The 57,671-nt window shown below is 63.2% G+C and carries 52 protein-coding genes (2 of these 52 cut by a window edge); 37 read left to right on the plus strand and 15 right to left on the minus strand.

The window, feature by feature from the left end; all coding sequences use genetic code 11:
- The 4 genes from AC1Z32_RS03160 to AC1Z32_RS03175 all read left to right on the plus strand — a co-directional run.
- A protein-coding gene (locus tag AC1Z32_RS03160; protein WP_483477246.1) for an aldehyde dehydrogenase crosses the window boundary here: on the plus strand, positions 1-844 show its 3' portion. 656 nt of this gene lie to the left of the window's left edge; 844 of the gene's 1,500 nt are visible here — the last part of the coding sequence; the start codon falls outside the window, past its left edge; the stop codon is at positions 842-844.
- 439 nt (positions 845-1,283) lie between these two features.
- A complete protein-coding gene (locus tag AC1Z32_RS03165) occupies positions 1,284-2,645 on the plus strand; it encodes an MFS transporter (RefSeq protein WP_483477247.1) in 1,362 nt (453 codons plus the stop codon).
- A gap of 680 nt (positions 2,646-3,325) precedes the next feature.
- The gene (locus tag AC1Z32_RS03170) at positions 3,326-4,645 is read left to right on the plus strand and encodes an NAD(P)/FAD-dependent oxidoreductase (protein WP_483477248.1); all 1,320 of its coding nucleotides are present in this window, start codon (positions 3,326-3,328) and stop codon (positions 4,643-4,645) included.
- A gap of 86 nt (positions 4,646-4,731) precedes the next feature.
- Positions 4,732-5,640, plus strand: coding sequence for a dihydrodipicolinate synthase family protein (locus AC1Z32_RS03175; RefSeq protein ID WP_483477249.1), 909 nt, complete (start codon positions 4,732-4,734; stop codon positions 5,638-5,640).
- Positions 5,641-5,717: 77 nt separating this feature from the next.
- On the opposite strand, the gene AC1Z32_RS03180 is transcribed toward AC1Z32_RS03175, so the two are convergent.
- Positions 5,718-7,079: an amino acid permease gene (locus tag AC1Z32_RS03180; RefSeq protein ID WP_483478194.1), complete on the minus strand. Its 1,362-nt coding sequence runs from the start codon at positions 7,077-7,079 to the stop codon at positions 5,718-5,720.
- A gap of 537 nt (positions 7,080-7,616) precedes the next feature.
- On the opposite strand from AC1Z32_RS03180, the gene AC1Z32_RS03185 reads away from it, so the two are divergent.
- The 12 genes from AC1Z32_RS03185 to AC1Z32_RS03240 all read left to right on the plus strand — a co-directional run bounded on the left by AC1Z32_RS03185 (position 7,617) and on the right by AC1Z32_RS03240 (position 21,351).
- Positions 7,617-8,522, plus strand: a complete 906-nt coding sequence (locus tag AC1Z32_RS03185) for a LysR substrate-binding domain-containing protein (RefSeq protein WP_483477250.1) — start codon at positions 7,617-7,619, stop codon at positions 8,520-8,522.
- 381 nt (positions 8,523-8,903) lie between these two features.
- A complete protein-coding gene (locus tag AC1Z32_RS03190) occupies positions 8,904-10,190 on the plus strand; it encodes a quaternary amine ABC transporter ATP-binding protein (protein ID WP_483477251.1) in 1,287 nt (428 codons plus the stop codon).
- On the plus strand, positions 10,187-11,077 hold the full coding sequence (locus tag AC1Z32_RS03195) for an ABC transporter permease (RefSeq protein WP_062608601.1): 891 nt from the start codon (positions 10,187-10,189) through the stop codon (positions 11,075-11,077). Before AC1Z32_RS03190 ends, AC1Z32_RS03195 begins: the two co-directional genes overlap by 4 nt.
- A 54-nt stretch (positions 11,078-11,131) precedes the next feature.
- Positions 11,132-12,013, plus strand: coding sequence for a glycine betaine ABC transporter substrate-binding protein (locus tag AC1Z32_RS03200; RefSeq protein WP_483477252.1), 882 nt, complete (start codon positions 11,132-11,134; stop codon positions 12,011-12,013).
- A 34-nt stretch (positions 12,014-12,047) separates the two neighbouring features.
- Complete coding sequence (gene glyA / locus AC1Z32_RS03205; protein WP_483477253.1) at positions 12,048-13,343, plus strand: serine hydroxymethyltransferase; 1,296 nt, start codon at positions 12,048-12,050, stop codon at positions 13,341-13,343.
- 48 nt (positions 13,344-13,391) lie between these two features.
- A complete protein-coding gene (locus AC1Z32_RS03210; protein WP_483477254.1) occupies positions 13,392-14,279 on the plus strand; it encodes a dihydrodipicolinate synthase family protein in 888 nt (295 codons plus the stop codon).
- Between the two features lie 11 nt (positions 14,280-14,290).
- The gene (locus AC1Z32_RS03215) at positions 14,291-15,622 is read left to right on the plus strand and encodes an NAD(P)/FAD-dependent oxidoreductase (protein ID WP_483477255.1); all 1,332 of its coding nucleotides are present in this window, start codon (positions 14,291-14,293) and stop codon (positions 15,620-15,622) included.
- A gap of 17 nt (positions 15,623-15,639) precedes the next feature.
- Positions 15,640-17,133, plus strand: a complete 1,494-nt coding sequence (locus AC1Z32_RS03220; protein ID WP_483477256.1) for an aldehyde dehydrogenase — start codon at positions 15,640-15,642, stop codon at positions 17,131-17,133.
- 16 nt (positions 17,134-17,149) lie between these two features.
- Positions 17,150-17,920: a pyrroline-5-carboxylate reductase gene (locus AC1Z32_RS03225; protein WP_483477257.1), complete on the plus strand. Its 771-nt coding sequence runs from the start codon at positions 17,150-17,152 to the stop codon at positions 17,918-17,920.
- 82 nt (positions 17,921-18,002) lie between these two features.
- Positions 18,003-19,004 (plus strand): LysR family transcriptional regulator, encoded by a 1,002-nt coding sequence (locus AC1Z32_RS03230; protein ID WP_483477258.1) that lies wholly within the window; start codon positions 18,003-18,005, stop codon positions 19,002-19,004.
- A 9-nt stretch (positions 19,005-19,013) separates the two neighbouring features.
- The gene (locus AC1Z32_RS03235; RefSeq protein ID WP_483477259.1) at positions 19,014-19,976 is read left to right on the plus strand and encodes a LysR substrate-binding domain-containing protein; all 963 of its coding nucleotides are present in this window, start codon (positions 19,014-19,016) and stop codon (positions 19,974-19,976) included.
- A gap of 118 nt (positions 19,977-20,094) precedes the next feature.
- Positions 20,095-21,351 (plus strand): aromatic ring-hydroxylating oxygenase subunit alpha, encoded by a 1,257-nt coding sequence (locus AC1Z32_RS03240; protein WP_483477260.1) that lies wholly within the window; start codon positions 20,095-20,097, stop codon positions 21,349-21,351.
- 17 nt (positions 21,352-21,368) lie between these two features.
- On the opposite strand, the gene AC1Z32_RS03245 is transcribed toward AC1Z32_RS03240, so the two are convergent.
- The gene (locus AC1Z32_RS03245) at positions 21,369-22,073 is read right to left on the minus strand and encodes a GntR family transcriptional regulator (protein ID WP_483477261.1); all 705 of its coding nucleotides are present in this window, start codon (positions 22,071-22,073) and stop codon (positions 21,369-21,371) included.
- Between the two features lie 162 nt (positions 22,074-22,235).
- Here AC1Z32_RS03245 and AC1Z32_RS03250 point away from each other — a divergent pair, with 162 nt between their 5' ends.
- The 6 genes from AC1Z32_RS03250 (at position 22,236) to AC1Z32_RS03275 (ending at position 28,629) form a co-directional block, all read left to right on the plus strand.
- Complete coding sequence (locus tag AC1Z32_RS03250; RefSeq protein ID WP_483477262.1) at positions 22,236-23,510, plus strand: glucarate dehydratase family protein; 1,275 nt, start codon at positions 22,236-22,238, stop codon at positions 23,508-23,510.
- Positions 23,511-23,553: 43 nt separating this feature from the next.
- Positions 23,554-24,870, plus strand: coding sequence for an MFS transporter (locus tag AC1Z32_RS03255; protein WP_483477263.1), 1,317 nt, complete (start codon positions 23,554-23,556; stop codon positions 24,868-24,870).
- Between the two features lie 102 nt (positions 24,871-24,972).
- Positions 24,973-25,473 (plus strand): CinA family protein, encoded by a 501-nt coding sequence (locus tag AC1Z32_RS03260; protein WP_483477264.1) that lies wholly within the window; start codon positions 24,973-24,975, stop codon positions 25,471-25,473.
- Between the two features lie 60 nt (positions 25,474-25,533).
- The gene (locus tag AC1Z32_RS03265; protein WP_483477265.1) at positions 25,534-25,701 is read left to right on the plus strand and encodes a hypothetical protein; all 168 of its coding nucleotides are present in this window, start codon (positions 25,534-25,536) and stop codon (positions 25,699-25,701) included.
- Between the two features lie 79 nt (positions 25,702-25,780).
- Positions 25,781-26,206 (plus strand): CBS domain-containing protein, encoded by a 426-nt coding sequence (locus AC1Z32_RS03270; RefSeq protein ID WP_483477266.1) that lies wholly within the window; start codon positions 25,781-25,783, stop codon positions 26,204-26,206.
- A 104-nt stretch (positions 26,207-26,310) separates the two neighbouring features.
- The gene (locus AC1Z32_RS03275; RefSeq protein WP_483477267.1) at positions 26,311-28,629 is read left to right on the plus strand and encodes an FdhF/YdeP family oxidoreductase; all 2,319 of its coding nucleotides are present in this window, start codon (positions 26,311-26,313) and stop codon (positions 28,627-28,629) included.
- A 6-nt stretch (positions 28,630-28,635) separates the two neighbouring features.
- Here AC1Z32_RS03275 and AC1Z32_RS03280 read toward each other — a convergent pair whose 3' ends face one another.
- Positions 28,636-29,217, minus strand: coding sequence for a hemerythrin domain-containing protein (locus tag AC1Z32_RS03280; RefSeq protein ID WP_483477268.1), 582 nt, complete (start codon positions 29,215-29,217; stop codon positions 28,636-28,638).
- Positions 29,218-29,404: 187 nt separating this feature from the next.
- On the opposite strand from AC1Z32_RS03280, the gene AC1Z32_RS03285 reads away from it, so the two are divergent.
- The 5 genes from AC1Z32_RS03285 to AC1Z32_RS03305 all read left to right on the plus strand — a co-directional run bounded on the left by AC1Z32_RS03285 (position 29,405) and on the right by AC1Z32_RS03305 (position 34,176).
- Positions 29,405-32,137 (plus strand): ATP-dependent Clp protease ATP-binding subunit, encoded by a 2,733-nt coding sequence (locus AC1Z32_RS03285; protein WP_483477269.1) that lies wholly within the window; start codon positions 29,405-29,407, stop codon positions 32,135-32,137.
- 54 nt (positions 32,138-32,191) lie between these two features.
- Positions 32,192-32,626, plus strand: coding sequence for a DUF3597 domain-containing protein (locus AC1Z32_RS03290; protein ID WP_483477270.1), 435 nt, complete (start codon positions 32,192-32,194; stop codon positions 32,624-32,626).
- Positions 32,627-32,761: 135 nt separating this feature from the next.
- A complete protein-coding gene (locus tag AC1Z32_RS03295) occupies positions 32,762-33,307 on the plus strand; it encodes a low affinity iron permease family protein (protein ID WP_483477271.1) in 546 nt (181 codons plus the stop codon).
- 192 nt (positions 33,308-33,499) lie between these two features.
- Positions 33,500-33,874, plus strand: a complete 375-nt coding sequence (locus tag AC1Z32_RS03300; RefSeq protein WP_483477272.1) for a phage holin family protein — start codon at positions 33,500-33,502, stop codon at positions 33,872-33,874.
- Entirely contained in the window at positions 33,871-34,176 is a 306-nt protein-coding gene (locus AC1Z32_RS03305; RefSeq protein WP_483477273.1) for a hypothetical protein, read from the plus strand. The genes AC1Z32_RS03300 and AC1Z32_RS03305 overlap by 4 nt, the downstream gene beginning before the upstream one ends.
- Before the next feature lie 52 nt (positions 34,177-34,228).
- On the opposite strand, the gene AC1Z32_RS03310 is transcribed toward AC1Z32_RS03305, so the two are convergent.
- The 4 genes from AC1Z32_RS03310 to AC1Z32_RS03325 all read right to left on the minus strand — a co-directional run bounded on the left by AC1Z32_RS03310 (position 34,229) and on the right by AC1Z32_RS03325 (position 36,974).
- Positions 34,229-34,405, minus strand: coding sequence for a hypothetical protein (locus AC1Z32_RS03310; protein ID WP_483477274.1), 177 nt, complete (start codon positions 34,403-34,405; stop codon positions 34,229-34,231).
- Between the two features lie 29 nt (positions 34,406-34,434).
- On the minus strand, positions 34,435-34,977 hold the full coding sequence (locus tag AC1Z32_RS03315) for a hemerythrin domain-containing protein (RefSeq protein ID WP_483477275.1): 543 nt from the start codon (positions 34,975-34,977) through the stop codon (positions 34,435-34,437).
- 75 nt (positions 34,978-35,052) lie between these two features.
- On the minus strand, positions 35,053-35,829 hold the full coding sequence (locus tag AC1Z32_RS03320; protein WP_483477276.1) for an alpha/beta hydrolase family protein: 777 nt from the start codon (positions 35,827-35,829) through the stop codon (positions 35,053-35,055).
- Entirely contained in the window at positions 35,826-36,974 is a 1,149-nt protein-coding gene (locus AC1Z32_RS03325) for a DUF3182 family protein (protein WP_483477277.1), read from the minus strand. The genes AC1Z32_RS03320 and AC1Z32_RS03325 overlap by 4 nt, the downstream gene beginning before the upstream one ends.
- Positions 36,975-37,196: 222 nt before the next feature.
- Here AC1Z32_RS03325 and deoC point away from each other — a divergent pair, with 222 nt between their 5' ends.
- The 8 genes from deoC to AC1Z32_RS03365 all read left to right on the plus strand — a co-directional run bounded on the left by deoC (position 37,197) and on the right by AC1Z32_RS03365 (position 46,839).
- Positions 37,197-38,204, plus strand: a complete 1,008-nt coding sequence (deoC, locus tag AC1Z32_RS03330; RefSeq protein WP_483477278.1) for a deoxyribose-phosphate aldolase — start codon at positions 37,197-37,199, stop codon at positions 38,202-38,204.
- A gap of 26 nt (positions 38,205-38,230) precedes the next feature.
- A complete protein-coding gene (locus tag AC1Z32_RS03335; RefSeq protein WP_483477279.1) occupies positions 38,231-40,621 on the plus strand; it encodes an aldehyde dehydrogenase family protein in 2,391 nt (796 codons plus the stop codon).
- Between the two features lie 74 nt (positions 40,622-40,695).
- Positions 40,696-41,169: an RbsD/FucU family protein gene (locus AC1Z32_RS03340; protein ID WP_483477280.1), complete on the plus strand. Its 474-nt coding sequence runs from the start codon at positions 40,696-40,698 to the stop codon at positions 41,167-41,169.
- Positions 41,166-42,098: a ribokinase gene (gene rbsK, locus AC1Z32_RS03345; RefSeq protein ID WP_483477281.1), complete on the plus strand. Its 933-nt coding sequence runs from the start codon at positions 41,166-41,168 to the stop codon at positions 42,096-42,098. The genes AC1Z32_RS03340 and rbsK overlap by 4 nt, the downstream gene beginning before the upstream one ends.
- Positions 42,095-43,129 carry an ABC transporter permease gene (locus AC1Z32_RS03350; RefSeq protein WP_483477282.1) on the plus strand — a complete coding sequence of 345 codons (1,035 nt, stop codon included), beginning with the start codon at positions 42,095-42,097 and terminating at the stop codon, positions 43,127-43,129. Before rbsK ends, AC1Z32_RS03350 begins: the two co-directional genes overlap by 4 nt.
- A gap of 54 nt (positions 43,130-43,183) precedes the next feature.
- Complete coding sequence (locus tag AC1Z32_RS03355; RefSeq protein ID WP_483477283.1) at positions 43,184-44,188, plus strand: substrate-binding domain-containing protein; 1,005 nt, start codon at positions 43,184-43,186, stop codon at positions 44,186-44,188.
- Between the two features lie 54 nt (positions 44,189-44,242).
- Positions 44,243-45,781 carry a sugar ABC transporter ATP-binding protein gene (locus tag AC1Z32_RS03360; protein WP_483477284.1) on the plus strand — a complete coding sequence of 513 codons (1,539 nt, stop codon included), beginning with the start codon at positions 44,243-44,245 and terminating at the stop codon, positions 45,779-45,781.
- The gene (locus AC1Z32_RS03365) at positions 45,778-46,839 is read left to right on the plus strand and encodes an ABC transporter permease (RefSeq protein WP_483477285.1); all 1,062 of its coding nucleotides are present in this window, start codon (positions 45,778-45,780) and stop codon (positions 46,837-46,839) included. Before AC1Z32_RS03360 ends, AC1Z32_RS03365 begins: the two co-directional genes overlap by 4 nt.
- 73 nt (positions 46,840-46,912) lie before the next feature.
- Here the strand turns inward: AC1Z32_RS03365 and AC1Z32_RS03370 are convergent, their stop codons facing one another.
- On the minus strand, positions 46,913-47,635 hold the full coding sequence (locus AC1Z32_RS03370) for a DeoR/GlpR family DNA-binding transcription regulator (RefSeq protein ID WP_483477286.1): 723 nt from the start codon (positions 47,633-47,635) through the stop codon (positions 46,913-46,915).
- Between the two features lie 114 nt (positions 47,636-47,749).
- Complete coding sequence (locus AC1Z32_RS03375; protein WP_483477287.1) at positions 47,750-48,430, minus strand: dihydrofolate reductase family protein; 681 nt, start codon at positions 48,428-48,430, stop codon at positions 47,750-47,752.
- 119 nt (positions 48,431-48,549) lie between these two features.
- On the opposite strand from AC1Z32_RS03375, the gene AC1Z32_RS03380 reads away from it, so the two are divergent.
- Together AC1Z32_RS03380 and AC1Z32_RS03385 are read left to right on the plus strand one after the other, a co-directional pair.
- Positions 48,550-49,764: a YeeE/YedE family protein gene (locus tag AC1Z32_RS03380; protein WP_483477288.1), complete on the plus strand. Its 1,215-nt coding sequence runs from the start codon at positions 48,550-48,552 to the stop codon at positions 49,762-49,764.
- 108 nt (positions 49,765-49,872) lie between these two features.
- The gene (locus tag AC1Z32_RS03385) at positions 49,873-50,157 is read left to right on the plus strand and encodes a hypothetical protein (RefSeq protein ID WP_483477289.1); all 285 of its coding nucleotides are present in this window, start codon (positions 49,873-49,875) and stop codon (positions 50,155-50,157) included.
- A gap of 46 nt (positions 50,158-50,203) precedes the next feature.
- Here the strand turns inward: AC1Z32_RS03385 and AC1Z32_RS03390 are convergent, their stop codons facing one another.
- The 6 genes from AC1Z32_RS03390 to ptsP form a co-directional block, all read right to left on the minus strand.
- Entirely contained in the window at positions 50,204-51,328 is a 1,125-nt protein-coding gene (locus tag AC1Z32_RS03390; RefSeq protein ID WP_483478195.1) for a DSD1 family PLP-dependent enzyme, read from the minus strand.
- 12 nt (positions 51,329-51,340) lie between these two features.
- Positions 51,341-52,021: an HAD-IA family hydrolase gene (locus AC1Z32_RS03395; protein ID WP_483477290.1), complete on the minus strand. Its 681-nt coding sequence runs from the start codon at positions 52,019-52,021 to the stop codon at positions 51,341-51,343.
- 73 nt (positions 52,022-52,094) lie between these two features.
- A complete protein-coding gene (locus tag AC1Z32_RS03400; protein WP_483477291.1) occupies positions 52,095-53,000 on the minus strand; it encodes a LysR family transcriptional regulator in 906 nt (301 codons plus the stop codon).
- A 6-nt stretch (positions 53,001-53,006) separates the two neighbouring features.
- Entirely contained in the window at positions 53,007-53,909 is a 903-nt protein-coding gene (locus AC1Z32_RS03405; RefSeq protein ID WP_483477292.1) for a DMT family transporter, read from the minus strand.
- Positions 53,910-54,035: 126 nt separating this feature from the next.
- The gene (gene ptsG, locus AC1Z32_RS03410; RefSeq protein ID WP_483477293.1) at positions 54,036-55,820 is read right to left on the minus strand and encodes a PTS glucose transporter subunit IIBC; all 1,785 of its coding nucleotides are present in this window, start codon (positions 55,818-55,820) and stop codon (positions 54,036-54,038) included.
- 94 nt (positions 55,821-55,914) lie between these two features.
- On the minus strand, positions 55,915-57,671 hold the 3' portion of the coding sequence (gene ptsP, locus AC1Z32_RS03415; protein WP_483477294.1) for a phosphoenolpyruvate--protein phosphotransferase. It continues 775 nt past the right edge of the window; only the last 1,757 of its 2,532 coding nucleotides appear in the window; the start codon falls outside the window, past its right edge; it ends in the stop codon at positions 55,915-55,917.

The raw sequence follows: 57,671 nt of genomic DNA on the forward strand, positions 1-57,671 counted from the left end.
TGTCGTGACCGGCAGCGGCCGTTCGGTGGGCGAGTCGATCGGCCGCCATCCCGACATCGACATGGTGTCGTTCACCGGCTCGACTGCTACCGGGCGGCGATTCCTTTCCTACTCATCGGAAAGCAATCTGAAGGAAGTCGTGCTCGAGATGGGCGGGAAAAACCCTTGCATCGTGATGCCCGACGTAACGAACCTCGATGCCGTGGCGGAGCACGTCGTCAATGGTGCGCTCTGGAACATGGGCGAGAACTGCTCGGCGATCACGAGGCTGATCGTGCATCGCGACATCAAGGCTGCGCTGCTCGACAAGATGGTGACGCTCGCCGCGCAATGGCGCGTTGGCGACCCGCTCGATCCCGCTAACCGAGTTGGGCCGCTGGTTTCAAAGCAGCATTACGAGAAGGTTCAGTCCTATCTCGCTGACGATATCAACGTGCTTTTCGGCGGTCAGACGAGTGAAGGGCGCTATGTGCATCCGACCATCGTCGACGTTGCGAGCAACGACGCGAAGCTTGCGCGCGAGGAGATCTTCGGGCCGATCTTATCGGTGATCACGGTGGATAGCCTGAAGGAAGCAATCGATGTCGCGAACGACACCGAGTATGGCCTCTGTGCTTCCGTATTCGCTGGCAATGGCAAGCGGGCATTGCGTGCTGCGCGTGCGATTCGCGCAGGCACCGTGACGGTGAACTCCTTCGGTGAGGGCGACATAACCACGCCGTTCGGCGGCTATAAGCAATCGGGCTTCGGCGGCCGCGATAACTCCCTGCATGCGCACGACCAGTACACGCAGCTCAAGACCATCTGGCTCGATCTGAACGATGACGAAACGGATGAAGCGTAGTGCATGGACGTACTGGCCTGCGCATCGGGCGGCATTCCGGCGATACGTCGCAAACGTTCTAGCCGACAGATGCCCGTCTGACTTCAAATAGCGGCATGGGACAGAAAGTTCCGTCCGATCATCGACAAGCGATGCAGCTCGAAAGGGCTGCATCGCAATCAACTGCCAACGAACCCTTTTGGCTGATTCGCCATACGACCGCTACATGACTCGGCTGGTCTGATCGAATTCAATTAAATCCGCATACCGAAATTAATTCGATGAAGTCGAGGCGTCATCGAATGTCGCATATCAATGCATTTGATAGATCCCATCGCCTTTCCGAAGCGAACGTGCGAGAAGAATGGGACGAGCGTAGAGACCGTTCGCCGCTGCAGCACGGGCGCACGAGCCGAGCATCCGCCATATGCCGGCTGAATGAAAAATTGGAGGAGCTACTATGTCATTGCAGAACAATACTCTCACGAGCTTCGGCGAAATCGCCGAGGCGGAGACATCCCTGGCGTTCAAACGACGCTTCATGATGAGGATGATTTTCGTCCTTACAGGCGGGATGTTTCTCGACGGCTATATCCTTGGGATAGTCGGCCCCGTGAGTGCCAGGCTGACCGCCGAGCTTGGCGTCTCGATGTTCTGGGAAGGCCTGATCGCCGCTGGCGCGTTGTTCGGCATCCTGTTCGGTTCTCCATTGGGCGGCTGGGCCGCCGACAAATACGGCCGCAAACCGCTTTTCATGGCGGACATGGGGCTGTTCCTCATCTCTTCCGCCATGCAGTTCTTCGTCAGCTCGCCGCTGGAGCTGTTCGTCGTGCGCCTCCTGATGGGCGTCGCGATCGGCGCTGAATATTCCGTTGGCTGGCCACTCATGTCGGAATTCGCACCCTCACGCCTGCGAGGACGGCTCATGGGTTTGACCCAGATTGCCTGGTACGCCGGATTCATGATCGCCTTCGCTGTCGGATTCGTGCTGAACGAATCGACCCACCTAGGCTGGCGGTTCATCCTGGGTACGAGCTCATTTATCGCGGCGATCCTGTTCGTTGCCCGGTTCGGGCTGCCGGAGTCGCCGCGCTGGTTGTGGAACCAGAAGCGCGTCGGCGAGGCACGCGCGATTGCCCGGCGGTACATGGAAAGTGCCGCAGACGCAGCAGACGTCGAGCGCGAATGCACCGCCGTCACCGGTGCCAAGTTCGGGATGCTCTTCTCGCCGCAGTACTGGCGGGCGACGCTGTTCATGTCGATGTTCTGGTTCTGCGCCGTCACGCCGTACTTCGCGATTGGCACATTCGCAGACAGCGTGCTTCAGAAATACGGCCTCGGCGGCGGGCTCGCAGGCGGCATCGGCCTCTCCGCAGTTGCCCTGGCTGGCGTCGTGGTGACGGTTCTGTTGATCGAAAAGCTCGGCCGCCGCACCCTGACCGTACCGCCCCAATGGCTGTGCACCATAGTCCTCGCGATCATCGGTTTGTGGACCGGCGCACCGCCGGCGGGAGTGCTCGTGCTCTTCCTCGTCTTTTCCTTTTTCAACGCCGGATACAACACGCTGACCGGCGTCTACCCGGGAGAGGTCTTCCCGACCGAGGTGCGCTGCATCGGAACGGGCTTCGCGGCTGCCGTCAGCCGGGTCGGAGCCGGTCTCGGCACGTTCCTTTTGCCCTGGTCGATGACGCACATCGGCGCCTCGGGGACCATGCTGATCGCGGCCGGCATTGCGGGTCTAGGCGCGGCATTGTCACAGTGGCTCGCACCGGAGACCAAAGGCAAGAGCCTCTCGGAGACGGCCGCTGGTTTTGCTCACTAGCAGTTCGCACATGACTCGATTCATTAACGGAGCGGCAATTGCAACACGAACACTGTATCGATATGAAGGGTCAGGCTTCTTCCGGTCGCGACCGGGGCACTGAACCTCTCGTCAACGCTGGCGAGACCGCCCGCAACTGGCCTTGGGCGGAAGCCGGCAGGCACTACGACTGGATGGACCGGCACTTTCCGTTCGAAGAGCATGTGAGCTCGAACGGAATGTGAATGCTGTACGGATGGCGTCGGCGGCTGCGGCGCCATCATCGCTTTCATAACGAAAAGTCTCTCTACGCCCCAACAAAATATCGTTGGTGACGTAGAGCCCATTTCGATATCGTTGTGTCCAAGATGCTTCTCGAAACAGCAACGCCGCTTCTCGGGAAAAGCTAGCCTTCGACGAACCGATTCTGGAGACAAGGTTCGCCGTTGAAGATGCCGTAAAAATAGTACAAGAGCACGAAATGTTTTCTGAACCGATGTTCGCTTCCCGGACTCGCGAGACGCGCGATCCGTTCGGCTGAAGGGATTCAAAACAGACTCATGGCTTTTAGAACGCCAGTTCGGTGCGGACGTCGATCGTCTGAACGTTGGCTCGAATGACCGATGACGCTGTGCATGAGTCATTCTCATGCCGGCTCGAATCGAAGTTGTGCGGACTGGAATCAACCCTTGGAATCGAGAATGCAGAAGGTCACTTCAACGCCTGCGGATGATTCCGCGTGTGGCTGGTATCACCTTAGCGGTCCCCGCAAACCTCGGCCGTCGCACTCAGGGAAGAAAAACGCTCGATGGACGGTAGTCGGTGCCGGATATACCGGACTGGCCGCTGCCCGGCAGCTCGCGCTGAATTTCCCCGATCAAGAGATCGTCCTTGTGGAAGCGCAAGAAGTAGGCTTTGGCACGGCCGGGCGAAATGCCGGCTTCGCCATCGATCTCCCGCACGACATCGGTGCCGACGACTATATCGGAGACATCGAGACGGCGAAGACAACGCTGCAGCTCAATCTTCTGGGGCAGTCGATTCTTCGAAATATCGTTGAAGAGCACGGTATCGACTGTGCGATGCGCGCTTCAGGGAAGTATCAAGCCGCGGTCGAAAGCCGCGGCCTCGCCGTGCTCGATGCATATCGCCGTGGTCTCGATAAGCTCGGTCAGCAATACGAGATGATCGAGGGAAGCGATTTGCCGGGGCACATCGGCACGCGCTTCTACAAACGCGCGCTCTACACGCCGGGAACGATCCTCGTGCAGCCATCCGCGCTTGTCAAAGGTCTTGCTGACAGTCTGCCGGCCAACGTGACGCTGTACGAGCGCACGCCGATTACCGAAGTGGACTACGGCAAGAAGGTCGTGCTGGGACATGCTCAAGGGCAGATCGTGACCGACAAGCTCATACTCGCCAACAACGCGTTCGGCATGAGGTTCGGTTTCCTCAGACGTTCCATGCTGCCGGTTTTCCTGTACGCGAGCCTCACCAGACCTTTGTCGGCGCAGGAGCAGGAAGCTTTGGGCGGCAAGTCGTTCTGGGGTGTCATTCCGGCAGACCCATTCGGAAGCACGGTTCGGCGTACGCATGACAATCGAATCCTGATTCGTAACAGTTTCAGCTTCAATCCCGATGGACGTCCGAAGCAACAGTACCTGGCGCGAATGGCGAAGAGGCATGCATTGTCCTTCCAGCGGAGGTTTCCGATGCTGCCCGATGTGGGCTTCGATTACACGTGGAGCGGATCTTTGGCGCTTTCGCAGAATCACGAAGGCTTCTTTGGTCAGCTAGGCCCCAACGTCTATGGCGCACTGTGTTGTAACGGTCTGGGTATCACAAGAGGAACTGTGACCGGAACGCTTCTCGCCAACTGGATCGCGGGAAAGAGCAACGCGCTCGTCGAGCACTTGCTGAAGTCGCCGGGGCCCAAGACTGCGCCGCCGGAACCATTTCTCTCACTGGGCGTGAACGCAACGCTATGGTGGGGGCAGCAGATGGCCGGTCTCGAGAGTTAAGCGCGGTTCTCTCAGTCATCAGTAGCGAAGCAGTTTGTACAGCATGCAGATCATCACACGTCCCTTTTCATAGCAGAGGCTGGAACATGAAATTCGAAGGCATTTACACCCCCGCGATCACGCCCTTGTCGAGCGATGGTTCCATCGACAACGAAGCGTTTGCCGAGGTCATCGAGCATCTGATCGCGTCGAAGGTCCATGGCATCATCATTGGCGGATCCACTGGCGAATACTATTCGCATACGGCTCAGGAGCGATTCGATCTCGCATCGCTGGCAAAGAAGATCATCGGATCGCGGGTGCCGCTCATTGTCGGAACGGGCGCGATTCGCACTGAGGATTCGGTCGAGTACGCGAAGGCGGCGAAGTCGATCGGAGCCGACGCGATCCTCGTCAGTTCGCCTCCGTATGCGTTGCCGACCGAGGAAGAGAACGCCATCCATGCGCTTGCGGTCGATCAGGCAGCGGGCCTGCCAGCGATGCTCTACAACTATCCTGGACGCACGAATGCGATGATGGGACGGACCTTCTTCGAAACGGTCGTTTCGAAATCGAAGAACTTCGTCGCCATCAAGGAGAGTTCGGGCAGTACGAGCCAGTTGCACATGCTCGCGCGGCACTTTCCAAGTATCAATCTCTCCTGCGGCTGGGACGATCAGGCGCTCGAGTTCTTTGCGTGGGGCGCTCGCAGCTGGGTGTGCGCGGGGTCCAACTTCCTGCCCGAGGAACATATCGCGCTGTATGAGGCATGCGTGGTCGAGAAGGATTTCGACAAGGGCCGCCGCATCATGTCCGCAATGATGCCATTGATGGATTTCCTCGAAGACGCGGGCAAGTTCGTTCAATCGATCAAGCAGGGATGTGAGTTCGCCGGGCTGCGTACCGGCGGATTGCGCACACCCTTGCAGCCTCTCGACGACGAGCAGAAGCAGGCGTTGAAGCAGATCGTGACTGCGCTCAAGGAAGAGGTTAAATCGGTCACCGCCGGCAAGTAATAAGAAAAGACTCTGCGCCCGAAATCCGCAAAAGAAATCCAGACGGAATAGAACAGGCGCAGAGTCACTCACGACCGTCATCCGGCTCGCCGCTTCTGAAGATGCCAGCCAATCAATGCGAGCACCGCCGACGATCCGAGCGTCAAAACCACTTCCTGCCGATGATCCGGAGCGTTCACCATCACCACGAACGCGCCCGCAATCAATAGAATCGCGATCATCGAAAGATACGGATGGCCCCACATGCGGACCTTGAGAGAACCTTCGCGAACCAGCCGGGCGCGAAGGCGAAGCTGACTGAGCGCGATGATGAAGTAGACCAGCAATGCAATCGCCCCCGTCGTGGCCAGAAGCGTATCGAAAACATACTTGGGTGCAATGTAGTTCGCGGCGCATCCAGCGAAAGCGACCACGGTGGAGGCTAGCACGGCATTCGCAGGCACGCCGGCCCGGGTGGTCGAAGTCACTAGCGAGGGCGCTTGTCCGCGCGTGCCGAGCGAAAACAACATGCGCGATGCCGTATAGAGCGCGCTATTCAGACAGCTTGCGACGGCCACGAGAATCAGCGTGTCGATGATCAATTTCGCATGCGGCACGTGAAAGACCTCGAGCACGGCCTGATAGGAACCGATGCTTATCAGCGCGGGATCGTTCCACGGTACGACCGAAATGATGATGGCGATGGAGCCGATGTAAAAGAGCGAGATTCTCCAGACCACCGAGGTGATGGCATGAGCGATCTCCTTCGCCGGATTCTCGGATTCGGCGGCGGCTATCGTGACAACTTCGGTTCCGAGAAAGGTGAACATCGTCGTGAGCAGGGCGCCGACAACCGGTGCGAATCCGCGCGGAAGAAACCCTTCGTGTTCGGTAATGGTCGCGAGTGGAGTGAGATGGACATTCGGCAAGCCGCCCGCCAGCGCAATGAGGCCGAGAACCACGAAGGCAGTGATTGCCACGACCTTGATAAGCGCAAACCAGAATTCGAGTTCGCCGTAATTCTTCACGCTGAAGAGGTTGGTGGCGGTAAGAAGCACGGTCACGAGCACGCAATACTGCCAGACTGCAAGCTGAGGGAACCAGCTATTCAGAATGTTGGCGGCCGCGGTAGCTTCTAGCGGAACCAGCAGCACCCAGAACCACCAATACATCCATCCGATCGTGAAGCCTGCCCAAGGTCCGATGGCTTTCGAGGCATACGTCGAAAAAGAACCCGAGTCCGGCATGGCGCACGCCATCTCACCCAGCATGCGCATCACGAGGACCACGAGAATGCTGGCGAAGACATACGCAAGAATGGCTGCCGGTCCTGCCTCCGCAATGGCATGTCCTGAGCCGACGAACAGTCCAGCACCGATGCTGCCGCCGATGGACAACATGACGACATGTCGTTGCCGCAGTCCGTGTCCGAGGTTGCTTCCGCTCTGAGTGCTATCGATTGAACTGCCGGAATCACGCGTTTTTGTTGCTGCCCTCGCTGCATGGGTGCGCACACCGCTGCCGGGTGTAGGTGTCATAGCCTGTCTCCGTTGTTGCTTCGATTTGCTTTGCCGTCTTTCGCGGTTCCTTATGGATCGATGCGCACACGACGACTCATGTCGTTCTTCTACATGGCGGTCTCAGCTGGAACGCACGGCGTGACGGCATTCGACGCGGGAATCAGCGTATCGACGACAGAACACTGTCACAAGCGAATTTATCGACTCGTGCATTCCGGCGCGGAATAAATCGTGTATGGCGCGAACGTCTCACACACTGGCGAGCTTGTTCACGAAGATTGGCGAAAACGTCCTAGTCCCGGCGATCTGTGTAGCGTCATTATTCGGAGCTTCTTGCGGCACGGCGACGCTCATTTGCCTTCACACGACAATGTGCATGGGGCATTGCTTCTCAAGATATTCCGCGGTGATTCAAACAATTGGTCGGTGGCGACGCATGCCTGATTCGGCGCCGCCGCTCTATAAGGGCAGGGTTGGATGAGCAGCTTCAACGCGCGTCGCCTGGCGACGCTTCCTCCTCTGGAGACGCTGATGTGTTTCGAGGCGGTGGCTCGGCTCGGCAGCTTCACGAGGGCTGCAAACGAGCTGTCGATCACACAGAGCGCTGCGAGCAAGCAGATCCGTACACTAGAAACCTTGCTTGGGTGCTCGCTTTTTGAACGACATACTCGCGCACTCAGTCTCAGTGATTCAGGTCAACGACTGTTCGATGACCTTCGCCCGCTTCTTTCCAGGATCCAGCACACCATCTCCCGCGTCCGGCACGACGACCGGAAAAGTTCGATCTCCGTGGTCTGCACTCATGCGGTTGCACATTACTGGCTGCTTCCACGACTAGCGACTTTCGCTCGTGAATATCCGCAGATCTCCATCGATGTCAGTTCTACCAACGCCATCAACGAAAAGCGTTGCACTGATTATGCGTTTGGCATCCTGTATGGAGACGGTGAATGGAAATCACTCGAAACGGTTCGGCTATTTCCCGAGATCGTCTATCCCATCTACAGCCCGACCCATTATGCGGAGTCGATTCCTGAAAGTGTGAGCGCGCTCGCCCAGTCTCCGCTGATCCATCTCGACTCCAGCGATTGGGATTGTCTGGACTGGAGAGACTGGTTCGCACTGTTCTCTTACGATTTCACGCCAGCACCATTTCTCACGTTCAATCAGACTGGACTGGTGTACGAGGCGGCTCGGCTTGGGCTCGGCATCGGGCTTGGCTGGGACTTCATTGTGAAGTCGCCCGCTCGAATGGGTGAGCTATGTGCGATTCCGGACATGGCACTAGTCACCGGGCGCCATGATCATCTCGTTCATCCACGGGGTAAGCCGCTTACGAAGGACGAAGCGACGTTTCGCGACTGGCTGATCGGTAGTGTCTGAACGACATCAAATAAGGCCGCCTGACGCCGCGCTTTCCCGCGGCGTTTGCACGTTTACCACCAGAAAAAGTCATCCCAACGACCACGCGTAGGTGCATTCCCTAGCGTCTCTTTTGAAAGCTGGCGCGGCAGACACTCCCCGCGCGCGGGCCCGTCGCCCGCAAAGCCCCGCCAGCGTTGGCTCTCCGGCCGAAACACAGCGTTCCGTTTTTTTTAAACGCCTTCTGCAACGCGCGCTTGCATTACCAGAAGTATCGAAAAGTGCTCAGAAAATGTCGGTGGGTGTTCGGAATTGGCCATGTACGCTTCATTCAACGCAAATGAACGCCGGAATGTTCCGGCAGCGCCAAATCCCTTCTCACTTGCTAGGTGGAATGACCCGATGATTCCCAACCTAACTCTCGCACCGAACGACGTCACGAATCAGGTTCCCTCGCAGCCGGGAACCACTTCGTCGGCCAAGTCGGTAGCGGCGTCCCAGACCGAAATCCTAACGGTCAAAAACCTTTCGAAGATCTTCGGCCCGAAGCCGGAGCGCGCTCAGGAGCTTCTGAATCAAGGCCTCGGCCGAAACGAAATCTTCGCGCAGACCGGCAACATGGTCGCTGTCGACGATGTGAGCCTCGCCGTCAACGCGGGCGAAATCTTCGTCATCATGGGCCTCTCCGGCTCGGGCAAATCGACCCTCGTGCGTCTGCTCAATCGCCTGATCGAGCCGACCTCCGGACAGGTGATTCTCGAAGGCCGCGACATCGCGCCGATGAGCGCGCCCGACCTGCGCGCGGTGCGCCGCGAAAAAATGGCGATGGTGTTCCAGTCTTTCGCGCTGCTGCCGAACCGAACCGTCATCGACAACATTGCTTACGGCCTCGAAGTGGCTGGCAAGAAGAAAGCGGATCGTTATGAAGTGGCCCGCGCCGCGTTGACGCGCGTCGGTCTTGCTTCGTACGAGAAGCTGCTGCCGAGCGAACTGTCCGGCGGCATGCAACAGCGCGTCGGCCTGGCTCGCGCGCTGGCGGTCAATCCCTCGGTACTGTTGATGGACGAAGCGTTCTCCGCGCTCGATCCGCTCATCCGCTTCGAAATGCAGAACGAGTTGTTGCGTTTGCAGAAGGAAGAGCAGCGCACGATCGTCTTCATCTCGCACGATATCGAAGAAGCGGTGAAGATCGGCGGGCGCATCGGCATCATGAAGGATGGCCGTCTGATTCAGGTCGGCACGCCGGCGGAACTCATCCAGTCGCCCGCCGATGACTACGTGCGCGACTTCTTCCGCAATGTCGACGTGTCGCGCTTCCTCGAAGCATCGAGCCTGATGACGAAGGTCGAGCGCGGGCTCATCGCGTGCAATACGAGTGCGCCGTCCGAGCGCTATCTGAACAGCCTCATCGACAGCGGCGCGGAGTGCGGCTATGTCTGCGATGAAGCGGGCCGCTATCACGGTTGCGTGACGCCTGCGTCGCTGCACAAGACCGGCAGCCGGCCGATCAAGGACGCATTGCTTCACGACGTCGCAGCAGTTCCGCTCACCGCGGATCTGCATCAACTCGCGGCCATCGCGCTCAGCCAGGAGCACGACGTGCCGGTCACCGATGAACAAGGCAGACTCGCGGGCGTGGTCTCATGCCGCACGATTCTCAAGCAAGTCATGGAGCGGAGGGCAGCATGAATTCCTCGATCTTTGGAAAGTTCGCCGAAGACGTAGTCAACTTTCTTTTCTCTCACTTTCGCGGCGGTTTCGACGCATTTTCGGCGGGACTCGGCGCGGTCATCAAGCTGCTCGAGGATGGTCTGAGCGCGGTGCCGTTCATCGCGATGCTCGTGATTCTCATGGCCCTCGCGCTGTGGAGAAAGGGTGTCGTGTTCGCGGTGTTCGTCGGCGCGGCGCTCTACGTGATCAATTACATGGGGCTCTGGGCGCAAACCGTCTCGACGCTCGCGCTCGTCGTCGCGGCGACATTCTTCAGTCTCGTGATCGGCGTGCCGCTCGGGATCTGGGGCGCGCGTAACAAGCGCGTCGAAGTGATCCTGCGCTCGCTGCTCGACTTCATGCAGACGATGCCCGCGTTCGTGTACCTGATTCCCGCCGTCATTCTGTTCGGTCTCGGCCGGGTGCCCGCGGTGATCGCCACGATCGTGTTCGCGATGCCTCCCGTCGTGCGACTGACGACGCTCGGCATCCGGCAAGTGCGCGAGGAACTGCTCGAAGCAGGACGCTCGTTCGGCAGCACGGATGCGCAACTGCTGTGGAAGATCCAACTGCCCAACGCATTGCCTTCGATCATGGCGGGCGTGAACCAGACGATCATGATGGCGCTGTCGATGGTGGTGGTCGCATCGATGATCGGCGCGGGCGGGCTCGGCGAGTACGTGCTGAGCGGCATTCAGCGGCTCGATATCGGTATCGGCTTCGAAGGCGGTCTCGGCGTGGTGCTGCTCGCGATTATTCTCGACCGTCTGACGGAAAGCTTCGGCGTGAAGTCGAAGAAGAAGAAAAAGAAGGTCATCTCCACGCCGGCGAAATCCGCCCCGGCTGGAAACACTGCGCAAACCTGAAAGACATAGCGTCGCCCCTAACCTCATACTGAACCGTCAGATACGGAGTCCGAAATGAACAACAGCTTCATAAAGTCCTTGATCGTCAAAATTGTGACGCCGGCCATCGTGGCGTTCGGGGTCGGCGCGAGTCCGGCGATGTCCGCCGAGCCGATCAAGGTCGCCGTGACCAACTGGGCCGACGTGCTCGCGGTCGCCAACGTCGCGAAGTACGTGCTCGAAACCAAGCTCCAGCAGCCGGTGCAGTTCGTTCAGGCGGATATCGGCATTCAGTATCAAGGCGTGGCGCGCGGCGATCTCGACATCATGGTCGGCGGCTGGCTGCCTGTGACGCACGGCCAGTACGTGGCGCGCTACAAGGACAGTCTCGACGACGTCGGCATCATCTATACCGGCGGCAAGAACGGTTGGGCCGTGCCGACCTACGTTCCCGAGTCGCAGCTTTCGTCGATCGAAGATCTGAAGAAGCCCGAGGTGCAGAAGCAGCTCAACGGCGTGATCCAGGGCATCGAGCCGGGCGGCGGTCTCATGCAGGCGTCGGAGAAGACCATCAAGGCGTATGACCTGTCGGGCTACAAGCTGCAGTCATCGAGCGAGGCCGGCATGCTCGCGTCGATTCAGCGTGCGCAGGGTTCGAAGCAATGGATCGTCGCCACGGTGTGGAGCCCGCACTGGCTGTTCCAGAAGTGGCAGATGCGCTATCTGAAGGACCCGAAGGGCACGCTTGGCGGCGAAGAGCAGGTCCACGCGTTCGCATCGAAGCAGTTCGCGAAGAAATTCCCGCGTGCTGATGTCTTCTTCAAGCACTTGAAGCTGACGCTCGCTGATGTCGAAGCGATCGAGTTCGAAGGCAATGCAACCAACGACTACGCCACGGCCGCGAAGAAATTCGTGGACGCGCATCCGGACAAGGTGAAGGCCTGGCTGGAGCAGTGACGCAAGTTATCGCAACACCTTCGGAGTATTTCCCGTGAACGAGTATTCGCGCTTCTTTGGCGAAAGCCTGCAGAGCCACGATCCCGTGATCGCATCGGAGATCGCTTTGGAGTTGCGCCGCCAGCAAACGCAGATCGAATTGATTGCGTCCGAAAATATCGTGTCGTCGGCGGTGATGGAGGCGCAGGGCACGGTACTGACGAACAAGTACGCCGAAGGTTATCCGTCGCGGCGTTACTACGGCGGATGCGAACATGTCGACCGCATCGAGGCCCTGGCGATGGACCGCGTGAAAGCGCTGTTCGATGCCGAATTCGCCAACGTGCAGCCGCATTCGGGTGCGCAGGCGAACGGCGCGGTGATGCTCGGGCTCGTCAAGCCGGGCGATACCGTGATGGGCATGTCGCTCGATGCGGGCGGGCATCTCACGCACGGCGCGCGTCCGGCGCTGTCGGGAAAATGGTTCAACGCGGTTCAGTATGGCGTGAGCGCGGACACGCTGCGCATCGATTACGACGAGGTGCGGCGGCTGGCCGAAGCGCATCGGCCGAAGCTCATCATCGCCGGATATTCGGCGTATCCGCGCGCGCTCGATTTCGCGGCGTTCCGCGAAATCGCGGACAGCGTCGGCGCATTGCTGATGGTGGACATGGCGCATATCGCGGGCATCGTCGCGGCGGGGCGGCATCAGAATCCGGTGCCGTTCGCCGATGTCGTCACGTCCACGACGCACAAGACACTGCGCGGCCCGCGCGGCGGCTTCATCCTCACGAACAACGGCGACATCGCGAAGAAGATCAACTCGGCGGTGTTTCCCGGCCTGCAGGGCGGTCCGCTCATGCATGTGATCGCGGGCAAGGCCGTCGCGTTCGGCGAAGCGCTGCGGCCGGAATTCATCGCTTATATCGACCGCGTCCTGCGCAACGCGCAAGTGCTCGGCAAGGTGCTGCAAGCGGGCGGACTGAGCCTCGTGACGGGCGGCACGGACAACCATCTGTTGCTCGTCGATCTGCGCGGCAAGCGCCTCACCGGCACGCAGGCGGAGAAGGCGCTGGAACGCGCGGGCATCACGTGCAACAAGAACGGCATTCCGTTCGATACCGAGAACCCGACGGTGACATCCGGCATCCGTCTCGGCACGCCCGCCGCGACGACGCGCGGCTTCGGCGTCGCGCAGTTCGAGCAGGTCGGTGAAATGATCCTCGAAGTGCTGGCCGCGCTCGAACGCGATCCGAACGGCGACGAACATGTCGAACGTTCGGTCCGCGCGCGCGTGCGCGATCTGTGCATTCAGTTCCCGATCTATTCGCATGCGGAAGCGCTTGTCTGACGCGTCGCGCATGAGCCCACACATGATCCATTCACCAGAGAGACAACCATGAGCTTCGAAGGCGTACATACTCCGCTCGTCACCCCGTTCAAGGCGGATGGCGAAATCGATTACGACATGCTCGGCAAGCATGCCGCGAGTCTCGTGGGCCGCGTGGCGGGCATGGGCGTGGGCGGCACGACGGGCGAATACTATGCGCTCAGCTTCGAAGAGCGCGTGAAGACGTTCGATACGGTCGCATCGGCTGTCGGCGGCAAGACGTATCTCACGGCGGGCATCAACGCGACCACGACGAAGGAAGTGCTGCGTCTTGGACAAGAAGCGAAACGCGCTGGCTATAACGCGTTGCTGGTCGCGGCGCCTTACTACGCGCAGCCGACGCAGGACGAACTACTCGACCATCTGCTGAAGGTCGACGACGCGCTCGACATGCCGATCATGCTGTACAACTTCCCGGCGCGCACGGGCACCGCTATCGGCGACGAAGTCCTCGACAAACTGCTCGACCGCCCGAACTTCGCGGCGATGAAGGAAAGCACGGGCGATATCGCGCATCTTCATCATCTCGCGACGCATCTGCCGGACCGTTTCGTTCTGAGTTGCGGCATGGACGATCAGGCGCTCGAGTTCTTCGCGTGGGGCGTGCGAAGCTGGGTCGCGGGCGCATCGAACTTCCTGCCGGAAGCGCACACGGATCTGCTCGAAGCCTGCGTGAAGCGCGGCGATTTCCGCACCGGCCGCAAGCTGATGACGCAACTCCTGCCGGTGCTCGAACTGCTGGAACGCAGCGGCAAGTTCATCCAGTATGTGCGTTATGGCTGCGAGCTCGCGGGCACGCGCGTCGGCAACGCGCGCGCGCCGCTCGGCACGCTCAACGACGAAGAGCGCAGCGCCTTCGCCAGGATCGTTCAACCCCTGCTGCGCAACGCTCAGTAAGACACACGCGCATGGCCTCGAAACTCGACTTCGTGCGGTTTCCCGCACCGGATGGCGTCAATGGCTGGTGGGAAAGCCTGCCGCCCCCCGCGCCCGCGAAAAGCGTGACGGGCGAGCAGCGCTTCGACTTCGTCGTGATCGGCGGCGGCATCACCGGTCTGTGCGCGGCGCGGCGGCTCGCGGAGCTTGCGCCGGATGCATCGGTCGCGCTCGTCGAGGCGGATCGCGTCGGGCGCTCGACGGCGGGGCGCAATTCCGGATTCTTCGTCGATCTGCCGCACGACATCAGCAGCGAGAGCTACTCGCGCAGCGTCGAGGCCGACAAAGCCGATGTCCGCATGCAACGGCACGGCATCGACTATGTGCGCGGCACAGTCAAACAGCATGGCATCGATTGCGACTGGCGCGACGACGGCAAGTATCACGCGTCGGTGAACAAGAAGGGGCACACGGCGCTGACGCACTTCGCGGACGGACTCGCGCGCATCGACGAGCCCTGCGAATGGCTCGACGAAGCCGCGATCGCGAAAGTGACGGGCACGCGCTTTTATCAGAGCGCGCTCTTCACGCCGGGATGCAGCACCGTGCAGCCCGCGGCGCTCATGCGCGGTCTCGCGGCCACGCAGCCGTCGAACGTGACGGTGTTCGAGCTGAGCGCCGTGAAGGCCATGGAGACGCGCGGCCAGACGAAGCTCTTGAGCTTCGCGAACGGGAAGATCGAGGCGAAGGGCGTCGTGCTGTGCACCAATGCGTATGCGGCGACCTTCGGCGGCCATCCGAACGGCTTGCTGCCGGTGTACACGTTCGCGTCGATGTCGCGCGTGATGAACGACGACGAGATCGCGCGGCTCGGCGGAGCGAACTCGTGGGCGCTGATTCCCGCCGACCCTATGGGCACGACCGTGCGCCGTCTCGCGACGAACCGTATTTGCGTGCGCAACCATTTCGCGTTCCGGCCGAATGTTTCCGTGTCGGAACACGATCTCGCGAAGGCTAAGCATCTGCATCAGCGCTCTTTCGACCGGCGCTTTCCGATGCTCAAGGACGTCGAGCTGCAATACACATGGGGCGGCGCGCTGTGCCTGTCGACGAACAATGGCGCGCTCTTCGGCCAGCGCGAGGACGGCGTGTACGAAGCGGTCGGCTGCAACGGGCTCGGCCTGAGCCGCGGCTCGGCGGCGGGCAAGCTCATCGCGGAACACGCGCTCGGGCAATCGAACGATCTGATCAATCAACTGCTGAAACAGCCGCATCCGCGCTCGCTGCCGATCCGGCCGATCGCGGACGTCGCGGTATCGGCGGCGATCTGGGTGAAGGAATTCTCGGCGGGCGCCGAACTTTGAATCTGTGAGGACATGACATGAGCACGCATCAGGAATGGCAGCGCATGGCGCAAAACCTGTCGCTGGACGGCCGCGCCTTCATCGCCGGGCAACGCTGCAATGCCGCGTCGGGTGAAACCTTCGGCACGCTGAATCCTTCGACGGGCAAGGTGCTCGCGGAAGTCGCGAAGTGCGACGCAAAGGACATCGACCGCGCGGTCGTCGCGGCGCGCGAGGCGTTCGAATCGGGCGTGTGGTCGAAGGCCGCGCCCGCGCAAAGAAAGGCGGTCCTGCTGCGTCTCGCGCAACTGATCGACGACAACGCCGACGAGCTCGCGCTGCTCGAAGCGCTCGAAGCGGGCAAGCCGATCAGCGAATGCATGGGCCTCGATATCCCCGAATCGGCGGCGTGCATCCGCTGGCATGCCGAGGTCACGGACAAGCGTTACGACGCGCTGTCGCCGTCCGGCGCGAGTGTCGTGAGCATGATCACGCGCGAGCCGATCGGCGTCGTCGGCGCGGTGCTGCCTTGGAATTTTCCGGCGCTCATGCTCGCGTGGAAGATCGGGCCGGCGCTGTCGGTGGGCAATAGCGTCATCGTCAAGCCCGCGGAGCAGACCTCGCTGTCCACGCTGCGCATCGCCGATCTCGCGCTCGAAGCGGGGCTGCCGCCCGGCGTGTTCAGCGTCGTGACCGGCTTCGGCGAAAGCGCGGGCCAGGCGCTCGGCGTGCATGCGGACGTCGATCTCATCGCATTCACGGGCTCGACGGAAACCGGCAAGCGTTTCCTGCGCTACTCCGCCGATACGAACCTGAAGCGCGTGGTACTCGAATGCGGCGGCAAGAATCCGCAAGTCGTCTTGCCCGATGTCGCGAATCTCGATGCCGTCGCTGAGCAGGCCGTCGCCGCCGCGTTCTGGAACATGGGCGAGAACTGCAGCGCCGGATCGCGCATTCTGGTGCATTCGAGCCACAAGGCCGAGCTGCTGCAAAAAGTGCTGGCCGTGCTCGAAGGCTGGAAAACCGGCGATCCGCTCGATCCCGACGTCAAGCTCGGCTCGCTCATCGAGGAAGGACATTACCGCAAGGTGCTGGGCCACATCGAGAAGGCGAAGGCGGAAGGCGCGCGCGTGGCCTGCGGCGGCAACGCGACGCTGACGGAAACGGGCGGCTGGTTCGTCGAGCCGACCATCTTCGACAATGTCACGCCCGAGATGAGCATCGCGCGCGAAGAGGTCTTCGGCCCGGTCCTGTGCTTTATCGAATATGCTGATGTCGACGAGGCCGTGCGCATCGCGAACGATACGTGCTACGGACTCGCGGCATCGCTGTGGACCGACAATGTGAACCAGGCGCACAAGATCGCGGCGCGCATCCGCGCGGGCACCGTGACCGTGAACTGCTTCGGCGAGGGCGATCTGTCGACGCCCTTCGGCGGCTTCAAGCAGTCCGGCTTCGGCGGACGCGACAAGTCGGTCTACGCGCACGATCAATACTGCGAGCTGAAGACGACCTGGCTGAAGCTCGACTGAGAATAGACGAGGCACCATGCGCGCAGGCTTCATCGGCACCGGCGCGATCACGCAAGCGGTCGTGACCGGCATGATTCGTTTCGGCGTTCCCTTCGAGCGCATTGCGTTGTCGCCGCGCAATGCGCAGATCGCGGCGCAACTGGCGTCGCTCGATTCACGCGTGGAGGTTTGCAAGAGCAATCAGGCCGTGCTCGATGCATCAGATGTCGTGTGCCTCGCCGTGCTGCCGCAGATCGCGGCGGATGTATTGGGCGAGCTGACGTTCGATGCGCGGCATCACGTCATCAGCTTCATCGCGGCGAAGTCGATCGATGATATTCGCGCGCTCGTGCGCCGCTCGGCCAAGGTCGTGCGCACCGTGCCGCTTCCGGCGGTGGCGTCGGGCAACGGCAGCACGGCTATCTGCCCGCGCGACGACATCGCGCGGGCGCTTTTCGCGCCGCTCGGCGAAGCGGTCGAAGTCGACGACGAACATCAGTTCGATGCCCTGTCCGCCGTGACCGCGACCATGGCGAGCTTCTTCGCGTTGCTGGAGGAACAGGCGTCGTGGCTCGTGCGGCAAGGGCTGCCGTATGCGTCTGCCCGTTCGTTTTTGTCGGGCTATCATGTGGGACTCGCGCATGAAACGACGCAAGGCACGGAGCCGTTCTCGGCAATGATCGGCCAGGCGAGCACGCCCGGCGGCCTCAACGAGCAGCTCTACCGCGAGTTGTCGGCGCGAGGCACGTACGCGCATTACTCCGAGGCGCTCAATGGCATCATGCGCCGCGTGCAAGGGCGTAAATGAGCGCGGGATACGAGAATAACAAACGATAAATCCAAGCATCCGGCGCCGAAGGGCGCATGCGAGCCCCTGGAAGGTGATTCACATGCAGAAGAAACAGCAGTTCGCGGACCGGCTTCTCGCCCAGATGCCATCCTTGCGCGCGCTCCGGTGCTTCGTCACCGCGGCGCGTTATGAGAGCTTCACGCAGGCGGCGGAAGTGCTGTGCGTCACGCAGGCGGCGGTGAGCCGGCAGATCAAGGAGCTGGAAGACACGCTCGAAGTCGCGCTGTTCGAGCGGACCGGCCGGCATATCGCGCTGACCGACGCGGGCCGCATTCTCTACAACGCGTCGTATCTGTCGATCATGAACATCGCGGAGGCGGCGCAGGCGGTGCGGCGCGTCGACCGTCACGCGCTGACGCTCTGCATCTCCCATACGTTTTCCGCGCTCTGGCTTTCGTTCAGATTGCCCGCGTTCCGCCAGCGCTTTCCGAACATCCGCCTTCACGTGATGGTGACCGAGCACTTCATGGAGCTCGACGATCTCATGGAGCCCGATGTCATCATCACGAAGAACCCGCCGCGAGAGGCCGAATACGAAGTCGAGCCGCTCTTTCACGACATCGTTTATCCGGTATGCAGCGTTCCGTTTTATGAGCGCTATTTTCATGGGCGCACGCTGAAGCCGCTCGATCTGCTCGCGCATCCCACGCTGAGCCTTTCGCTGCTCGGGCGCGCGCAGGTGTGCGAGCACGTCGACTGGCGCGTGTGGAAGAACTGGTATCAGCAGGGCGACGGCTCCGAGCGTCTCGATCAGCACGACGATCTCGAGAGCAACGACTATCGGCTGCTCGTCGCGCAGGCCGAAGCGGGCGAGGGCACCTTGCTCGGCTGGCATCATCTCGTGCATCGCCAGGTCGAGCAGAAGAAGCTGGTCCGTCCCGTCGACGATGCGCTCGTGTTCCACGATCGTCATCACTATCTGATCACGCATCGCAATGCGAAGTCGCGCCCGGAATATCTGCAGTTTCGTCAATGGCTCGACGAGGAAATCGCCACGATGATGCAGGGCTGGCCCGCGGACCAATCGAAAGCCGTCGAGTGAGCGCCGCCTATGAAACCGGCAACCGAAAAGACCAAGGGCTACCGGCGGCTCATTCCCTCGGTGACCGCGCTCGTCGAATTCGAGGCCGTCGCGCGGCTCGGCAGCTTCACGCTCGCGGCGCATGAACTGGGCGTCACGCAGGCGGCGGTGAGCCGCCAGGTGCGATTTCTCGAAGAGACGCTCGGCACGCGGCTCTTTCACCGGCTGCATCGCGCTATCGAACTGACCGATGAAGGCGAGGCGTTGTACCGCGTCGTCGCCGAATCGATGCAGAAGATCGCGAGCGTGTTCGACCGCCTCGCGCGCGGCCCCGTGCAGCAGGAGCTCGTGCTCGCGGCGACTTCCGCGTTCTCGCACTTTCGTCTCTTGCCGCGCCTTGCGTCGCTCAAGGCGGCGCAGCCCGACCTGCAACTGCGTCTTTCCACGCAGATGTTCACGGCGGACCTGCGGCACAAGGAAATCGATGTCGCCGTGCGCTTCGGCAACGGCACCTGGCCGGACGGCACCGCGACCTTGCTGTTCGACGAGGAAACGTTCCCGGTCTGCTCGCCGTCATGGCTCAAGACGCGGCCCGAGCCGGCTTCGCTGGAGGAGCTCGCGGGCGCCGTGCTCGTCGAATCGGACTCGACCACCGAAGGCTGGATGGGCTGGGAAGAGTGGTTTCTCGCGGTCGGCTTCCGGCCAATGCGGCTGAACTTCGCGCTGCGCTGCAGCCTTTACACCGATGCGATCCAGGCCGCGCGTTTCGGCCAGGGCATCGCGCTCGGCTGGGGCCGGCTCGTTCAGGATTTTCTCGCGAGCGGCGAGCTCGTCAGGCTGCCGGTGGCGTCGTTCAAGCCGACGCATTCCTACTTCGCCGTGGTGCCGCACGGACGCACCATCACGCCCGCCATCGACGGTCTGATCAATTGGTTGCGCGAGGACGCAACCCCAGGCCCGGCGCGCCTGACAGACCCGAGCGCGCACGCATAATCCAAAGTTATCCGACACAGAAAATAAAGCGCGTTGACGCTGTTTTTCCGCGATCCAATACTCAGGATAGCGCGGGACCATTCGAAGTCCCGATATCCCTGAACGTTGGAGAACGACGATGTCCGAAGTGCAAATCAAGAGTCATGGCGAATTGATCCGCAGCCGCGAACCCGGGCATGGCCTGCCGGGCGAGCTGTTTGGCCGTCAGGATGTGTTCGAGAAGGACGTCGAGGTTTTTTTCCAGAAGCACTGGATTCTGGTGGGCGTGACGGCGGACGTGCCCGAGCCGGGCGATGTCTCGACGGTCGATATCGGCCGCGCCTCGATCATCATCGTTCGTGACGACGACGAAAATATCCGCACCTATCGCAACGTCTGCCGCCATCGGGGCGCGCGCCTCAAAGAGGCCGGCAAATCGACCGTGGGCATGCTCGTTTGCCCGTATCATCAGTGGACCTACGATCTCGACGGCAGCCTGCGCCACGCCGCGCACATGGGCAAGGATTTCGATCCGAAGTGCCGCAGCCTGATGCCGGTGCATACGCGCATCGTGGGAACGCATATCTTCGTGTGCCTCGCCGATGAAGCGCCCGCCGATATCGCGAAGCTCGAAGACACGATGGCGCCGCGCTTCGCGCCCTATGATCTGCAGAACACGAAGATCGCGTTCGAATCGGAGATCATCGAGAACGGCAACTGGAAGCTCGTGATCGAAAACAATCGCGAGTGCTATCACTGCGCGGGCACACATCCGGAACTGACGGCATCGTTTCTGCCGGAGGACTTCGGCTTCTGCCCGGACAACCTCACTGACGAATCGCTGCGCGAATTCGAGGATTACAAGACGCGCAACGCGGCATGTCAGGCAAGCTGGGAAAACGACGGCTTCACGAGCGCGACCGTCGAATGGCTGGAAGAAGATGCCGTGACGCAGTTCAGGACGCAGCAGCTCGTCATCGCAGGACACGGCGAATCGCAAACGATGAGCACGAAGGTCGCGAGCGAAAAACTGCTCGGCAATCTCACGCGGCGCGATCTCGGCGACACGCATCTCTGGACGCACAACTCATGGACGCACGTGATGAGCGACCATGCGGTGATTTCGTACATCATTCCGCTCGCGCCGGACAAGACGCTCGTGCGCTCGAAGTGGCTCGTGCACGCGGATGCGGTCGAAGGCGTCGATTACCAGATTCAGGACCTGACCGAAGTGTGGGTCGCGACGAACGCGCAGGACAAGCATCTCGTCGAGATCACCCACGAAGGCACGCAGGATCCGGCATTCAAGCCGGCCGTGTTCTCGCCGTTCACGGAGAGCTATGTCGAGCAGTTCTCGCGCTGGTATTCAGCGCGCCTGAACGCGCACGGCGTCTGAGGCGCAAGGCGGCGCCGTCAATGATCGGTCAGAAAGGTCGGGTGACGGGCGCGGATCTCGTCCACCTGACCGAGCGTGCCCGAGAGATGCTTGCGCAACGCGGCATCGGCGGCGTCGGCATTGCCTTTTTCGATGGCATCGACGATCTCGGTGTGATCGCGCACCACGGCCATCGTCTTGCCCTCGACCGGTAAATGCAGGCGGCGCAGCCGGTCGATATGGCCGCTCAGCCTGCGCACCAGATCCCATAGCTGCGGCACGCCCGCGGCTTCATACATCTGCCGATGAAACGCCTGATCGAGCGCTGAGAACTGCTCGACGTCCTTCGGCTCCAGCCATTCCATCTGCTCGGCGATCGTCGCGCGCAGCCGTGCGACCAGCGACTTCCTGTGTTCGCGCGCCAGCGTGCGCACGACTTCCAGCTCGATCGAGCGGCGCAGAAAGTGCGCCTGCAACGCCGACGCCACGCTGATCTGGCTCACGACCGTCGCGTGCTGCGGAAAGATGTCGACGAGTCCTTCCTCGCCGAGCTTCATCAGCGCGTCGCGCACGGGCGTCTGGCTGAGGCCATAGCGCGTGGCCAGTTCGGTGCGCGAGAGCACCGTGCCCGGCTCCAGTTCGAGCGAGACGATCATTTCGCGCAGCCGCTCGAAGACTTGCGGCGCGGCATGACGGGACCGGTCGAGGCGATGAACCGTGGCGGTGGAAGCAGCATTTTTCATATGGGCGCAAGACGAAAGGCGACTGAAACATTAGTACTATAGCCGCGCGGAAGGCCAATTGGCGCGGCGTCGTGGAATCTGCCAGTCAGCGTTAACCCGACTGACGCACTAATATATTAGTGCTTTACCATTCGGCTACTCTCGCTACTTCCGGAAGCCGACATGACCCGCGACATTGCCATCACCCAGGTTCGAATCACCCCGATCGCCTTCCGCGACGGCCCGCTGCTGAACGCCGCGGGCATCCACGAGCCGTGGGCGCTGCGTGCTATCGTGGAACTGGAGACGAGCGACGGGCGTGTCGGCATCTCCGAGACTTATGGCGACGAGCCGATGCTGCGCGTGCTCGATCAGGCCAAGGATCTCGTGATCGGCCTTTCGCCGTTCGATCTGAACCGGATGGAAGAGCGCGTGCGCGCGACGATCACGGCGACGCCCGGTGCGGTCGAATTCGAACTCGCGCCCGGTTCGCATGCCGCGAAAAATGCGCCGAAGGTCATCAGCACGCTCGAAGTGGGGATGCTCGATCTGCAAGGACAGATCGTCGGCGCGCCGATCGTCGATCTGCTGGGCGGCAAGGTGCGCGACGCCGTGCCGTACAGCGCGTATCTCTTCTTCAAGTACGCGGAGCACATCGGCAAGCCGTATGCGCCCGATGCGTGGGGCGAGGGCATCAGCCCGGAGCAGATCGTCGCGCAGGCGCAGCGCATGATCGATTTGTACGGTTTTCAGAGCATCAAGCTGAAGGGCGGCGTGTTCGAGCCGGCGCATGAAATCGCGTGCATGAAGGCGCTCGCGAAGGCGTTCCCCGGCATGCCGCTGCGTCTCGATCCGAACGCGAACTGGACGCTCGAAACCAGCATCGAGGCCGCGCCTGAACTCGACGAGATCCTCGAATACTACGAAGACCCGTGCCCCGGACTCGAAGGCATGGCGGAACTGCAGAAGCACACGAAGCTGCCGCTCGCGACCAACATGGTCATCACGACGATGGACGACTTCCGCCGCGGCTGCAACATGGGCTCGATCAAGGTGCTGCTCTCCGATCACCACTACTGGGGCGGCCTGCGCGCCACGCAGACGCTCGCGCGCATGGCGAAGCTCTGGGGCTTCGGCATGTCGATGCATTCGAACTCGCACCTCGGCATCAGCCTCATGGCGATGACGCACGTCGCCGCGAGCGTGCCGAACCTCACGTATGCGTGCGACACGCACTACCCGTGGCAGGAAGAGGAAGTCATCAAGGGCGGCCGCGTCGTATTCGACAACGGCGCGGTGCGCGTGCCGACGACGCCGGGCCTGGGCGTCGAGCTCGATCGCGAGAAGCTTGCGGAACTGCACGAGCAATACCTCACGTGCGGCGTGCGCAATCGCGACGACCTCTCGCAGATGCGCAAGTATCAGCCGGAGTTCACCGGCAAGAACCCGCGCTTCTAAACTAAAAATACATTCGCAGCGCCCCGATCCAGGAGACACCTTCATGAGCAGTTCCAGCGCGCTGTCGAGCGCCGTTCGCAAGATCAAGTGGCACGTGTTGCCGCTCTTCGTCGTGATGTTCATCGTCAATTACATCGACCGTGTGAACATCGGCTTCGTGCGTCAGCATTTGAGTGCGGATCTCGGCATCGGCGCCGCGGCCTACGGGCTCGGCGCGGGCCTGTTCTTCGTGAGCTACGCGGTGTTCGAAGTGCCGTCGAACATGCTGATGCAGCGCTTCGGCGCGAAGGCGTGGCTCACGCGCATCATGATCACGTGGGGACTCGCCGCGACCGGGATGGCTTTCGTGCAGGGCGAAACCTCGTTCTATGCGATGCGCCTTCTGCTCGGCGCGGCCGAAGCGGGCTTTTTTCCGGGCGTCGTGTTTTATTTCACGCAATGGCTTCCGCGCGATGAACGCGGCAAGGCGATGGCCGTCTTCCTGAGCGGCTCGGCGCTCGCGTCGGTGTTCTCCGGCCCGATCTCGGGCGGCCTGATGCTGATCCAGGGCGCGGGCCTGCATGGCTGGCAGTGGATGTTCATCATCGAGGGCATGGCGTCCGTGGTGCTCGCGGGCTTCGTGTGGTTCTGGCTCGACTCGAAGCCGCGCGATGCGAAGTGGCTCACGCGCGCCGAGCAGGATGCGCTCATCGGTGAAATCGAGGACGAGCAGCGCCGCCGCGATGCCGTGCATGCGAAGAAGCCGTCCACATGGAGCCTGCTGCGCGATCCGCAGATCCTGATTTTCTGCCTGATCTATTTCTCGGTCTCGCTGACGATCTACGGCGCGACATTCTGGCTGCCGAGCATCATCCGCAAGATGGGGCATCTCAACGACTTTCAGGTCGGTTTGTTCAACTCGATTCCCTGGCTCATTTCCATCGTCGCGATGTATCTGTTCGCGGCGCTGGCGGCGCGCTTCAAGTTCCAGCAGGCGTGGGTCGCATGCGTGCTGCTGATCGCGGCGGCCGGCATGTATGCGGCCGGTCTGGGCGGCCCGGTCTCCTCGTTCATCGCGATCTGCTTTGCGGCGATCGGCTTCAAGGCTGCGTCGTCGCTGTTCTGGCCGATTCCGCAAGGCTATCTCGATGCGCGCATCGCGGCGCCCGTGCTCGCGCTGATCAACTCGATCGGCAATCTCGGCGGCTTCGTCGCGCCGGCGACCTTCGGCTTTCTGGAGCAGAAGACCGGCTCGATTCAGGGCGGGTTGACGGGCCTCGCGGTGATGTCGGTGGTGGCTGCCGGTGTCGTGTTCCTGGCGCGCATGGCGCCCCGCGAAGGGCGCGGCGCGGCGGCGTTGCAAACGGGCGTGCAGAAGTAGGCGGGATGTTTCGGAGCGGCATGGGAAGTGCTGCACGTCTTCGATCGAGGTATCGATCGGAGACGCATCTCTGCGGCGCGCCGACGCATGAGAAAGTGAAACATGGACATCCCCAGGCAAGCGGTTTCGTTTCTGAGTTCGCGCGGCCTCAAACTCGCGACGGCGGAATCGTGCACGGCGGGTTACATCGCGTCGCTGATTTCGTCGGTGCCCGGCAGCGGGGCGTGTCTCGACGTCGGCTTCGTCACTTACTCGCCGGCCGGCAAGGCCGGCTTTCTCGGCGTGCGCAAGGAAACCATGCAGCAGCACGGTCTGACGAGCGAGGAAGTCGCGCGGGAAATGGCCGAAGGTGCGCTGCAACAGGAAGCGTGCTGCGCGGATGTCGCGGTGTCGAACACCGGCGTCGCCGATGCCGCGCCCGGCGATAGCCCGCCGCCCGGCACGCAATGCTTCGCATGGTCGTACCGGTCGCGCGACGGCGAGATCGTCACGTTCAGCGAAACGAAGAAGTTCGAAGGCGAACGCAACGACGTGCGACGCGCCGCCGCGCTGTATGCGTTGTCGCGCGTGGAGCATTACTTCGATCTTCGATACGCGCGTTGAAGTTCGCGGCATGCGCAATGCTCCGGCATCGATACGTCGATGAAACCGGAGGATCACGCGATGCCTGAAACGAACCAGCCTCCCCGTCCCGATCCGCAGCAGGAAGAGCTCGCACGCGGCACGCCGCCCGCGCGCACGCCTGAAACATTGCCCGATACGGATCTCCAACCCGATCAGGAACCGGTGCGCGGCACGCCGCATCTCGATGCGCCGGGTGGCGAGGCCTGACGCGCGTTCGGGCTATTTGTGCAGCTCGCTGCGCATCGGCATGACGGGTGCTGACCGTTGCGCATCGACGGAGGATGTCATGACCAAGGTAGCCGAAGTGATGACGAGAGGCGTGCAGGCCATCGTGCCCGACGACACGATTCGCCGCGCCGCCGAACTAATGGACGAACTCAACGTGGGCGCGCTGCCGGTATGCGACGGCGTGCGGCTCAAGGGCATCGTCACCGATCGCGATATCGTGGTCCGCGCGATATCCGCCGGCAAGGATTCGTCTTGCGCCGTGCAGGAGGTGGCGAGCGAGCCGGTGGAATGGTGCTTCGAAAACGACGACATCGAAGACGCGATACACAGGATGGAGCGCTTGCAGATACGGCGCATGCCTGTCGTGGACGGCGAGAGACAACTCGTGGGCATGCTCGCGCTCGGCGACATCGCTGCATGGTCGGATGGTGAAGTGGCCTCGACCATCGGCGCGATATCGGCTCCGTCTGTGCCGGATCGATGAGCGGCCATCGCGGCACGATTTTCTGCTGCTGAAGGCAGCCCGAAAGGGAATGCCATTTGCTCGCGCGTGATGCAAACACATCGTAGACGTGCGAGGCAAATGACATGGCCGAATCAGACAACGGCGTTCGCAAGAGCGCCGCATACCCGTACTCGTCGGGTGGATGGGGATCGCTGAAGGCGGTGACAGGCGCGCTCATCCAGGAAAAGGTGCCGCTGAAGGAAAGCACGGTCCTGCTGAAGCAGAACAAACCCGATGGCTTCGCCTGCGTGAGCTGCTCGTGGGCCAAGCCGGCGGACCCGCATACCTTCGAGTTCTGCGAAAGCGGCGCGAAGGCGACCGCGTGGGACCTGACGGCGAAGCGCATGACGCCGCAGTTCTTCGAACTCCACACGGTGACGGAGCTATGCGCGTGGCACGATCACGATCTCGAAGACGCGGGGCGCCTCACCGCGCCGTTGCGCTACGACGCCTCCACCGATAAATACGTGAGCGTGACCTGGGACGAAGCATTCGAGGACATCGGCCGCGAGCTGCGCGCGCTCGATCCGAAGCGCGTGGCGTTCTATGCATCGGGAAGGGCATCGCTGGAAACGTCGTACATGTACCAGCTTTTCGCGCGCATGTACGGCACCAACAATCTGCCCGACAGCTCGAACATGTGTCACGAAAGCACGAGCGTCGGGTTGAAGGAAGCGATCGGCGTGGGCGTCGGGACGATCAGGCTCGACGACTTCGAAAAGACCGACCTCATGTTCTTCTTCGGGCAGAACGTGGGCACCAATAGCCCGCGCATGCTGCATCAGCTACAGGAAGCGAGAAAGCGCGGCGTGCCGATCATCACGTTCAATCCGTTGCGCGAGCCGGGGCTCATCAAGTTCGCCAATCCGCAATCGCCGCTTGAAATGATGACGCCGGCGCATACGGCGATCAGCACGCAATATCATCAGGTGAAGACGGGCGGCGACACGGCCGCGATGCTCGGCATCTGCAAGGCCGTCATTCAAGCCGACGACCGCGCGAAAGAACACGGCGGGCCGCGCATGCTCGATGTCGATTTCATCGAAACGCATACGGTGGGCTTCGAAGCCTTCGCGGATTACGTGCGCGCGGCGTCCTGGGACGACATCGAACGCGTGGCGGGACTGCCGCGCGCCGATCTCGAAGCCGCAGCCGCGGAATACATGCGCGCGAACGCGGTGATGGCGCACTACGGCATGGGCATCACGCAGCACAGGCAAGGCGTGCAGAACGTGCGCATGCTGTGCAATCTGCTTTTCCTGCGCGGCAATGTCGGCAAGCCGGGCGCGGGGCCGTCGCCGGTGCGCGGGCATTCGAACGTGCAAGGCCAGCGCACGGTGGGCATCACCGAGAAGCCGGAGCTCGCGCCGCTCGACAAGCTCGCGAGCCAGTTCGGCTTCGAGCCGCCTCGCGAAAAGGGGATGAATATCGTCGAGACCTTCGAGGCGATGCTCGACGGCAAGGTGAGCGCGGTCGTCAATCTCGGGGGCAATCTCGTGCGTTCGGTGCCGGACCGCATGCGCATCGAACCGGCGTGGCGCACTCTGAAGCTCACGGTCAATGTCGCGACGAAGCTCAATCGCAGTCATCTCGTGCATGGCGAGAAGTCGTACATTCTGCCGTGCCTGAGCCGCATCGAGATCGATAAGCAGGCAAGCGGCGCGCAGGCGGTGTCGATGGAAGACAGCACGGGGTGCATTCACGGCTCGCGCGGCGTGGCCGAGCCCGCATCGGCCGATGCGCGCTCGGAGCCGTATATCGTCGCGGCGCTGGCGAAGCATACGCTCGGCGAGCGCTCGACCGTCGACTGGGAACGCTGGCGCGACGACTATGCGCTCGTGCGCGATGAAATCGCGAAGACGTATCCCGAGACCTTTCACGACTTCAGCGAAAGAATGTGGACGTCCGGCGGCTTCCCGCGCGATCTGCCCGCGCGCGAACGCAAATGGAAAACGAAGAGCGGCAAGGCGGAGTTCTTCGTGCCCGAGACCATCGGTGAAGATCCGGACATGCCCGGGCGCGAGCCGCAATCGCTGCGGCTCATGACGCTGCGCAGCGACAGCCAGTTCAACACGACGATCTACGGCCTCGACGACCGCTTTCGCGGCATCAGCGGCGGCCGCATGGTGATCATGATGTGCGAGGCGGACATGACGCGCCACGGGCTCAGGAAGGATGATCGCGTGACCTTGCGCACGATCGCCGACGATGGCTTCGAGCGGCGCGTCGCGGGGCTGCGCATTCAGCCGTACGACATACCGCAGGGATGCATCGCCGGCTATTACCCCGAGTGCAATCCGCTGCTGCCGCTATGGCATTACGCGAAGGAAAGCAAGGTGCCCGGCGCGAAGTCCATCCCGGTTCATATCGTCGAGGTGAACGGCACGCCGCGCGAGCCTTGAGCGTCGTTACGCGCGGTATCGGCCACGCGCGGAAGCGGGCCGCAGACAGTGCGCGAGCGCGAGCGCGGCGACCGATACCAATGCGAGCGATGCGAGCGGAAACGTGCCGACGGTATTCGCCGCGATAGCCGCGGGCCGGTTTTGCGCGACGAGTTGCATGCGGCGCTTCGTCATGCGCATGCCGAGCTCGGACAACTGCGATGCGAGCGCGCGCTCGGCTGTCGGAAGCAGCACCGTTTCCTCGTCCGCGATGTGATGCATCACTTCACGCATGAGCTGCATGAAACGCGCATCATAGGCGGCATCCTCCGGGCCCATCGAACGCAGCTTCGCGATGTCTTCGCGCATCTTGTCGTGCTCGGGCTTGCTCTTCGTGAGGCGTTCGTCTGCGGCCATCGCCTCGCTGAGCGCGGGATAGAAGATCTCTTCTTCGAGTTGCGCGTGTATTTCCAGCGCCGTGCAGGCGAGTTCGACAATGGCGCGCTTTCTCCACCACGATGTTTCCGCGTGATAGCGATGAAAGGCCGCCATCACGTGCGTGTGATCCATGCGGATCATAGTAGTGATGGAAGGGGAGCAGGATGGCATGTCCACGATGACTCCTGAGCCGCATTGCAGGGCTGCTGTGATGGTGGGGAATTCGCGTTATCGTGCTTCTTCTGGCACGACAACGCCCTAGCAAGCTTTATTCCGCATCGGCCCGCGGCGCTCTGGAACAGCGGTTGCAGCTCGCTTGAATCCTGGGCGGCAGGCCCAACGATCGAGGAGACCGAATATGGCTCACTTGTGCGACGTATGCGGCGCGCGTCCCGCCACGGTGCGGCTTGCCGTGCTGCGCAACGGCCGGCGTCACGTGATCGACGTATGCGACTTTCACTATGCGCAGCTGACGCGGCACCAGCGCGCGCTCTCACCGCTCGAAGCGTTGTTCATGGGCGGCGCGCCGGCCGAGCCGCCCACGCCCGAAACCGCCGCGCCGCCCGATCAGAACGCGGCGGCGCGTCTCAATGAAGCCGAAGGCGCGAACATCGACCGCTATTTCAGCGACGGCGCGAAGGAGATGTTGATGCGTGCCGCCGAGCGCGCGGTGCAATCGGGCTGCTCGCAGGTCGATACCGAACACCTGCTTTACGAGCTCGCGAACAACGCGGTCATCGAATCGATACTGAAGAGCGTCGGCATCGATGCAGCCAATATCCGCGCCTATATCGACGCGAACGCGCAGCGCCGCGAAGCTACGCAACCGCCCGCCGACGGCATGATCGCCGTGTCGCCGCGCCTGAAGAGCGCGCTCGATCGTGCGTTTCTCGCGTCGCGGCAATTGCGTCACAGTTATGTTGCGCCGGAGCACCTGTTGATCGGGCTCGCCGAAGTGCCCGACAGCTTCGCCGGGCAACTGCTCGGCAAGCTCAATGTCGATCCGCAGGCGCTCCGCCAGCAGACCACGCAGACGGTCGGCGCGGGCGGCCCGCCGCGCGGCGATGGCCCGCCGTCGCGCACGCCCAATCTCGACAAGTTCAGCCGCGATCTCACCGCGCTCGCGCGCGAAGGGCATCTCGATCCGGTCATCGGCCGGGCGCGCGAAATCGAAACGATGGTCGAAGTGCTCGCGCGCAGGCGCAAGAACAATCCGGTGCTGATCGGCGAGCCGGGCGTCGGCAAGACGGCTGTCGTCGAAGGGCTCGCGCAGCGCATGGTCAACGGCGACGTGCCCGAATCGCTGCGCGAGAAGCGCCTCGTCGAGCTGAATGTGAACTCGATGGTCGCGGGCGCGAAGTTTCGCGGCGAGTTCGAGGAGCGTGTGAAGCAGGTCGTCGAAGAGATCACCGCGAATCGCGAGACGCTGCTGCTGTTCGTCGACGAGGTGCATACGATCGTCGGCGCGGGGCAGGGCGGCGGCGAAGGCGGCCTCGATATCGCCAACGTGTTCAAGCCGGCGATGGCGCGCGGCGAACTGAACCTGATCGGCGCGACGACGCTCGCCGAGTATCAGAAGCATATCGAAAAGGACGCGGCGCTTGAGCGGCGCTTTCAGCCCGTGCTGATCGCCGAGCCGACCGTCGCGCAGACCATCAATATTCTGCGCGGCCTGCGCGACCGGCTCGAAGCGCATCACAAGGTCACGATTCAGGACGATGCGATCGTCGGTGCGGCGGAACTGTCGGATCGCTATATCACGGGGCGCTTTCTGCCCGACAAGGCGATCGATCTCGTCGATCAGGCCGCCGCGCGCGTGAATCTTTCGGCCACGTCGCGGCCCGCCGAGATACTCGAACTGGAATCCGAGCTCGCGCAATTGCGGCGCGAGCAGGACTATGCGGCCTCGCGCAAGCAATTCGACCGCGCGCATGCGCTCGACAGCGAGATCGCGCAGAAAGAGAAAGAGCTACAGGACAGCACCGATACGTGGAAGCAGCGCATCGGCACGAATACATCGACGGTGACGGTCGCGCAGATCGCCGAGATCGTCGCGACGCTCACGGGCATTCCCGTCACGCAGCTTACCGAGGAAGAGCGCGCGCGCCTCTTGCAGATGGAAGAGCGTCTGCACAAGCGCGTGATCGGGCAGGACGAGGCGGTGGAGGCCGTGTCGGATGCCGTGCGTCGCGCGCGCACCGGCTTGCAGGGACGCAACCGGCCGATCGCGGTCTTTCTCTTTCTCGGGCCGACGGGCGTCGGCAAGACCGAGCTCGCCAAGGCGCTCGCGGAAGTCGTGTTCGGCGATGAAGACGCGATGCTGCGCGTCGACATGAGCGAGTACATGGAGCGTCATGCGGTGTCGCGGCTGATCGGCTCGCCGCCGGGGTATGTCGGCTACGAGGAAGGCGGGCAGCTGACCGAGCGCGTGCGGCGGCGGCCCTATAGCGTGATCCTGCTCGATGAGATCGAGAAGGCGCACCCAGATGTCTACAACGTGCTGCTGCAAGTCTTCGACGACGGACGCCTCACCGACGGCAAGGGCCGCGTCGTCGATTTCAGCAACACGCTGATTATCGCGACGAGCAATCTTGCCTCCGACGTGATCGCCGGACAGAAGCGCGCGACGCTCGGCTTCACGAGCAGCGCGACGGACGCCGACGCATCGCTGCAAAGCGGCGTGATGAGTGTGCTGCGCCAGCATTTCAGGCCCGAATTCCTGAATCGCATCGACGACATCATTCTGTTCAGGTCGCTCGGCCGCGACGAAGTGCGGCACATCGTGCGGCTGCTGCTCGATCAGGTGCAGCGCATGGCGCACAGCCAGGACGTGTTGCTCGAATTCGACGAATCGGTGGTCGATCATCTCGCGGAGGTCGGCTATCGGCCCGAGTTCGGCGCGCGCGAATTGCGCAGACAGATCCGGCAACTGATCGAGAACCAGCTTGCGAAGGAAATGTTGCGCGGCGATGTCGCGGAAGGCGCGAAGGTGCGCTGCCGCTATGACGCGAATGAAAAGCGGCTCGCGTTCGATATCACCCGCGCGGGGCTTGCGAACAGGCCGGGCGAGGGCACGCCGGCCACGCCCTGAGGCAGGCGGCACGGCATTTGCACATAGCGTGCACTCACTTCAAAAGGAGGCGCCATGAGTATCTTTTCCAACATCCTGAACAAGATCTTCCATCACGGCAATGCGCCGGCGAGCGCGGGCACCAGCGCGAGCACGGGTCAGCCGGCCGCGCCCGCGGGCACGGGCGGCGCTCCGGCCGCGCCGGCCACGTCGACGGCCGCTTCCACGCCCGCGCAACCCGCCGCGCCGATGCAGGAAGTGGATGTCGAAGCGGTGCTGACTCAGATGCAGGCGAATCACAGCGAACAGCTCAACTGGCGGACATCGATCGTCGACCTGATGAAACTGCTCGGCCTCGACAGCAGCCTGTCCGCGCGCAAGGAGCTGGCTTCGGAACTGCATTACACCGGCAACACGGAAGATTCGGCCGCGATGAACATGTGGCTACACAAGCAGGTGATGCAGAAGCTCGCGGAAAACGGCGGAAAGGTGCCCGACGAGCTCAAGTGATAAAACTTTTCATCGGACGGAAGATGCGCCTTGCGGGTGTCTTCCGACGATGGCATCAGCAGCACCAAAACGATGACGCCGACGCGTGCCGCACAGGCGCGACGTGGGTCTCCGAACGCTTGCAGTGAGTGATACATGAACAACAGAGACCAGATATCCGACGCGGCGCCGCTGGACACGGTGCCGAATACGTCCAGCCCGGCCTACGCGAATACGCATCCCGTCACGCGCGCATTCGACGCCTTTGCCAGCACGGTGACGAGATGGGCGGGCTCGCCGGTCGCATTCGGGCTTGCCGTCATTTCCATCGCGGTGTGGCTCGTGTCCGGCCCCATCTTCAAGTTTTCGGAAGGCTGGCAACTCGTCATCAATACGGGCACGACCATCGTGACGTTTCTGATGGTGTTTCTGATCCAGCAGAGCGCGAACAAGGACAGCGTCGCGGTCCATCTCAAGCTCAACGAGTTACTGGCCTCGCATCGCGCGGCGAGCAACCAGCTGATCGGGATCGAAGACGCGACCGAAGAGGAATTGCGCAAGCTCGCCGCGGCGTATCTGAAGCTCGCTTCGAAGCAGAATGCCGACGAGTCGTCCCCGCGCCCGGACGACGGCGCGGCGGCGGACATCGCGCGCCGTCTCGCGAGAGCCCAGGCGAAGTCCGCGGCGAAGCGCGCGCGTTGAGCCGGTTCGCTGCTGCTGCCGGTTTTATGGCATTCGACGGCGTTAGGTACGCGCAATGCTCGTGGCGTTGTTGCATCGACCATCGGACTTGCCATGCGATCCACATTCACGCCTGCTCGTGCTGGCGGCGCGGCGCCTTGTGCGCCTGACGCGCGCGCGTCGCTTCACCCTGAACTCGCTGGAGAAACAACGATGACAATCCAGAGAAGAATCGCCAACTGGCGCAGGATCGGCCACTTCTGCACGAGACGCTTCGTCGACTATGGCGAGCTGATTCCCATCGAGCTTGCTGAAACGAAGAAGCGCGTGATGCACGAAGTGATCGCGCTCGTCACGCTCACGATCGGGGCGCTGTTCACGCTGTCCTTCGTATCGATCGCCGTGATCGTGACGGCGGTCGGCACGCCGCATCTGGTGCTGACGGCGTGGTGCGTGGCGGGTGCGTGGCTCGCGGTCGTAGTGATCGCCGTGATCGTCATGATGTCGCGCAAACCAGCCGAGCCGTTCCAGTTGTTGCGCGATCAGTTGCGGCGCGATGTGGAAGCCATCAAGGAGGTCGCGCAATGAAGCACGCCGAGGCTCAGGAAGCCATGCTCGCGCGCATGGTCGAATCGCGCGCGGAACTGATCGCGGCGCATGCGGCGGACGAACCGCTGCGCGTTACGCGCGCGCCACGCGCGCGACCGAAGACGAATCCAGAGACAGCGCCGTGGTTCCTGCGCTCGCCGAATGCCGAGTTGATCGCGCTCGCGCTCGTCGGTGTCACGGTTCTCGGGCTGCGGCGCACCGTGCAGACGGCTGTCGGCGCGGGATTGAGCGCCTCGACGCATCGGGCGATTTCGGATCTGTTCAGCGGCTTGCGCGAGTGAAGCAGCGCGTTTCGACGCGGACGCCGAAGCGCCCGCATCGAAGGAAGGTGCATCAGCGCCGGGCGCGGCGCTTCTTCGGTTTCGGTGGCGTCAGCGCCGCCGACCACAACGTCGACGCCTGCCGCTTCGCCTGCGCGGTGGCGCGGCCTCGCGTCGACCCGATGATCGCGTTGGCGCCGGAAAGCCACATGCTGAGGAACGGATTCTTCTTCACCCAAGGGTTCTTCATGCTTCGGCTCCGGGAAGTGTCGATGAGCGTCAGTGCAGGCGCGTCGTGTTATCGCCCGCATCCTTGGGAATCTTGGACTCCAGCTCGTCCTTGCGCCGCATCATCTTTCTGCCGAGTGCTTCGAGGTCGGCGCCGGACTTGCGCAGCTTGGGGAACAGGTCCGACTCTTCCTCTTCGATGTGATGGCGCACCATCTCGCTCATCACCTTGAACGTCGCGTCGAATCCGGCGTCGCCCGCTCTCAGCTTCGCAAATTTCTCGATCAGCACCTTCACGAGAAAGTGTTCGACATACGCTTCCTCGACATCCGGCCGGTCGTCTTCGTCGAGCGCTTCCTGCGCGGCGGGATAGAGCAGCTCCTCCTCGATCATCGCGTGGACGGTGAGCTCTTCGCAGGCGCGCCGCACCAGCGTGGCTTTTGCATCGAGATCGTCCTTCGCGGCTTTTTCGAACGCATCGAACAGTTTCTGGACGGCACGATGATCCTCGGTCAGCATCTGAAGGGCGTCCTGGCTCTGCGTCGCGCGGGCGTTCGCGGAAGTCGTCGTCTGTGTGGGGGCCTGGCGGGGCATCGTGTCCTCCGTTCGTGAAGTTGAATGGTCCCAATGAAGAGCAAGGCGCGGACCCGATTGCGTGAGCGCGCCGCGCTACCGCGTGATGAGACTCGGCGCCTCGCCGCGGCTGCCCGCGCGTCTTCCGCCGATCATTTCCGCGAGCCAGTTGATGACGAGCGCCGTGTATGCGCGCTGGCTGCCTTCATCCGACAAGCCGTGATCCGCGCCTTCGATCACGCGATACGTCAGCGAGTGCGCGCGCAAGAACGCCTGAAGATAACTGGCCAAGACCGTATGCGGCACGGTTTCGTCGTGCTCCGATTCGACGAGCAGCACATCGCCGCCGAATTCCGCGGACGCGCTCAACGCCCGGTTTTCGCTCGCGGCCACGATGCGCCTGCGGTACGCGACGAGATCGTGCTCCTTGTGCAGCGCGCGCTTCGCGATGTCCCAGCCCTCGTCGAGATAGAGCGCGGGCACGCGCAGGCCGAGCCATCGCACCGGCCGCATTGAGGTGGCGATCGCCGCGAGATAGCCGCCGTAGCTGCTGCCGATCACGGCAATCGACGTCTTGTCGACGAGGGGATGCGCGGCAAGCGTGTCGTACGCCGCGAGGACGTCGCCGAGATTCGTTTCGCGCGTCACTGTCTCCTGCGCTTCCTTCGTGCGCGCGTGGCCCGTCAGATCGAAAGTGAGGCACACGCAGCCGAGCGCCGCCGCCTGACGCGCGCGCTCCATGTATTGCGCCTGATCGCCGCCCCAGCCGTGCACGAACAGGATGCCCGGTATGGTCGTCTCGGGCGTGACGACGGTGCCGTCGAGGTAGCCGCGCTCGACGGGAATCTGAATCTGCTGCCGGTCTGCCGTCATTCACTCGCTCCCTGGTCCGGGAAGGCCGCGTTACGCGCGGTATCGACCGTATAGAACTTCGTGATCGGCCCTCCGTGCGGATCGACGCCGCGATAGTAGATGCACGCGTTCGCGGGCACGTCGGTGCGCGCGCCGTATGCTTCGACGGTCGAAGCATGCACGACCTCGAGCGTGGGATCGTCCGCGAACGCCCGCAACGCGCCGATTTCCGCGCCGCTCGCGCCGCCCAGACGCCACGATTGCTCGAGCACGCCGCAACGGTGACGGCCTTCGTCATCCGCGCCGCAGGCCACGTCGTAGTTGCGGCGCGACGCGAGGAAGCCGGGGAAGGCGTCGCGGATCGCGGCATCGAAATCGCGGGCGAGTCGGATCGAGGTGCGCGCGTGCGCCGGCATGTCGATGCGTTCGAGCGCATCGAATCCGCCGCGCACGACGACGAGATCCGATCCGCCGTACACGTTGTGCCCGTGATTGTTGCGCGTCAGGTGTTGCACGCCGTAGTAGCTTGCTTCGTGCGCGCGCAGACGGATGCTCCCCACGCTGAACGTAGCGATATCCCGCAAGTCTCGCTCCAGCACGATGCCTTCGGTTCGAAGCGCGTCGTCGCCGATGTCGTCCAGATGTGCGTCGAGCTCGCTTTCATCGGCGATGACCGCTTGTCCGCTTCCGCCGATGCCCGAAGGACGCTTGAGCCTCACTGCGCCGCCTTTCCAGAGCAGCGCGGCGGCGGCATGCGCGTCGTCGCGCGAAAAAGCGGAATAGCCCGGCAGCACGAGATGCCGCACGCGCTCACCGAGTTCGTCGGACCATCCGGCGGGCTTCGCGCGCGCATTCGGCGGCAAGCCATGCGCGATCACCTTCGTCGCGACGAACGGATAAGGCACGATGCCGCCAAAGAGATCGTCTTCGCAGGTGACGCCCATGCGTTGCGCATCGTCGACCGAGAGGGTGTCGTCCGGAACGAGGTAGCGATGCGGATGGAGCCGAGCAGCATCGATTTCCCCGCGAAACGGCGCGCCGATGAGCGCGGCGAGCTGGCCGGCGAGCGCGCGCTGCGTATCGATTTCATGCCCGCCGCCCGCGGCCTTCTTGCCGCCGCTATGGACGAGCACGACCAGATCATGTTCATCAGACGATGCGTTCATGCGCGCGCTCCCCGGTATGAGACGCTTGCGACCCAGTTGCAGCAGGCTTACGTCCCGCCTGCGCAACCTGATTCGAGCAAGCTTCGTTCCGCCGATGACGCGAACCGGACCCATCCGACTCCGAACTTTCCCTATGTTACGATCGTAACAATACTGTTATAAACTGAGATCAATCTATCAAAAACTGTTGTGCGTCGCACAAGACGCCGGCATAACGATCTCATGCTGGAAACTGCATCGAAGTCCATCGTCGCGTGGCCCGGAAAGACTCAGGTACACGCCAGCGCCCGCAATCCCGGCGTGCCGTTCGATCTCTCGTGGCTCGACGGGCTGCGCGTGAATCAGTCGGCGGTCGCGCGCCGCGCATCGACGCTCGGCACGCGCCGCGCCGTCAAGAAAGACGCGCAGGCGGCGTGGCTGCTCAAGGCCATCACCTGCATCGACCTGACGACGCTGAGCGGCGACGATACCCACGCGCGCGTCGAACGTCTCTGCGCGAAGGCGCGCCGTCCGCTGCGCGATGACCTGCTCGATGCGCTCGGCATGGCGCCGGGATCGATCCGCACGGGCGCGGTCTGCGTCTATCACCGGTATGTGAAGACCGCCGTGAAGGCGCTCGAAGGCTACGGCATTCCCGTCGCGGCCGTATCGACGGGCTTTCCCGCCGGCCTCAATCCACATGATCTCAAGCTGCGCGAGATCGAGGCGTCGGTGAAGGATGGCGCGTCGGAGATCGATATCGTCGTCACGCGCGAGCATGTGCTCACAGGTAACTGGAAAGCGCTCTACGACGAAATGCGCGACTTCCGCGCGGCCTGCGGCGATGCGCACGTGAAGGCGATTCTCGCGACGGGCGATATCCGTACGCTGTCGAATGTCGCGAAGGCATCGATGATCTGCATGATGGCCGGCGCCGATTTCATCAAGACATCGACGGGCAAGGAAAGCATCAACGCGACGCTCGATGTGTCGCTCGTGATGGTGCGCATGATCCGCGAATACCTCGCGCGCACCGGCGTCATGATCGGCTTCAAGCCCGCGGGCGGCGTGTCCACCGCGAAGTCGGTGCTCGAATATCAGATCCTCATGAAGGAAGAGCTCGGGCGCGAATGGCTCGAAGCGGATCTGTTCCGCATTGGCGCCTCGAGCCTGCTCGCGGATATCGAACGCCAGCTCGAACATCATGTGAGCGGACGCTACTCGGCGTTCAACCGCCATCCCGTGGCCTGATTCAACAGACTTCAATACACAGCCTCATGAGCGTTGCCGAATACTTCTCCTCGATGGAATACGGACCCGCACCGGAAGACGATCGCGCCGCGCGCGCATGGCTCGGTCAGCACGACGGGCGCCTGGGTCACTTCATCAACGGCGCATGGCGCGACAGCGAAGACGCCGAACGTTTCGACTCGCGCGAACCCGCGACGGGCCGCGTGCTCGCATCGATCGCGCAAGGCGCGCAAGCGGATGTCGATGCCGCCGTGCAAGCCGCGCACGATGCGCTCGAAGGCTGGCAAGCCATCGGCGGAGCGGGGCGCGCGCGGCATCTCTATGCGCTCTCGCGCATGGTGCAGCGGCATAGCCGTCTGTTCGCGGTGCTCGAATCGCTGGACAACGGCAAGCCGATCCGCGAATCGCGCGACATCGATATACCCCTCGTGGCAAGGAATTTTCTGCATCACGCGGGCTGGGCGCAGTTGCAGGACAAGGAGTTCGCCGACTGGGCGCCGCTCGGCGTGATCGGCCAGATCGTGCCGTGGAATTTTCCGCTGCTGATGCTCGCATGGAAGATCGCGCCCGCGCTCGCGCTCGGCAACACGGTCGTGTTGAAGCCCGCCGAATACACGCCGCTGACGGCGCTGCTGTTCGCTGAGCTCGCGCACCGCGCGGGCTTGCCGAAAGGCGTGCTCAATATCGTCACGGGCGACGGCCGCACGGGCGCGGCACTCGTCGAGCATAAGCGTGTCGCGAAGATCGCGTTCACCGGATCGACCGAAGTGGGCCGCCAGATTCGCGCGAGTACGGCAGGCTCGGGCAAGTCGCTGACGCTGGAACTCGGCGGCAAGTCGCCGTTCATCGTGTTCGACGATGCCGATATCGACAGCGCCATCGAAGGCGTCGTCGATGCGATCTGGTTCAACCAGGGGCAAGTGTGCTGCGCGGGCTCGCGTCTGCTCGTGCAGGAAGGCATCGAAGCGCGCTTTGTCGAGAAGCTGAAGCGCCGCATGGATACGCTGCGCGTCGGGACATCGCTCGACAAGGGCATCGACATGAGCGCGGTCGTCGACGACGTGCAGCTCGAACGCATCCGCGCGCTCGTCGACAAAGGCGAAAGCGAAGGCTGCGAGATCTATCGGTCGCCGCGTTCGACGTTGCCCGATGGCGGCGCGTTTTTCCCGCCGACGCTCGTCACCAAAGTGGCGCCCGCATCGACGCTCGCGCAGGAAGAGATCTTCGGCCCCGTGCTCGTGACGATGAGCTTCCGCACGCCGGAAGAGGCCGTCGCGCTCGCGAACAACACGCGCTACGGGCTTGCCGCGAGCGTGTGGAGCGAGAACATCAGCCGTGCGCTGGACGTCGCGCCGCGCCTGCACTGCGGCGTCGTATGGATCAACGCGACGAATCTCTTCGATGCGGCCGTCGGCTTCGGCGGCTATCGCGAGTCGGGCTTCGGCCGCGAAGGCGGACGCGAGGGCATCTACGAATACCTGAAGCCGCGCGCATGGGCCAAGCTCCCGGTTCGCGGCGAAACGAAGCCGTTGCAGGCGCAGCCCGATTCGCTCATCGATGCCGGCAACGTCAGCGCGCTCGATCGCACGGCGAAGCTCTTCATCGGCGGCAAGCAGGCGCGGCCCGACAGCGGCTACTCGCGGCTCGTGCAAACGCCTGCGGGCGAGATCGTCGGCGAAGTGGGCGAGGGCAATCGCAAGGACATTCGCAATGCGGTGGCCGCGGCGCGCGGCATGACGAAGTGGTCGTCGGCGAGCGCGCACAACCGCGCGCAAGTGCTGTACTACCTCGCGGAGAATCTGAGCGCGCGCGCCGATGAGTTCGCGAAGCAGCTCGTCACGCGCACCGGCGCGAGCGAGCGCGATGCGAAGCGCGAAGTGGATGCGTCTATCGCGCGCTTCTTCACCTATGCCGCATGGGCCGACAAGTACGACGGCGCGGTGCATGCGCCGCCGCTGCATGGCGTCGCATTGGCGATGCACGAACCGCTCGGCGTGATCGGCATCATGTGTCCGGACGAAGCGCCGCTGCTCGGCTTCGTGTCGCTCGTCGCGCCCGCGCTGGCGCTGGGCAATCGCGTGGTCGCGGTCCCGAGCGAGACGTGTCCGCTGATGGCGACGGATTTCTACCAGGTCGTCGAGACGTCGGATGTGCCGGGCGGCGCGCTGAACATCGTCACCGGGGATGCGCGAACGCTCGCTCAAACGCTTGCGCAGCACGACGACGTCGATGCGCTCTGGTGCTTCCACGGCGCGTCGCTCTCGGCAATGGCCGAACGCGAGTCGGTGGGCAATCTGAAGCGCATGTTCGTCGATCAGGGCCGCGTGTTCGACTGGCACGATGCCGCGAGCGAAGGCTTGCCGTTTCTGCGTCAGGCGGTGCAGGTGAAGAACATCTGGGTGCCTTATGGTGATTGACGCAGGCGACTGATTCAGTATTGACCGGGGCGTAGATCCTGATACCGGACACGCCCACGCATGGAGGAGACGCTGTGCTGAAGAACATCGATCCGCTTTTGAACGCCGATATCCTGTACGCGCTCGCCGCGATGGGCCACGGCGACGAAGTGGTGATCTGCGACGCTCATTTCCCCGCCGATTCTGTCGCGCGGCAAACGGTGCTGGGCAAAGTGCTGCGCGTCGACGGCGCGAGCGCGCCGCGTGCGGTGCGCGCGGTGTTGTCGGTGCTGCCGCTCGATACGTTCGTGGACGATCCGGCAGGCCGCATGGAAGTAGTTGGCGATACGGCTGCCTTGCCTGCCGTGCAACGTGAAGCGCAACGCGAAGTGGACGATGCCGAAGGCCGCGAGCTGCCGTTCGCGCCGGTCGAGCGCTTCGCATTCTACGAGCGCGCGAAGAAGGCCTATTGCGTGATCGCGACAGGCGAAGCGCGCGGCTACGGCTGTTTCATCTTCAAGAAGGGCGTGCAGCTCGCACCGGATGCGCCGGAAGGAGGCACGCGATGAAGAGCGTCGTCATTCTCGGCATCTATGTGACGGACCTCGCGTTTCGCGCGGGACGCATGCCCTTTCTCGGCGAAACCGTGGCTGGCTCCGCGTTCAAGATGGGGCCGGGCGGCAAGGGCTCGAATCAGGCGGTCGCGGCGGCGCGCGCGGGTGCGGACGTGATCTTCTGCACGCGCATCGGCGCGGACGCGTTCGGCGAGATCGCGCAGGCAACGTGGGCCGCCGAAGGCATCACATCGCGCGCGACCGTCATGGATGACGTCGCGACGGGCGCCGCGCATATCTATGTCGACGAGAACACGGGCGGCAACGCGATCATCGTCGCGGCGGGCGCGGCGGGCACGCTGGTCCCCGAAGACGTCGATGCGATCGAGGACGATATCGCGCGCGCGGGCGTCTTCGTCACGCAACTGGAGCAGCCGATTCCCGCTGCAAAGCGCGGGCTGGAACTCGCACGCAAGCATGGCGTGGTCACAATCTTCAATCCCGCGCCGGCATTGCCGCTCACTGACGATATCTATCCGTTGTGCGACTACATCACGCCGAATGAAACAGAAGCGGCTGCGTTGACGGGCATCGAGATCGCTTCGGTCGACGACGCGCGCCGCGCCGCGAACGTGCTGCTGCAAAAGGGCGCACGCGCGGTGATCGTCACGCTCGGCGAAGCGGGCGCGCTGCTGCATACGCGCGATGAATCGGCGCTCGTGCCGGCGTTCGATTGCGGCCGCGTCGTCGAAACCGCCGGCGCGGGCGACGGCTTCACCGGCGGTTTCGCCGCGGCGCTCGCACGCGGCGAAAGCCCGCTCGATGCCGTGCGCTTCGGCTGCGCGCTCGCGAGCATATCGGTGACGCGGCCGGGCACCGCGCCCTCGATGCCGCGTCTCGATGAAATCAACGCGGTGCTCGAACAAAGGAGCGTCACGCAATGAGTTGGTTTCAGGATCGCCAGTTCAACTTTCTGATCGGCGTGAATGTGCTCGTCGTCATCGTCGCGACGTGGCTGTCGCACGGCCAGTTCCTCGATATCGACAATCTCCAGTCGATGGGCGGCCAGTTGCCAGAGCTCGGCCTGCTCGCGCTCGGCATCATGCTGTCGATGGTGTCGGGCAACGGCGGCATCGATCTGTCGGGCGTCGGGCTTGCGAATCTCTCCGGCATGGTCGCGGCGATGCTGCTGCCGCACATGGTCTCCGGCGACGACTCGCCCGCGCTTTATACGGCGGTATTCGTGTGCATCGTCGTAGTGATGGGCGCACTCGGCGGCCTGCTGAACGGCGTCGTCATCGCGAAGCTCAGGCTCACGCCGATTCTCTGCACCCTCGGCACGCAATTGCTCTTCACGGGCATTGCGGTCGTGCTGAGCAACGGCGCATCGGTGCGCGTGGAGTATGTCGATCCGTTGTCGAACATCGGGAACGGCACCTTTCTGCAAGCGCCCGTTTCGCTGTGGATCTTCGTCGCGGCCGTGCTGCTGCTCGGCTGGATCCTGAAGCGCACGCCGTTCGGACTGCGCCTCTATCTGATGGGCACGAACCCCAAAGCCGCGTTCTATGCGGGCATTCCGCGCGCGCGCATGCTGATCCTCACCTATGGCATGTGCGGCGTGCTCGCATCGCTCGCGGGTCTTATCAGCGCGACGCATACGTCGAGCGCGAAGTGGGACTACGGCAACTCGTATCTGCTGATCGCGATCCTGATTGCGGTGATGGGCGGCGTGAATCCGGCGGGCGGCTATGGGCGCATCGTCTGCGTGTTTCTCGCCGCGACGGTGCTGCAATTCCTGTCGAGCCTCTTCAATCTGCTCGGCGTATCGCAGTTTTTCGGCGATTGCGCGTGGGGCTTCCTGCTGCTCGCATCGCTCGCATTCGCGGGCGGCGATCGGGTGCGTGCGATCTTTGGCATCGGCGGCGCAGCGCCAAAGAGCAATGTGCCGCCGCCGCCCGCATCGACGGGACGTTGATGTTCGCGTGTGACTGTTCAAAAAGACCAGACGAAACATAAAGGAGACAACGCAATGAAGCTCAGCAAACTCGGCACCGCGCTTACCGCAGTGGCACTCGCGGCCGGCGCGATAGCGGCCGCGCAAGCCGCGACCAACGAAACCATCGTGACGGTCGTGAAGGTGACCGGCATCAACTGGTTCAATCGCATGGACGAGGGCGTGAAGGAGTTCGGCAAGGAGAACCCGAACGTCAACGCGTATCAGACCGGCCCGGGCCGCGCCGATGCCGCGCAGCAGTTGAAGATCATCGAAGATCTGATCGCGAAGAAGGTCACGGCGATCGCGGTGGTGCCGTACGATCCGCCGACGCTCGAGCCGGCGCTCAAGAAGGCGATGGATCGCGGCATCAAGGTCGTCACGCATGAAGCGGACAACGCGAAGAACACGATGGTCGACATCGAAGCCTTCGACAACACCGCATACGGCGCGGGCCTGAACGAGCGCCTCGCGAAGTGCATGAACAACCAGGGCAAGTGGGCGGTGCTGGTCGGCTCGCTCGGCAGCCGCTCGCAAGTGCAATGGGCCGATGGCGGCATCGGCAACGCGAAGGCCAAGTATCCGAAGATGGATCTCGTCGAGCCGAAGCTCGAAACCAATAACGACGGCGAGCGCGCTTATCAGGTCGCCAAGGAAGTGCTGCGCAAGCATCCCGACCTGACCGGCTTCCAGGGTTCGTCGTCGCTGGATGTGATCGGCATCGGCCGCGCGGTCGAGGAAGCGGGCAAGGTCGGCAAGATCTGCGTGTACGGCACCGGCCTGCCGACGGAAGCGGGCAAGTTCCTCGAAAGCGGCGCGATCAACGGCATCGCGTTCTGGGATCCGAAGCTCGCCGGTCTCGCGATGAACAAGGTCGCGCAGATGCTCGTCGACGGCAAGGAAGTGCAGAACGGCGCGGACCTGGGCATCACCGGCTACAACAAGGTCACGGTGACGAAGGGTCCGGGCAAGGGCGTGATCGTGCGCGGCACCGGCTGGGTCGATGTCGACAAGACGAACTACAAGCAATACAACTTCTGATGTGACGTGCGCGGCGCGCTTCCTTCGATGGCGCGCCGCATGCCCTGGACAGACATGACCACAACGACACCGCTTCTCGAAGTCGTCGATATTCATAAACGCTTCACCGGCGTGTATGCGCTGCGCGGCGTGAGCCTCGCGTTCGAGCGCGGGCAGATCTATCACTTGCTGGGCGAGAACGGCTGCGGCAAGAGCACGCTCATCAAGATCATTTCCGGCGCGCAGCCGCCCGATGAAGGCGAACTCGTGATCGAAGGCGTGCGTCATGAAAAGCTATCGCCGCTGGAATCGCTTTCGGCGGGCATCGAGACGGTCTATCAGGACTTGTCGCTGCTGCCGAACATGAGCGTCGCGGAGAATGTCGCGCTGACATCGGAGCTGGCCGAACATGCGGGCCGGCTCGCGCGCACGTTCGATCGCAAGGCGCTCGCGCAAACCGCCGCGCGCGCGCTCGAAGCCGTGGGCTTGCCCGGCGATGCGGAGTTCCAGAAGACGCTCGTCGAACAACTGCCGCTCGCAACGCGCCAGCTCGTCGCTATTGCGCGCGCCATTGCGAGCGAAGCGAAGTTCGTCATCATGGATGAGCCGACGACCTCGCTCACGCAGAAGGAAGTCGATAACCTCATCGCCGTGCTTGCGCGTTTGCGCGCGGACGGCGTGGCGGTGCTCTTCGTGAGTCACAAGCTCGACGAGTGCTATGCGATCGGCGGCGAAGTGATCGTGCTGCGCGATGGCCAGAAGATGGCGCAAGGCCCGATCGAAAACTATACGAAGGCGCAGATCAGCGAGCTCATGACGGGCAAGCATCTGTCGACGGAGCGCTATCGTTCGGACGGCGCGGAAGGCGAAGACGGCGCATCGCAAGTCGTGCTCGATGTGCACGGCCTCGGCCGTAAAGGGCAATTCGCCGATGTGTCGTTCAAGCTGCACAAGGGCGAGATTCTCGGCGTGACCGGTCTGCTCGATTCGGGCCGCAACGAACTCGCGCGCGCGCTTGCGGGGGTTGCGCCCGCCAATACGGGCACGGTCACGCTCGACGGTATGCGCGTGCGCCTGCAATCGCCTGCCGACGCCAAGGCGCAGCGCATCGGCTATGTACCCGAAGACCGCCTGAACGAAGGGCTTTTTCTCGACAAGCCGATTCGCGACAACGTCGTCACCGCGATGATCGCGAGCCTGCGCGACCGCTTCGGCCAGATCGATCGCAAGCGCGCGCAGGCGCTCGCCGAGCGCACCGTGAAGGACTTGCAGATCGCCACACCCGATGTCGACAAGCCCGTGCAATCGCTATCCGGCGGCAACCAGCAGCGCGTGCTCATTGGCCGCTGGCTCGCGATCGAGCCGCGCGTGCTGATCCTGCATGGCCCGACGGTCGGCGTGGACGTGGGATCGAAGGACATCATTTACCGCATCATGCAGCGGCTTTCCAAGGAGGGCATCGGCATCATCCTGATCAGCGACGACTTGCCCGAGCTGCTGCAGAACTGCGACCGCATTCTGATGATGAAGAAAGGCCGCGTCGCGAACGAATATCGCGCGGACCGCCTGAACGAGGCCGATCTTTATCACGCGCTACTTTCAGAGGCAGCATGAGCATGAGCGAATCCATCCGCCGCACGGGAAGCGAGACGATGCCGCAGCACGTGGCCGAAGTCGCACCGCGTGTGCGCAAGGGCAATTTGTACGCGCAACTGATGCGCAATCCCGAGTGGTTCACGGTCGGGCTGATCGTGGTGACGTGTCTGGTCGTGGGCAGCATCAACCCGCGCTTCTTCCAGTTCGCCACGCTGTTCGACATGCTGCATTCCGCGACCACGGTATCGCTGTTCGCGCTCGGCACGCTGGTCGTTCTGGCCTCGGGCGGCATCGATGTATCGTTCACCGCGATCGCCGCGTTGACGATGTATTCGATCACCAAGGCTGTCTTCGCGTGGTGGCCCGAGTGTCCGTTCGTGCTGATCCTGCTTGCGGGCGCGCTCGGCGGCGTGATCCTCGGCGTGATCAACGGCATGCTCGTGCATCGATTGAAGGCGCCGTCGCTGATCGTGACGATCGGCACGCAATATTTGTATCGCGGCTTGCTGCTGACCTTCGTCGGCACGCAGTTCTTCATGAACATTCCGCACAGCATGGATACGTTCGGGCGGCTGCCGCTGTTCTTCTATCACACGCCCGATGGCCTGCGCGCCGTGCTGCCGGTGTCCGTGCTCGCGCTCGTGATCGCGGCGGTCGTCACGTGGTGGCTGCTCAATCGCACGATGATGGGACGCGGCGTCTATGCGATGGGCGGTTCGCTCGCGATCGCCGAACGTCTCGGTTACAACCTGCGCGCGATTCATCTCTTCGTGTTCGGCTATACGGGCTTGCTCGCGGGCGTCGCCGGAATTCTGCACGTATCGACGAACCGGCTTGCGAATCCATTCGATCTCGTCGGCACGGAGCTCGATGTGATCGCCGCGGTGATTCTGGGCGGCGCGCGCATCACCGGCGGCACGGGGACGGTGGTGGGGACGCTGCTCGGCGTCGTGCTGGTCACGCTCATCAATAGCGTGCTGATTCTCGTCGGCGTGCCGAGCACCTGGCAGAAGGTGATCATCGGCGCGTTCATTCTCGTCGCGGGGACCTTGTTCGCGCTGGGGCGCAGGCAGTAGGCGCTTCAAAAACCGGAACAAAAAAGGCTCGTTCAAATCCTGAACGAGCCTTTCGGTTTTTTTCCGGAACGATTCAGTCGCGTTTGCGCATCGCCTGCCCGGCCTCGGTAATCACCGAATCGAACTCCGAAAGCTGCGAGAACCGCACCGCCTTGACCTTCCCGAACTTGCTGGCATCGACGACGAGATGCCGCTCCACGGCGCTCGCCATCGCGGCCTGCTTGATGGCCACCTCGTGAAAATTCCAGCACGTCACGCCGCGCGCTTCATCTACGCCGCCCGCCGACATGAACGCCTTGTTGATGCCCATGCGCCTCAAGATCTCGACGCTTTCGTCGCTGGCAAATGATTCCGACGACGGCACGTACACGCCGCCGAGCAGGATCATCCGCACATTGGGCTTGCGCCGCAAAATCTCGGCCACGTTGAGCGAGTAGCACACGACCGTCAGATGCATTTCCGTGGGAATCTGCCGCGCGAGCGTCGTCAGGGTCGTGCCGCAGTCGATGAAGATGGTCTCGTTATCCACGAGCAGGCGCGCCGCATGATTCGATGCAATGGCCTTCGCCTGCGCGAAATGATCCTTCTCTTCCTCGATGGTGTAGCCCGCATTGGGGACATCGGCGGCACTGACGATATAGCCGCCGAGATACGTGAACTGGCCGGGATGCGCGGCGATATCGCGGCGCACCGTCATTTCCGATACGCCGAGCAATGCGGCCGCATCGCGCAGACGCATCACGTTCTGTTTTTCGAGCGCGCTGGAGAGCGTGCGCAAGCGATCGTTCTTGGCCATTCGGGACGGCGCGATAAGTGATGTTAGCTTTTATTCGTCGAATGAGAGAATTATAACAACGCAAGCCGCATTCATAGCGGCTTGCGAGGCGTGGCGCGGGTAAATCCGGAGATGTCAGGCCGTGCGCGTATAGCGCAACCAGACCACGTCGTGTTCCAGTTTTTCGACCGATTCGAGCTTCAGATACGTGGGCTTCTTCCACTTGTCCATCGCCACTTCGAACGACGACGTGTGTGCTTCGCGTCCATCGACGAGCGGAATGAGCAGCACGCTGACTTCATCGGCAAGCTGCGCATTGACGAACGCGCCCGAGACATGCCCGCCGCCTTCGACGATCAGCTTCGAGATCGTAAGCTCGCGCTCTAGCGTATCGACGACGCGCTTCAGTTCGATATCGTCCTTGCCGCCGAACACATACGATGCGCCGATCGATTGCAGATAGGCGAGGTAATCGTCCTCCACGCTTTCGGCGAGCACTTCGACGATATGCGAATCGAGCGCCGTATTGCTTTTCCACGCGACGCGCCCCTTCGGATCGATCGATATCGCGTACTGGCTCGCATCGCGTTTCGCGAAATGGTCGGTGCGTGGAACCGGGCCTTTCGCAAGTCCGCGCGGATAGTCGCGGTCTCTGCCGTGCGAGATTTCCTGCATCGTGACGCGGCCGCACACCCAGGCGTCGGCCTTGAAGCGCGCGGCGGTGTCTTCGTACGTGGGCGAGGCGAAATCGAGATTCCAGTTATCGGTGAGGCTGCGGCCGTCGATCGACGACATCATGTGGCAGACGATATGCACGTTTTTCTCCGGTCAAGAGGGGCACATTGCAGCAGACGATGCAAGCGCCGTGCCGCCTGCGAAGATCGGCCAAACGCGAGAAAATAGCGCGCTGTTCCGCTTTTTATTCGCTTCTCTCCATGTCAGATCTCGCTACTTCGATTCCGCGCCGCGCGGACATCAATCCGAAGCCGCTCGGCATCGCCGCGCTGCTGATCGTGCTCGGCGCGATATATCTCGGGCAAACCGTCGGCGCGCGCCAGGCCGCGCTGTATGTGGTCGGCGCGCTGCTCGGCGTTTCGCTCTATCACGCGGCGTTCGGATTTACGTCGGCGTGGCGCGTGTTCATCGCCGATGGCCGCGGCGCCGGCCTGCGCGCGCAAATGCTAATGCTCGCGGTGGGCGTAGCGCTGTTCTTTCCCGCGCTGGCAGCCGGTTCGCTGTTCGGCACGCCCGTGACCGGGCTCGTGTCGCCGGCGGGCACGTCGGTGGTCGTGGGCGCGTTCATCTTCGGTATCGGCATGCAACTCGGCGGCGGCTGCGCATCCGGCACGCTGTACACGGTCGGCGGCGGCAGCACGCGCATGATCGTGACGCTGGCCGCGTTCATCGCTGGCTCTGTCATCGCGACCGCGCACATGCCGTTCTGGACCGCGCTGCCGCAGTTGCAGCCGGTTTCGCTCGTGAAGGCGCTCGGCGCCGGACCCGCGCTCGCCATCAACTGGATCGTGTTCGCGCTGATTGCGGCATTGACGGCCGTGATCGAAAAACGTCGTCATGGGAAGCTCGTCGCCGCGCACGTGCAGCCGCCGCACACGTCGCCGTGGCTGCACGGGCCCTGGCCGCTGGTGGCTGGCGGCATCGCGCTTGCGGTGCTCAACTTTGCGACGCTGGCGCTTTCCGGCAGGCCGTGGGGCATCACGTCGGCATTCGCGTTGTGGGGCGCAAAGGCGGCCGCGCTCGTCGGCGTCGATACCGCGAGCTGGCCATACTGGATGAGCAAGGCCAACGCAGCCGCGCTTGCCGCGCCGATTTCGCGCGATGTCACGTCGGTGATGGATATCGGCATCGTGCTCGGCGCGATGCTCGCCGCCGCGCTCGCGGGCCGCTATGCGCCCGTTTGGCGCATGCCGATGCGCTCGCTGGTCGCGGCCATCGTTGGCGGTCTGCTGCTCGGCTACGGCGCGCGGCTCGCGTACGGCTGCAACATCGGCGCGTATTTCAGCGGCATCGTGTCGGGCAGCCTGCACGGCTGGCTATGGCTCGTCGCCGCGTTCTTCGGCAACGTGCTCGGCACGCGGCTGCGTCCGTTCTTCGGGCTCGAAGTGGAGCGCGTGCGGCCGACATCGTGCTGATGCGCTGCCGACGTTTTTCGCAATCGCCTGTTCCGGTTCGCGAACGCGAATGAACGCAAAAGATCGCGCATCGATCGCCGGGGGGCGCGTTGTGCGAAAATCATCGGCATGAAAAAGACCACTTTGCTCATCGTCCCGGCGCTGCTGCTCGCGCTCAGTCCGCTTGCGCATGCGAGTCTCGAGTCGGGCGCGCATCAGTTCAAGGAAGACGTGAAGTCCGCCGGACGCCAGACCGGACACGCGGCTCGCGATGCCGCGCACGCCATCGGGGACGGCGCGAAATCGGCTGGCCATGCGATCGCTGATACGTCCAAATCGGCTGGCCATGCCATTGCCGATACATCCAAACGCGGCTATCACGCCACCAAGAAGTGGGTCACCGGCGACGAATAGGGCGGGGCATGTCTAGCGGGCTCGTCTCACGCGCCTGACGAAAGCTTCACCAGCCGTGAAAGCGCCGCCACGCCTCGGTGCTGCCATCGCTCATGAGCGCGTGATACTCGGGATATTGCGCGCCCGTCGCGCACGCATGATTCGGCCGGATGCGCAGTTTCATGCCGATAGGAAAGCGTCGCGCGAGGTCATCGGCATGCGTCACGGCGAGGATGCCGTGCTCCTGATTCGCGCCGGCGAGCTCGCAACCTTCGAGCGGCGTGCCATCGAGCGCGCATGCGAGTCCATAGCCGTAGTCGCGCGTCTGTTTCGATGTGCCGCGGTCGCGGCTCATCGCCATCCAACCCGCATCGACGATGACCCACCCCTTCTCCGGCTGATGACCGATGACGCTCGTGAGCACGCTCAGCGCGATATCGCTCGAATCGCACACGCCGACATTCGCCATCACCAGATCGAAGAACACGTAGACGCCCGCGCGCACTTCGGTGACGCCTTCGAGATGCCGTGCGGCGAGTGCCGTAGGCGTCGAGCCGACGCTGACGGTCCTGCACGCGATACCGGCCGCTCGCAGACGTTCTGCCGCGCGCACGCAGCCCGCGCGTTCCTGCTCGGCCAGTGCTGCAAGCGCTTCGGGGTCGTTCAGTTCGTAGCTTGAGCCCGCATGCGTCATCACGCCGCCGACTTCGATGCCGCCTTCCTGCAGAATGCGGCCGATCGCCAGCAAGGCGTCGTCGTCGGGCGCGAGTCCGGAGCGGTGTCCATCGGTATCGACTTCGAGCCAGACTTCGAACGTATCGTTGGCGGCCTTGCAAAAATCGACGATAGCGGCTGCCGCCGCCGCGTTGTCCGCGATGATCTTCAGATCGCAACCTTGCTTTTTGAGCGCCATCGCGCGCGGCAGTTTCGCGGGCGCGATGCCCACCGCATAGAGAATGTCCGCGATGCCCGCCGCGAAAAATTCCTCGGCTTCCTTCAGCGTCGATACGGTGATGCCTTGTGCGCCCGCCGCGATCTGCGCGCGTACGACATCGGCGCATTTCGTCGTCTTCACATGCGGACGGAAGGTCACGCCGAGGGCGTTCATGCGTGCCTGCATGGAGTCGATATTGCGCTGCATTTTGCCGATATCGACGATAGCGGCCGGTGTGTCGAGTTGCTCGAGATTCATGTTCATTGACCGTTACGCGTTGAAGCGGCTCGCCCATGCGGGAAGCGCTTCGAGTGTCGGGGATTCGATATCGGGCGCGGCGCTGCCTTCGACCGGCGCGAGCCCGATGCGGTTGTGCCAGAACGTGCGCAAGCCGATCGGCGCGGTGCCGAGCATGTCGTAGCTCGATCCCGCGACGAACGCGGCATCCTTCGCCTCGACGCCGAGCTTTTCCAGCGCGAGCAGATAAGGCCGCGCGTTCGGCTTGTAGAAGCCGGCCTCTTCGGCGGTGACGACCACGTCCCATTGGACGGGCACGAGCGACGCCGCTTCACGTCCGAGCGCGACCGAGCAATTGGTGACGACCGCGAGCCGGCAATGCGGCCGCAATCGTTCGAGCGCATCTTGCGCGCCGCTCCACGGTTTCAGATCGCGCCAGTTGCGCTTCAACGCATCGGCCGCGCTTGGCGGCAGGCCGACATCGCTGGCCGCTTGCCGCACGAGCGTTTCGTAATCGACATAGGCACCGCGAGCGTAAGTGAGCTTCAGGTAGGCCGCGCGCCAGATCCGGCCTTCATCGGGCGACCCTGCCGACGCGTTCCACAGCGTCCACGAATCGAGCAATGCGGTGAGAAGATCGAAGAGAACGGCCTTCGGATACTGCGTTGAAATCGACGTATCGTTCACGGATTGCTGCTCCTGTGCGGGCGTCATTCAGCGATGGTGTCGATTATAGTTTTGCTTCGATGCAGTCACGCTGATTCCATGATGAAGAAAAACTGAATCTTCAACTGCGCCATGGCGCCTGGGGCCTGAAGCGCGACTGCAGATACTGCATGAACTCGCGGGTTCTGCGCGGCAGGCCCGCGCGATTGCGTGTGAGCGCGACCACGTTCGCATCGGGCGCTTTCCATGACGGCAGGAGACGCACCAGCGCGCCCTTGCGGATATCGTCCGCGACGTCCCACTCGGAGCGCAGGATGACGCCGCGTCCTTCGATCGCCCAGCGCCGGATCACGTCGCCATCGTTGCAGCTCAGCTTCGCTTCGACCCGCACGCTGCAACTCGTGCGTCCCTTGCTGAAGTGCCAAAGCGATGCGTCTTCCTTGTTCTCATGCAGCACGATGCAGGGCAGATGCGCGAGATCGTGCGGTGTCCCGGGCATGCCGAAGCGCTTCACGAACGCGGGCGACGCGCAGACGAAACGCGCATTCGGCGCAATCGCGTGACCAACGAGATTCGATGCACGCAACGCGCCGATATGCACGACGATATCGAAGCGATCGGCGGTTTCGGTCAAAGGTTCATCGGAAAGCGTGAGCGCAATGTCGACATCGGGATGATCGCGTTGAAAATCCGCGATGACGGGCGCGAGATAACGCCGGCCGAAACCGAGCGGCGCATTGATCTTCAGCTTGCCGACGAGGCCGCCGCGGCGCATCTGCAACTCGTCGAAGAGCGCATCGAACTGTTCGATCAGTTCGGCGCCGCGCTGACACAGCAACGCGCCTTCCTCCGTGAAATGCAGCTTGCGCGCGGACCGGTCGAGCAGACGCGTGCCGAGCTTCTTTTCCAGCTGCTGCAAGCGCTGCGACACGGCCGATGGCGAGAGGCCGAGCTTGCGCCCGGTCGCGACGAGACTGCCGCTCTGTTGAATCGTGAGTAGAAAGCGAATGTCGGCGGTATCGGTCATCGTGGTTCAGGCGATCGGTCCTTCAGGAAGCTTGCGCTGCCACGCAACGGCGATCGCGCTGCCGACGATCAGCGCGATGCCCGCGAGCGAAAGCGGCGCGATCGTTTCGCCCCACGCGATATAGGCGAACAGCGCCGCCCACACGATGCTCGTGTAGTTGAATGGCGCGAGCGTGCCGGCGTCGGCGCGCCGGAAGGCGACCGTCATCAATATCTGGCCGACCGTCGCCAATGCGCCGAGCAATGCCATCAGGAGAAGCGCGTCGAGCGTGGGCGTTTTCCAGCTGAATGCGAGCGTGCTGGCCGTGACGAGCGTGCCCACCGCCGTGAAGAACAGCACGGTGGTGCGCGAATCGTCCGTGGCGCGAATGCGCTTGATCTGGATGATGGACAACGCGCCGCACAACGCGCTCGACAGAAGCAGCAGCGGCCCGAGCCAGCTCGATTCACCGCCGCCCGGCCGCACGACCAGCAATACGCCCGCGAAGCCGATCAACGCCGCGACGGCCGAGCGCGAGGTCAGCCGCTCCTTCAGGATGAACGGCGCGAGCACGACGACGAGCAGCGTCTCCGAATACGCGATCGCCACCGCCTCGCCGAGCGGAATATAGGGCAGGCCCGCGAAGAAGAAGCCGGACGCGCCGAGCAGCGTGAGCGCGCGCCACGTCTGGCCCTTGATATCGAGGCGCTTCACGCGGTCGATCAGCGAACGCTCGCCCACACAGCATGCCGCGATAGCCGGAACGAGACCGAACAGCATACGAAAGAACGTGAGCTCGTTGGCCGGATAGTGCATGGCGATGGCTTTCGCGAGCGTATCGACGATCGCGAAGCAGAGCATCGAGGCAAGGATGAAGCCGATGCTCGCGAGCGGAAGGTGGCTCGTGCGCGTGGCGGCGGTGGTGGTCATGATGCAATGGATTCGTGACGGAGCTTCGAATCATCGCATAGCTGACGACCGCGGGCGGCGTGGTCGCCGGATGCCTCGTCGATCACATGATCGAGAAGGCGAGTTCCGGCGACCCGCGCAGGAGGTTCATCGCATCGCGCCGGCGATATCCGCCGCTTCGAGTCCTACGATCAGATCCATCTCGCCATTGGCAAGCGATTGCGTCGCGGGCACGCCGGCCGCTTTCAACGCGGCGGCATCGAGCCGCGATTTATCGCCGAGCGCGACACGCAGACGCGTGGCCGCGAGCGGTTCGAGCTTCAGGATGTTGGCCGCGCCGCCCAGCGCCGCGCGTATCCCTTCGGCGCGCGCCTTCTGTTGCGCCGGGTCCTGCACGGCGGCAGCGGCGGCTGCCGGTGCGGCCGCGGCTTGGGTCGCGGCGGCGGGCGCGCCCGCCGCCGGCAGATCGGCGTCGCTGCCCGCCGTCTTCAGGTATTGCTCCATGTCGGTCTTCATGTTCTCCGACAGCGGCCCGAAGATCGCCTGCACGCCATTGCCGACGCGCAGGACGCCCGCCGCGCCGAGCGCCTTCAGCCGGGCATCGTCGACGAGCGCGGGATCGTTCACCGTGATGCGCAAGCGCGTGATGCACGCATCGAGGCTCTTGATATTCGATCGCCCGCCGAACGCGAGCACGAGATCGCGCGAGCGTCCGCCTTCGCCGCTGGTGCTCATCGCGACAGTGCCAACGGTATCGTCCTCGCGGCCCGGCGTTTTCATATCGAAGCGGCTGATCACGAAGCGGAACACGCAGTAGTAGATTCCCGCGTAGATCGGCCCGAGGATGAAGACGTACCACGCATGCGTCGCCTTGTTGCCGATGAGGTTGAACATCACGAAGTCGATCGCGCCTTGCGAGAAGGTGAACCCCATGTGCATGTTCAACGTGTTCGCGACGAACTGCGCGGATGCCGCGAGACATGCGTGAATGAAGTACAGCACCGGCGCCACGAACAGGAACGCGAACTCGATCGGCTCGGTGATGCCCGTCAAAAATGAGGTCAGCGCTGCCGACACCATCATGCCGCCAACTGCGACCTTCTTCTCTGGCTTCGCGCAATGCCAGATCGCGATCGCCGCCGCTGGCAGACCGAACATCTTGAAGAAAAAGGCCCCCGCGAAAATTCCGGCCGTGGGGTCACCGGCGAAGAAGCGAGTGATGTCGCCATGAACCTCCTTGCCAGTCGTCGGGTCGAGGAAGCTTCCGGCCTCGAAGAAGAACGGCACGTTCCAGATGTGGTGCAGGCCAAACGGAATCAGCAGACGTTCGACAAAGCCGTAGATCGTCGCCGCCGTGCGTGGATCGGATACTGCCGCCCAGTGGGAGAACGCCCTGATTGCGCCGCCTATCGGTGGCCACACGACGGAGAGAATCCCGCCGAGCACGATCGAACCGATGGCGGTGACGATTGGCACGAAGCGTTTGCCCGCGAAGAAGCCGAGATAGGGCGGCAGCGCAATCCTGTAGTAACGGTTGAACAACCACGCCGCAAGGCCGCCCGCGAGAATGCCGCCGAACACACCGGTCTGGATCGACGGAATGCCCATGATCATGTCGGGCTGGACGCCTTCCCATTTAGCGATCACGCCGAGCGTCGCCGTCATCACGAGATAGCCGATGGTCGCGGCGATGCCCGAAACGCCGTCGTTCTCGGTGAAGCCGAGCGCGACGCCGATCGCGAAGATGAGCGGCAGGTTGCCGAAGATCACGTCGCCCGCGTTCTTCATCAGCGCGAGCACGATGGCGGGCACGTAGCCGTGGAAATCGGTCGCGCCGAGGCCGAGCAGAAGGCCCGCGACAGGCAGCACCGCGACCGGCAGCATCAACGATTTGCCGACTTTCTGCACGACCCCAAAGGCATTCTTGAACATGTCGGGTCTCCGCTTGTACCGTTTGTACCGGTTGTACCGGTTGTACCGGTTGTACCGGTTGTACCGGTTGTACCGCTTGTTCCGTTTGTTCCGTTTATTCCCCGTAAGGGGCGAGCAGGGCGCGCACTTCGGCGGCGGTGCCGAGCGTGATGACTTGCGCCGCGAGCTTGCGCGCTTCGTCCATCGTGAGGCGCGCGAGCTGCGCCTTGATCGAGCCGACGGCGGGCACGCTCACCGACAATTCGTCGATGCCAAGGCCGACGAGCACGGGCACGGCCATCGCATCCGATGCGATGCCGCCGCACACGCCGACCCACTTGCCGTGCTTGTGCGCGCCGTCGACCGTCATGCCGATGAGACGCAGCACGGCGGGATGCAGCGCGTCGGCCTGCTTCGCGAGCTTTGGATGGCCACGGTCCATCGCGACCGTGTACTGCGTCAGATCGTTGGTGCCGATGGAAAAGAAATCGACCTCTCGCGCGAGCGGCTCGGCGATGAGCGCGGCGGACGGCACTTCGATCATCACGCCGATCTTCACGCTGCCGATGCGATCGCCGGCTTCTTCCTGAAGGATCTGCCTGGCCGCGCGCACTTCCTCGATCGCGGCGACCATCGGGAACATGATGTGCAGATTGCCGATCGACGCGGCCCGCAGGATCGCGCGCAACTGCACGCGGAAGATGTCGGGGCGGTCGAGGCTCACGCGCACGCCGCGCAGGCCGAGAAACGGGTTGTCCTCCTTCGGCAGCGGCATGTAGGAAAGGGGCTTGTCGCCGCCGACATCGAGCGTGCGCACGACGAGCGGGCGCTCGCGGCCGAGCGCTTCCGCGACCGCACAATATTCGGCGGCCTGCTCGTCTTCGGAAGGCGCGGTATCGCGGTTGTCGAACAAAAATTCGGAACGCAGAAGTCCGACGCCTTCCGCGCCTGCCGCGACCGCATCGCGCGCTTCCTGCGCGTTCCGGATATTCGCGACCACTTCGACGCGATGACCATCGGCGGTGAGGGCGCGCTTGCTCGCGGCGACTTTCTCTTCCTCGCGCTTCTTCGTCTGACGCTCGATGCGCTCGCGCGCTTTCGCGAGATCTTCCGCGCTCGGGTTGCGCCGCAGGCTGCCATGCGAGCCGTCGAGCACGACGAGCGTGCCATCGGGCAGTTGCAGCGCGTCTTCGTCGATGCCGCAGATCGCCGGAATGCCGAGCGAGCGGGCGAGGATCGCGACGTGGCTCGTCGCGCCGCCGGTCGTCGTGCAGAAACCGAGCACCTTGCTGCGATCGAGCGAGGCCGTGTCGGAAGGCGAAAGCTCTTCGGCGATCAGGATCGATTCGTCGGGTACGTCGATATGCGCCTGCTTCACGCCCGCGAGCAGCGCCAGCACGCGGCGGCCGACATCGCGGATATCGCCCGCGCGTTCGCGCAACAGCGCGTTGTCCACTTTTTCCAGTGCGCTCGCCTGCGTCTCGAACGCGGCGCGCCACGCAAAGCCTGCGCTTTTACCGTCGCTGATGCCGGCGATGGCCGCGTCGTTGAGATCGGGATCGTCGAGCAGTTCGAGATGGGCGTCGAGAATCTGCGCCTTCGACGGATCGGTGAGCTTCGCCTTCAGCGCCTCGATCTGCTGACGCGCTTCGTGGCGCGCGGCATCGAGACGTGCCCGCTCGCGTTGCGGCGATTCGCCCGCTTCGGCGACATCGATGACTTCCTGCCGGAACTGCACGATCTTGCCGACCGCGAGCCCCGGCGATGCCGATACGCCGGTGAACTCGTTCGCATCGGCGGGCGCGGCGCGCTTCGGAGCGGCCGCTTCCGGCGCGACCCCGGCCGGGGCGGGCGCATCGCCGGGCTTCTCGC

Source organism: Caballeronia sp. 11_S32, from assembly GCF_056930355.1.

Coding starts and splice junctions, on each gene's coding strand:
- rbsK (WP_483477281.1), top strand. CDS start 41,166: ATGAAGAGCGTCGTCATTCTCGGCATCTATGTGACGGACCTCGCGTTT.
- AC1Z32_RS03380 (WP_483477288.1), top strand. CDS start 48,550: ATGTCAGATCTCGCTACTTCGATTCCGCGCCGCGCGGACATCAATCCG.
- AC1Z32_RS03315 (WP_483477275.1), bottom strand. CDS start 34,977: ATGCCCCGCCAGGCCCCCACACAGACGACGACTTCCGCGAACGCCCGC.
- AC1Z32_RS03280 (WP_483477268.1), bottom strand. CDS start 29,217: ATGCCATCCTGCTCCCCTTCCATCACTACTATGATCCGCATGGATCAC.
- deoC (WP_483477278.1), top strand. CDS start 37,197: ATGCTGGAAACTGCATCGAAGTCCATCGTCGCGTGGCCCGGAAAGACT.
- AC1Z32_RS03390 (WP_483478195.1), bottom strand. CDS start 51,328: ATGAATCTCGAGCAACTCGACACACCGGCCGCTATCGTCGATATCGGC.
- AC1Z32_RS03210 (WP_483477254.1), top strand. CDS start 13,392: ATGAGCTTCGAAGGCGTACATACTCCGCTCGTCACCCCGTTCAAGGCG.
- AC1Z32_RS03260 (WP_483477264.1), top strand. CDS start 24,973: ATGGACATCCCCAGGCAAGCGGTTTCGTTTCTGAGTTCGCGCGGCCTC.
- AC1Z32_RS03395 (WP_483477290.1), bottom strand. CDS start 52,021: ATGACGCCCGCACAGGAGCAGCAATCCGTGAACGATACGTCGATTTCA.
- AC1Z32_RS03325 (WP_483477277.1), bottom strand. CDS start 36,974: ATGAACGCATCGTCTGATGAACATGATCTGGTCGTGCTCGTCCATAGC.
- AC1Z32_RS03195 (WP_062608601.1), top strand. CDS start 10,187: ATGAATTCCTCGATCTTTGGAAAGTTCGCCGAAGACGTAGTCAACTTT.
- AC1Z32_RS03170 (WP_483477248.1), top strand. CDS start 3,326: ATGCAGAAGGTCACTTCAACGCCTGCGGATGATTCCGCGTGTGGCTGG.
- AC1Z32_RS03370 (WP_483477286.1), bottom strand. CDS start 47,635: ATGGCCAAGAACGATCGCTTGCGCACGCTCTCCAGCGCGCTCGAAAAA.
- AC1Z32_RS03190 (WP_483477251.1), top strand. CDS start 8,904: ATGATTCCCAACCTAACTCTCGCACCGAACGACGTCACGAATCAGGTT.
- AC1Z32_RS03270 (WP_483477266.1), top strand. CDS start 25,781: ATGACCAAGGTAGCCGAAGTGATGACGAGAGGCGTGCAGGCCATCGTG.
- AC1Z32_RS03350 (WP_483477282.1), top strand. CDS start 42,095: ATGAGTTGGTTTCAGGATCGCCAGTTCAACTTTCTGATCGGCGTGAAT.
- AC1Z32_RS03230 (WP_483477258.1), top strand. CDS start 18,003: ATGCAGAAGAAACAGCAGTTCGCGGACCGGCTTCTCGCCCAGATGCCA.
- AC1Z32_RS03200 (WP_483477252.1), top strand. CDS start 11,132: ATGAACAACAGCTTCATAAAGTCCTTGATCGTCAAAATTGTGACGCCG.
- AC1Z32_RS03405 (WP_483477292.1), bottom strand. CDS start 53,909: ATGACCACCACCGCCGCCACGCGCACGAGCCACCTTCCGCTCGCGAGC.
- AC1Z32_RS03335 (WP_483477279.1), top strand. CDS start 38,231: ATGAGCGTTGCCGAATACTTCTCCTCGATGGAATACGGACCCGCACCG.
- AC1Z32_RS03245 (WP_483477261.1), bottom strand. CDS start 22,073: ATGAAAAATGCTGCTTCCACCGCCACGGTTCATCGCCTCGACCGGTCC.
- AC1Z32_RS03360 (WP_483477284.1), top strand. CDS start 44,243: ATGACCACAACGACACCGCTTCTCGAAGTCGTCGATATTCATAAACGC.
- AC1Z32_RS03185 (WP_483477250.1), top strand. CDS start 7,617: ATGAGCAGCTTCAACGCGCGTCGCCTGGCGACGCTTCCTCCTCTGGAG.
- AC1Z32_RS03290 (WP_483477270.1), top strand. CDS start 32,192: ATGAGTATCTTTTCCAACATCCTGAACAAGATCTTCCATCACGGCAAT.
- AC1Z32_RS03225 (WP_483477257.1), top strand. CDS start 17,150: ATGCGCGCAGGCTTCATCGGCACCGGCGCGATCACGCAAGCGGTCGTG.
- AC1Z32_RS03215 (WP_483477255.1), top strand. CDS start 14,291: ATGGCCTCGAAACTCGACTTCGTGCGGTTTCCCGCACCGGATGGCGTC.
- AC1Z32_RS03240 (WP_483477260.1), top strand. CDS start 20,095: ATGTCCGAAGTGCAAATCAAGAGTCATGGCGAATTGATCCGCAGCCGC.
- AC1Z32_RS03400 (WP_483477291.1), bottom strand. CDS start 53,000: ATGACCGATACCGCCGACATTCGCTTTCTACTCACGATTCAACAGAGC.
- AC1Z32_RS03250 (WP_483477262.1), top strand. CDS start 22,236: ATGACCCGCGACATTGCCATCACCCAGGTTCGAATCACCCCGATCGCC.
- AC1Z32_RS03320 (WP_483477276.1), bottom strand. CDS start 35,829: ATGACGGCAGACCGGCAGCAGATTCAGATTCCCGTCGAGCGCGGCTAC.
- AC1Z32_RS03385 (WP_483477289.1), top strand. CDS start 49,873: ATGAAAAAGACCACTTTGCTCATCGTCCCGGCGCTGCTGCTCGCGCTC.
- AC1Z32_RS03235 (WP_483477259.1), top strand. CDS start 19,014: ATGAAACCGGCAACCGAAAAGACCAAGGGCTACCGGCGGCTCATTCCC.
- AC1Z32_RS03300 (WP_483477272.1), top strand. CDS start 33,500: ATGACAATCCAGAGAAGAATCGCCAACTGGCGCAGGATCGGCCACTTC.
- AC1Z32_RS03255 (WP_483477263.1), top strand. CDS start 23,554: ATGAGCAGTTCCAGCGCGCTGTCGAGCGCCGTTCGCAAGATCAAGTGG.
- AC1Z32_RS03165 (WP_483477247.1), top strand. CDS start 1,284: ATGTCATTGCAGAACAATACTCTCACGAGCTTCGGCGAAATCGCCGAG.
- AC1Z32_RS03295 (WP_483477271.1), top strand. CDS start 32,762: ATGAACAACAGAGACCAGATATCCGACGCGGCGCCGCTGGACACGGTG.
- AC1Z32_RS03275 (WP_483477267.1), top strand. CDS start 26,311: ATGGCCGAATCAGACAACGGCGTTCGCAAGAGCGCCGCATACCCGTAC.
- AC1Z32_RS03285 (WP_483477269.1), top strand. CDS start 29,405: ATGGCTCACTTGTGCGACGTATGCGGCGCGCGTCCCGCCACGGTGCGG.
- AC1Z32_RS03355 (WP_483477283.1), top strand. CDS start 43,184: ATGAAGCTCAGCAAACTCGGCACCGCGCTTACCGCAGTGGCACTCGCG.
- AC1Z32_RS03175 (WP_483477249.1), top strand. CDS start 4,732: ATGAAATTCGAAGGCATTTACACCCCCGCGATCACGCCCTTGTCGAGC.
- AC1Z32_RS03220 (WP_483477256.1), top strand. CDS start 15,640: ATGAGCACGCATCAGGAATGGCAGCGCATGGCGCAAAACCTGTCGCTG.
- ptsG (WP_483477293.1), bottom strand. CDS start 55,820: ATGTTCAAGAATGCCTTTGGGGTCGTGCAGAAAGTCGGCAAATCGTTG.
- AC1Z32_RS03310 (WP_483477274.1), bottom strand. CDS start 34,405: ATGAAGAACCCTTGGGTGAAGAAGAATCCGTTCCTCAGCATGTGGCTT.
- AC1Z32_RS03365 (WP_483477285.1), top strand. CDS start 45,778: ATGAGCATGAGCGAATCCATCCGCCGCACGGGAAGCGAGACGATGCCG.
- AC1Z32_RS03305 (WP_483477273.1), top strand. CDS start 33,871: ATGAAGCACGCCGAGGCTCAGGAAGCCATGCTCGCGCGCATGGTCGAA.
- AC1Z32_RS03265 (WP_483477265.1), top strand. CDS start 25,534: ATGCCTGAAACGAACCAGCCTCCCCGTCCCGATCCGCAGCAGGAAGAG.